General features: G+C 60.6%; 52 protein-coding genes and 2 tRNA genes (2 of these 54 running past the window's edge). 26 read left to right on the top strand and 28 right to left on the bottom strand.

What is annotated here, in order from left to right; genetic code table 11:
• The 5 genes from CFBP4996_RS02465 to CFBP4996_RS02445 form a co-directional block, all read left to right on the top strand.
• A protein-coding gene (locus CFBP4996_RS02465) for an HdeD family acid-resistance protein (protein WP_080853227.1) crosses the window boundary here: on the top strand, positions 1 to 247 show its 3' end. Its footprint begins 302 nt before the window's first position; only the last 247 of its 549 coding nucleotides appear in the window; the start codon falls outside the window, past its left edge; the stop codon is at positions 245 to 247.
• A 242-nt stretch (positions 248 to 489) separates the two neighbouring features.
• Positions 490 to 726: a ribbon-helix-helix domain-containing protein gene (locus CFBP4996_RS02460; protein ID WP_080852536.1), complete on the top strand. Its 237-nt coding sequence runs from the start codon at positions 490 to 492 to the stop codon at positions 724 to 726.
• A 182-nt stretch (positions 727 to 908) separates the two neighbouring features.
• Positions 909 to 2,711, top strand: a complete 1,803-nt coding sequence (locus CFBP4996_RS02455) for a GGDEF domain-containing protein (RefSeq protein WP_020812512.1) — start codon at positions 909 to 911, stop codon at positions 2,709 to 2,711.
• 88 nt (positions 2,712 to 2,799) lie between these two features.
• Positions 2,800 to 3,813, top strand: coding sequence for an NAD(P)H-quinone oxidoreductase (locus CFBP4996_RS02450; protein ID WP_162935917.1), 1,014 nt, complete (start codon positions 2,800 to 2,802; stop codon positions 3,811 to 3,813).
• A 48-nt stretch (positions 3,814 to 3,861) separates the two neighbouring features.
• Positions 3,862 to 4,227, top strand: coding sequence for an HVO_A0114 family putative DNA-binding protein (locus CFBP4996_RS02445; RefSeq protein WP_080852537.1), 366 nt, complete (start codon positions 3,862 to 3,864; stop codon positions 4,225 to 4,227).
• Positions 4,228 to 4,762: 535 nt separating this feature from the next.
• Here CFBP4996_RS02445 and CFBP4996_RS02440 read toward each other — a convergent pair.
• The 5 genes from CFBP4996_RS02440 to CFBP4996_RS02420 form a co-directional block, all read right to left on the bottom strand.
• Entirely contained in the window at positions 4,763 to 5,803 is a 1,041-nt protein-coding gene (locus CFBP4996_RS02440) for a sulfate/molybdate ABC transporter ATP-binding protein (protein ID WP_035218478.1), read from the bottom strand.
• A gap of 11 nt (positions 5,804 to 5,814) precedes the next feature.
• On the bottom strand, positions 5,815 to 6,687 hold the full coding sequence (gene cysW, locus CFBP4996_RS02435) for a sulfate ABC transporter permease subunit CysW (RefSeq protein WP_080852538.1): 873 nt from the start codon (positions 6,685 to 6,687) through the stop codon (positions 5,815 to 5,817).
• Complete coding sequence (gene cysT, locus CFBP4996_RS02430; RefSeq protein ID WP_003494311.1) at positions 6,680 to 7,537, bottom strand: sulfate ABC transporter permease subunit CysT; 858 nt, start codon at positions 7,535 to 7,537, stop codon at positions 6,680 to 6,682. The genes cysW and cysT overlap by 8 nt, the downstream gene beginning before the upstream one ends.
• A gap of 198 nt (positions 7,538 to 7,735) precedes the next feature.
• Entirely contained in the window at positions 7,736 to 8,761 is a 1,026-nt protein-coding gene (locus tag CFBP4996_RS02425; RefSeq protein WP_035262358.1) for a sulfate ABC transporter substrate-binding protein, read from the bottom strand.
• Between the two features lie 245 nt (positions 8,762 to 9,006).
• Positions 9,007 to 9,447 carry an RrF2 family transcriptional regulator gene (locus tag CFBP4996_RS02420; RefSeq protein ID WP_003520468.1) on the bottom strand — a complete coding sequence of 147 codons (441 nt, stop codon included), beginning with the start codon at positions 9,445 to 9,447 and terminating at the stop codon, positions 9,007 to 9,009.
• A 204-nt stretch (positions 9,448 to 9,651) separates the two neighbouring features.
• Between CFBP4996_RS02420 and CFBP4996_RS02415 the strand changes: the two genes are divergently transcribed.
• From CFBP4996_RS02415 to cysN, 3 genes are read left to right on the top strand one after another with little or no spacing between them, the layout of a single operon-like run.
• On the top strand, positions 9,652 to 10,434 hold the full coding sequence (locus tag CFBP4996_RS02415) for a phosphoadenylyl-sulfate reductase (RefSeq protein WP_162935918.1): 783 nt from the start codon (positions 9,652 to 9,654) through the stop codon (positions 10,432 to 10,434).
• A gap of 27 nt (positions 10,435 to 10,461) precedes the next feature.
• Entirely contained in the window at positions 10,462 to 11,415 is a 954-nt protein-coding gene (cysD, locus tag CFBP4996_RS02410) for a sulfate adenylyltransferase subunit CysD (RefSeq protein ID WP_003520470.1), read from the top strand.
• Positions 11,415 to 12,896, top strand: a complete 1,482-nt coding sequence (gene cysN / locus CFBP4996_RS02405) for a sulfate adenylyltransferase subunit CysN (RefSeq protein ID WP_080852539.1) — start codon at positions 11,415 to 11,417, stop codon at positions 12,894 to 12,896. Before cysD ends, cysN begins: the two co-directional genes overlap by 1 nt.
• Positions 12,897 to 13,745: 849 nt before the next feature.
• Here cysN and CFBP4996_RS02400 read toward each other — a convergent pair.
• A tRNA-Pro gene (locus CFBP4996_RS02400) sits at positions 13,746 to 13,822 on the bottom strand.
• Between the two features lie 264 nt (positions 13,823 to 14,086).
• Here CFBP4996_RS02400 and CFBP4996_RS02395 point away from each other — a divergent pair.
• Entirely contained in the window at positions 14,087 to 14,509 is a 423-nt protein-coding gene (locus CFBP4996_RS02395) for a hypothetical protein (RefSeq protein ID WP_080852540.1), read from the top strand.
• Between the two features lie 388 nt (positions 14,510 to 14,897).
• Positions 14,898 to 16,631: a malate dehydrogenase (quinone) gene (gene mqo / locus CFBP4996_RS02390; protein ID WP_162935919.1), complete on the top strand. Its 1,734-nt coding sequence runs from the start codon at positions 14,898 to 14,900 to the stop codon at positions 16,629 to 16,631.
• Positions 16,632 to 16,978: 347 nt separating this feature from the next.
• On the opposite strand, the gene CFBP4996_RS02385 is transcribed toward mqo, so the two are convergent.
• Together CFBP4996_RS02385 and CFBP4996_RS02380 are read right to left on the bottom strand one after the other, a co-directional pair.
• Positions 16,979 to 17,356, bottom strand: a complete 378-nt coding sequence (locus CFBP4996_RS02385; RefSeq protein ID WP_080852541.1) for a hypothetical protein — start codon at positions 17,354 to 17,356, stop codon at positions 16,979 to 16,981.
• A gap of 343 nt (positions 17,357 to 17,699) precedes the next feature.
• A tRNA-Gln gene (locus tag CFBP4996_RS02380) sits at positions 17,700 to 17,774 on the bottom strand.
• Between the two features lie 202 nt (positions 17,775 to 17,976).
• On the opposite strand from CFBP4996_RS02380, the gene CFBP4996_RS02375 reads away from it, so the two are divergent.
• The gene (locus tag CFBP4996_RS02375; protein WP_080852542.1) at positions 17,977 to 18,885 is read left to right on the top strand and encodes an MBL fold metallo-hydrolase; all 909 of its coding nucleotides are present in this window, start codon (positions 17,977 to 17,979) and stop codon (positions 18,883 to 18,885) included.
• A gap of 265 nt (positions 18,886 to 19,150) precedes the next feature.
• Here CFBP4996_RS02375 and CFBP4996_RS02370 read toward each other — a convergent pair whose 3' ends face one another.
• Positions 19,151 to 20,071, bottom strand: coding sequence for a DUF1499 domain-containing protein (locus CFBP4996_RS02370; protein WP_080852543.1), 921 nt, complete (start codon positions 20,069 to 20,071; stop codon positions 19,151 to 19,153).
• A gap of 518 nt (positions 20,072 to 20,589) precedes the next feature.
• Between CFBP4996_RS02370 and CFBP4996_RS02365 the strand changes: the two genes are divergently transcribed.
• From CFBP4996_RS02365 to CFBP4996_RS02350, 4 genes are all read left to right on the top strand, one after another.
• The gene (locus CFBP4996_RS02365) at positions 20,590 to 21,954 is read left to right on the top strand and encodes a dicarboxylate/amino acid:cation symporter (protein ID WP_080852544.1); all 1,365 of its coding nucleotides are present in this window, start codon (positions 20,590 to 20,592) and stop codon (positions 21,952 to 21,954) included.
• A gap of 150 nt (positions 21,955 to 22,104) precedes the next feature.
• Positions 22,105 to 22,503 (top strand): hypothetical protein, encoded by a 399-nt coding sequence (locus CFBP4996_RS02360; protein WP_080852545.1) that lies wholly within the window; start codon positions 22,105 to 22,107, stop codon positions 22,501 to 22,503.
• A 193-nt stretch (positions 22,504 to 22,696) separates the two neighbouring features.
• A complete protein-coding gene (locus CFBP4996_RS02355) occupies positions 22,697 to 23,293 on the top strand; it encodes a demethoxyubiquinone hydroxylase family protein (protein WP_080852546.1) in 597 nt (198 codons plus the stop codon).
• A 170-nt stretch (positions 23,294 to 23,463) separates the two neighbouring features.
• On the top strand, positions 23,464 to 23,736 hold the full coding sequence (locus CFBP4996_RS02350; protein ID WP_035260597.1) for a hypothetical protein: 273 nt from the start codon (positions 23,464 to 23,466) through the stop codon (positions 23,734 to 23,736).
• Here CFBP4996_RS02350 and ppdK read toward each other — a convergent pair.
• Entirely contained in the window at positions 23,714 to 26,440 is a 2,727-nt protein-coding gene (ppdK, locus tag CFBP4996_RS02345; RefSeq protein ID WP_059754071.1) for a pyruvate, phosphate dikinase, read from the bottom strand. The two genes, CFBP4996_RS02350 and ppdK, sit on opposite strands and share 23 nt — an antisense overlap.
• Before the next feature lie 228 nt (positions 26,441 to 26,668).
• Here ppdK and CFBP4996_RS02340 point away from each other — a divergent pair, with 228 nt between their 5' ends.
• The gene (locus CFBP4996_RS02340) at positions 26,669 to 27,646 is read left to right on the top strand and encodes a VOC family protein (RefSeq protein ID WP_080852547.1); all 978 of its coding nucleotides are present in this window, start codon (positions 26,669 to 26,671) and stop codon (positions 27,644 to 27,646) included.
• 456 nt (positions 27,647 to 28,102) lie between these two features.
• On the opposite strand, the gene CFBP4996_RS02335 is transcribed toward CFBP4996_RS02340, so the two are convergent.
• The 4 genes from CFBP4996_RS02335 to CFBP4996_RS02320 all read right to left on the bottom strand — a co-directional run bounded on the left by CFBP4996_RS02335 (position 28,103) and on the right by CFBP4996_RS02320 (position 33,478).
• Positions 28,103 to 31,570, bottom strand: a complete 3,468-nt coding sequence (locus tag CFBP4996_RS02335) for a chromosome segregation SMC family protein (RefSeq protein WP_080853231.1) — start codon at positions 31,568 to 31,570, stop codon at positions 28,103 to 28,105.
• Between the two features lie 84 nt (positions 31,571 to 31,654).
• Positions 31,655 to 32,335, bottom strand: a complete 681-nt coding sequence (locus CFBP4996_RS02330; RefSeq protein WP_072494057.1) for a DsbA family protein — start codon at positions 32,333 to 32,335, stop codon at positions 31,655 to 31,657.
• 129 nt (positions 32,336 to 32,464) lie between these two features.
• Positions 32,465 to 32,986 (bottom strand): DUF721 domain-containing protein, encoded by a 522-nt coding sequence (locus tag CFBP4996_RS02325; protein ID WP_065116149.1) that lies wholly within the window; start codon positions 32,984 to 32,986, stop codon positions 32,465 to 32,467.
• Between the two features lie 27 nt (positions 32,987 to 33,013).
• Positions 33,014 to 33,478 (bottom strand): hypothetical protein, encoded by a 465-nt coding sequence (locus CFBP4996_RS02320; RefSeq protein WP_035263001.1) that lies wholly within the window; start codon positions 33,476 to 33,478, stop codon positions 33,014 to 33,016.
• Positions 33,479 to 33,604: 126 nt separating this feature from the next.
• Here CFBP4996_RS02320 and mutY point away from each other — a divergent pair, with 126 nt between their 5' ends.
• A complete protein-coding gene (mutY, locus tag CFBP4996_RS02315; protein WP_080852548.1) occupies positions 33,605 to 34,714 on the top strand; it encodes an A/G-specific adenine glycosylase in 1,110 nt (369 codons plus the stop codon).
• 82 nt (positions 34,715 to 34,796) lie between these two features.
• A complete protein-coding gene (locus CFBP4996_RS02310) occupies positions 34,797 to 35,408 on the top strand; it encodes an HAD family hydrolase (protein ID WP_080852549.1) in 612 nt (203 codons plus the stop codon).
• Between the two features lie 37 nt (positions 35,409 to 35,445).
• On the opposite strand, the gene CFBP4996_RS02305 is transcribed toward CFBP4996_RS02310, so the two are convergent.
• The 3 genes from CFBP4996_RS02305 to CFBP4996_RS02295 form a co-directional block, all read right to left on the bottom strand.
• Positions 35,446 to 35,736, bottom strand: a complete 291-nt coding sequence (locus CFBP4996_RS02305; protein ID WP_162935992.1) for a type II toxin-antitoxin system RelE/ParE family toxin — start codon at positions 35,734 to 35,736, stop codon at positions 35,446 to 35,448.
• 2 nt (positions 35,737 to 35,738) lie between these two features.
• On the bottom strand, positions 35,739 to 35,990 hold the full coding sequence (locus CFBP4996_RS02300) for a type II toxin-antitoxin system ParD family antitoxin (protein WP_080852551.1): 252 nt from the start codon (positions 35,988 to 35,990) through the stop codon (positions 35,739 to 35,741).
• A gap of 375 nt (positions 35,991 to 36,365) precedes the next feature.
• Positions 36,366 to 37,511, bottom strand: a complete 1,146-nt coding sequence (locus CFBP4996_RS02295) for a site-specific DNA-methyltransferase (RefSeq protein WP_003520492.1) — start codon at positions 37,509 to 37,511, stop codon at positions 36,366 to 36,368.
• A gap of 238 nt (positions 37,512 to 37,749) precedes the next feature.
• On the opposite strand from CFBP4996_RS02295, the gene CFBP4996_RS02290 reads away from it, so the two are divergent.
• Positions 37,750 to 38,850, top strand: a complete 1,101-nt coding sequence (locus CFBP4996_RS02290) for a hypothetical protein (protein WP_080852552.1) — start codon at positions 37,750 to 37,752, stop codon at positions 38,848 to 38,850.
• Here the strand turns inward: CFBP4996_RS02290 and CFBP4996_RS02285 are convergent.
• Together CFBP4996_RS02285 and CFBP4996_RS02280 are read right to left on the bottom strand one after the other, a co-directional pair.
• Complete coding sequence (locus tag CFBP4996_RS02285) at positions 38,810 to 39,271, bottom strand: DUF1284 domain-containing protein (protein WP_080853232.1); 462 nt, start codon at positions 39,269 to 39,271, stop codon at positions 38,810 to 38,812. The genes CFBP4996_RS02290 and CFBP4996_RS02285 overlap by 41 nt on opposite strands.
• A 46-nt stretch (positions 39,272 to 39,317) precedes the next feature.
• Positions 39,318 to 39,998, bottom strand: a complete 681-nt coding sequence (locus tag CFBP4996_RS02280; protein ID WP_059754101.1) for a GntR family transcriptional regulator — start codon at positions 39,996 to 39,998, stop codon at positions 39,318 to 39,320.
• A gap of 222 nt (positions 39,999 to 40,220) precedes the next feature.
• On the opposite strand from CFBP4996_RS02280, the gene CFBP4996_RS02275 reads away from it, so the two are divergent.
• On the top strand, positions 40,221 to 40,910 hold the full coding sequence (locus tag CFBP4996_RS02275) for an HAD family hydrolase (RefSeq protein ID WP_003520496.1): 690 nt from the start codon (positions 40,221 to 40,223) through the stop codon (positions 40,908 to 40,910).
• Positions 40,911 to 41,106: 196 nt separating this feature from the next.
• On the opposite strand, the gene CFBP4996_RS02270 is transcribed toward CFBP4996_RS02275, so the two are convergent.
• Positions 41,107 to 41,646, bottom strand: coding sequence for a hypothetical protein (locus tag CFBP4996_RS02270; protein WP_035236805.1), 540 nt, complete (start codon positions 41,644 to 41,646; stop codon positions 41,107 to 41,109).
• Positions 41,647 to 41,910: 264 nt separating this feature from the next.
• On the opposite strand from CFBP4996_RS02270, the gene thrC reads away from it, so the two are divergent.
• The 4 genes from thrC to CFBP4996_RS02250 all read left to right on the top strand — a co-directional run bounded on the left by thrC (position 41,911) and on the right by CFBP4996_RS02250 (position 48,233).
• Positions 41,911 to 43,308, top strand: a complete 1,398-nt coding sequence (gene thrC / locus CFBP4996_RS02265; RefSeq protein WP_003520498.1) for a threonine synthase — start codon at positions 41,911 to 41,913, stop codon at positions 43,306 to 43,308.
• Between the two features lie 21 nt (positions 43,309 to 43,329).
• The gene (locus tag CFBP4996_RS02260) at positions 43,330 to 44,628 is read left to right on the top strand and encodes a M16 family metallopeptidase (RefSeq protein WP_003520499.1); all 1,299 of its coding nucleotides are present in this window, start codon (positions 43,330 to 43,332) and stop codon (positions 44,626 to 44,628) included.
• A gap of 93 nt (positions 44,629 to 44,721) precedes the next feature.
• The gene (locus CFBP4996_RS02255) at positions 44,722 to 45,321 is read left to right on the top strand and encodes a GNAT family N-acetyltransferase (RefSeq protein WP_003509108.1); all 600 of its coding nucleotides are present in this window, start codon (positions 44,722 to 44,724) and stop codon (positions 45,319 to 45,321) included.
• Complete coding sequence (locus CFBP4996_RS02250; protein WP_035262976.1) at positions 45,318 to 48,233, top strand: EAL domain-containing protein; 2,916 nt, start codon at positions 45,318 to 45,320, stop codon at positions 48,231 to 48,233. Before CFBP4996_RS02255 ends, CFBP4996_RS02250 begins: the two co-directional genes overlap by 4 nt.
• Positions 48,234 to 48,428: 195 nt before the next feature.
• On the opposite strand, the gene CFBP4996_RS02245 is transcribed toward CFBP4996_RS02250, so the two are convergent.
• The 3 genes from CFBP4996_RS02245 to CFBP4996_RS02235 form a co-directional block, all read right to left on the bottom strand.
• The gene (locus tag CFBP4996_RS02245) at positions 48,429 to 49,532 is read right to left on the bottom strand and encodes a zinc-binding metallopeptidase family protein (protein ID WP_080852553.1); all 1,104 of its coding nucleotides are present in this window, start codon (positions 49,530 to 49,532) and stop codon (positions 48,429 to 48,431) included.
• Positions 49,533 to 49,966: 434 nt separating this feature from the next.
• On the bottom strand, positions 49,967 to 50,158 hold the full coding sequence (locus CFBP4996_RS02240) for a CsbD family protein (RefSeq protein ID WP_003521119.1): 192 nt from the start codon (positions 50,156 to 50,158) through the stop codon (positions 49,967 to 49,969).
• A gap of 105 nt (positions 50,159 to 50,263) precedes the next feature.
• The gene (locus tag CFBP4996_RS02235; RefSeq protein ID WP_003521117.1) at positions 50,264 to 50,869 is read right to left on the bottom strand and encodes a YqgE/AlgH family protein; all 606 of its coding nucleotides are present in this window, start codon (positions 50,867 to 50,869) and stop codon (positions 50,264 to 50,266) included.
• A gap of 160 nt (positions 50,870 to 51,029) precedes the next feature.
• Between CFBP4996_RS02235 and CFBP4996_RS02230 the strand changes: the two genes are divergently transcribed.
• Together CFBP4996_RS02230 and CFBP4996_RS02225 are read left to right on the top strand one after the other, a co-directional pair.
• Positions 51,030 to 51,878 (top strand): protein-disulfide reductase DsbD domain-containing protein, encoded by an 849-nt coding sequence (locus CFBP4996_RS02230; RefSeq protein WP_020809072.1) that lies wholly within the window; start codon positions 51,030 to 51,032, stop codon positions 51,876 to 51,878.
• A gap of 122 nt (positions 51,879 to 52,000) precedes the next feature.
• A complete protein-coding gene (locus tag CFBP4996_RS02225) occupies positions 52,001 to 52,486 on the top strand; it encodes a peroxiredoxin (protein ID WP_003521115.1) in 486 nt (161 codons plus the stop codon).
• Between the two features lie 147 nt (positions 52,487 to 52,633).
• Here the strand turns inward: CFBP4996_RS02225 and CFBP4996_RS02220 are convergent, their stop codons facing one another.
• From CFBP4996_RS02220 to CFBP4996_RS02200, 5 genes are all read right to left on the bottom strand, one after another.
• Positions 52,634 to 52,942, bottom strand: a complete 309-nt coding sequence (locus tag CFBP4996_RS02220) for a Dabb family protein (RefSeq protein ID WP_080852554.1) — start codon at positions 52,940 to 52,942, stop codon at positions 52,634 to 52,636.
• Between the two features lie 135 nt (positions 52,943 to 53,077).
• Positions 53,078 to 53,518 (bottom strand): ribonuclease HI, encoded by a 441-nt coding sequence (gene rnhA / locus CFBP4996_RS02215; RefSeq protein WP_065115053.1) that lies wholly within the window; start codon positions 53,516 to 53,518, stop codon positions 53,078 to 53,080.
• Positions 53,515 to 54,483 carry a homoserine kinase gene (locus tag CFBP4996_RS02210; RefSeq protein ID WP_080853233.1) on the bottom strand — a complete coding sequence of 323 codons (969 nt, stop codon included), beginning with the start codon at positions 54,481 to 54,483 and terminating at the stop codon, positions 53,515 to 53,517. The genes rnhA and CFBP4996_RS02210 overlap by 4 nt, the downstream gene beginning before the upstream one ends.
• Before the next feature lie 92 nt (positions 54,484 to 54,575).
• On the bottom strand, positions 54,576 to 55,622 hold the full coding sequence (gene ispH, locus CFBP4996_RS02205; protein WP_003521111.1) for a 4-hydroxy-3-methylbut-2-enyl diphosphate reductase: 1,047 nt from the start codon (positions 55,620 to 55,622) through the stop codon (positions 54,576 to 54,578).
• Between the two features lie 77 nt (positions 55,623 to 55,699).
• Positions 55,700 to 55,954, bottom strand: partial view of an SURF1 family protein gene (locus CFBP4996_RS02200; protein WP_031233477.1) — the 3' portion only. The gene runs 480 nt beyond the window's last position; 255 of the gene's 735 nt are visible here — the last part of the coding sequence; its start codon lies beyond the right edge, outside the window; it ends in the stop codon at positions 55,700 to 55,702.

The following is a 55,954-nucleotide window of genomic DNA, read 5'->3' as shown; positions in this document are numbered from 1 at the left end:
GACCTTGCTAATGGCGATTTCGCTCATTGTCGCCGGCATTTTCCGCCTCGTCGTCGGCTTCCGGCTGAAACCGGCGACGGGCTGGGGCTGGGTTGCCACGGCGGGCGCGGTGACGGCGCTGGCGGGTCTGGTGATTGCCGCCGGCTGGCCGGTCAACAGCCTCTGGGTGCTGGGCCTGTTTCTGGCGATAGACCTTATCATGCAGGGTTTTGCAACGATCGCTCTGGCCATGGCCATGCGATCATGAGGGTAGTATACGGCCCGTATCGGATCCATGCCGATCAGGGAAAAACTAAACCCCAATATACTGCAAATTGGGTATGGAACGCGTTTCGTGGTAAGATAAGCGATGATACCAATTTCGCTGGATGCGGCGCCCAGACGAAAGCTCTTAAAAACGACCGCCCATAAAAGACCGCCCCCGCCCCGTCCGTGAAACGGGCATTTATCGGGTTCGCGTGGCGGCCATGGAAAGAAGGGAGTGATATCATGCCAATGGTGACAGTATCGATTTCCCCGGAACAGGCAGCAAGAATGCGCGAGGCCGTGAATTGCGGCGCTTACGCATCCGGCAGCGAGGTCGTCAGGGCAGCGCTGAGACTATGGGCGGCCTCCGCCGAACATGGCGTGGGCGCAAAGTCCACAGAGCCTGTCGAAGCGGACCGGGAACGCATGAACGTTGCGGAACTCTATGCCGCACACAGCGGGCATATCCGCCGGGCATAAGGCCCGGCGTAACAACCCTCCACATTGAAAGGGTTGTAACAAAACGTTCATGAAAGCTTCACAGTCGTGAAAGCTTTTGTTGACCTGTAATCTGCGATTGTTCGCCGCAAAAGAGACGGGTTCCCGATGGCGCATTCCACACGGCGCGCCACCAAAGGGACCGGCAATAGCGGAGAATAGAAATGCAGGCCGTCACGCTGGAGAACGATGTCATAAGGCGTTTTGCCTCCGGGCACATGTTTCCCATGGCGAAACTGGTGCTCGAAACGGCATTTCAGCCGATTGTCGAGGCAACGACAGGCACGATTTTCGGTTATGAATCGCTGATGCGCGGCCATGACCGGCTCGGTTTTTCCAATCCGCTGGCGCTTCTCGATCAGGCTGCCGCGGATGGCGAGCTGAAGGCCTTCGAGCAGATGCTGGCGAGCCGGGCGCTGGCGAAATTCTCCACCCTGCCCGATTTTTCTTCCGCCACCCTGTTCCTCAATCTGGATGTGCGGCTGATCCCGCATGGCGACGCCATTCTGGACAAGCTCGTCGGCCATCTGGCACGGGCGGGCATTCCCGCCTCCTCCATCTGCTTCGAGCTTTCCGAACGTTTCGACAATACCAGCGTGCCGGAATTCACGGCGCTGATCGCCCGCATGCGCAAGGAAGGCTTCAAGCTGGCCATCGACGATTTCGGCGCCGGCCATGGCGAGATGAAGCTGCTCTGCGATTTTCCGCTGGATTACCTGAAGATCGACCGGCATTTCATCACCGGCGTCGACCAATTGCCGCGCAAGCAGCACCTTGTGCGCAACATCGTCAACATCGCCCATGTTCTTGGCGTCAGGGTCATTGCGGAAGGCATCGAAACCGAAGCGGAATTTCTGACCTGCCGCGAATTCGGCGTCGATCTGGTGCAGGGCTGGCTGATCGCGAGGCCCACGGTCTTCACCAGCGAGCTGCCGGAGAGCTTTCCCCATATCAACCGTATCGGCGTGGCGCGGCGCAGCAGCCAGACGCTGGATGAGATTCTCATCCGCCGTGAAATCGAGCGTCTTCCGACCGTCTTCGAGCATGACAGCGTCGACAGCGTCTTCGAACTGTTCCGCAGAAATCCGCAGCAGGCATTTTTCCCGGTTCTCAACGCCAATGGCGAACCGCGCGGCGTCATCAACGAATATCACCTCAAGGAATATATCTACCGGCCCTTCGGCCGCGACCTGCTCAAGAACAAGATCTACGAGCGCACCATTTCCCACTTCGTCGATCCCGCGCCGATTGTCGGCCTCGATGCCGATGCCGACCAATTGATGAACATGTTCGCCAGCATGGGCGGCAGCGCCTGCATCATCCTCACCGAAAACATGCGTTACGCCGGCATTGTTTCCGCCGCTTCGCTCATCAAGGTCATCAACGAAAAACAGCTGAAGATGGCGCAGGACCAGAACCCGCTGACGGCGCTGCCCGGCAACCGCGCGATTGGCGGCTTCATTGCCGACCGCTGCAGCGATGGCGACGAGGCGCGCTTCTTCTGCTATTGCGACTTCGATAATTTCAAACCCTTCAACGACAAATACGGCTTCAACGCCGGCGACCACGCCATCACCCTGTTTTCGGCGCTGATGCGCCGCTATTTCTTCGCCGGCGACTGCTTTCTCGGACATATCGGCGGCGACGATTTCTTCATCGGCGTGCGCGACTGGACGGTGGAGGAGCTGACGGAAATCCTCGAGCGGCTGCTCAGCGATTTTCACGACGACGTCGCCGAACTCTATTCGGACGAGGACCGCGCCGCCGGCTGCATGAAGGGCCAGGACCGCCACGGCAATGAGCGGGACTTCGCGCTGCTGCGCTGCTCCATTGGCGTGCTGACTTTGCCAAAGGGGTTGATCATCGCCAATCCCGAGCGGATCGGCAGCGAGATTGCGGGTGTGAAGGCGGCTGCGAAGGAAAACGAAGGCGGTCTCGTCGTCCGGGTCTTCGGCGAGACAAATTGACACTCGTGACAAACGGCCTCCTTCCCTAAGCGGTGCATCTGACCTACATCTTCAGGCGACGCCGACACGTGAGGAGTTGCCCCTGGCCATGCCCGACACCAAGACCCTGCCCGAAACAATGCGCTTCATCGACCTTCCCTCCCATGGCGGCCCGGAGGTGATGCGGCTTTCGCAAGCGCCTTTGCCGAAGCCCGCAAAAGGCGAGGTTCTGGTGAAGGTCGAGGCGGCGGGCGTCAACCGTCCGGATGTCGCGCAGCGGCAGGGCATCTATCCGCCGCCGAAGGATGCAAGCCCGATCCTCGGCCTCGAAATCGCCGGCGAAGTGGCTGCGCTGGGTGAAGGCGTTACCGAATTCAAGCTGGGCGACAAGGTCTGCGCGCTCGCCAATGGCGGCGGTTATGCGCAATATTGCACCGTGCCGGCCGGGCAGGCCCTTCCCTTCCCCAAGGGTTACGACGCCGTCAAAGCGGCGGCTTTGCCGGAAACCTTCTTCACCGTCTGGGCCAATCTCTTCCAGATGGCGGGCCTCACCGAAGGAGAAAGCGTCCTCATCCACGGCGGCACCAGCGGCATCGGCACGACGGCGATCCAGCTTGCCAAAGCCTTTGGCGCGGAAGTCTATGCTACGGCGGGCTCGGCGGAAAAATGCGAAGCCTGCGTGAAGCTCGGCGCCAGACGGGCGGTCAACTATCGTGAGGAAGATTTCGCCGCCGTCATCAAGGCTGAAACCGACGGCAAGGGCGTCGATGTCGTTCTCGACATGATCGGTGCGGCCTATTTCGAAAAGAACCTTTCGGCACTCGCCAAGGACGGCTGCCTATCCATCATCGCTTTTCTGGGCGGCGCCGTGGTCGAGAAGGTCAACCTCACCCCCATCATGGTCAAACGCCTCACCGTCACCGGCTCCACCATGCGCCCCCGCACGGCCGACGAAAAACGCGCCATCCGCGACGACCTCGTCGCAGAGGTCTGGCCGCTCATCGAAAGCGGTCAGCTGGCACCTGTCATCAACCGGGTCTTCATGCTGGATGACGTTGTGGAAGCGCACCGGCTGATGGAAAGCAGCAATCATATCGGCAAGATCGTGATGCGGGTGTCGTGACACTCTGAGCGGGATCGTTGTTCAGGCGGATATGGAAAGGATTTTGTCATGACCGCACTCACCATCCGTCTCAGCACGATCAAGGATATCAAGAGCCGCTTTGTTGCCGCCGGTAATCTGGCCTTGTCCGGAAAGCCGGTGGAGGCGAAACCATCCGTCGAATTTTCCAGCTATGAGGACCTGCACCGCATTCTCGCGCCGCTTCGCCTTGCCATCGTCAAGGCTCTGGCCGGACAGGGGCCGCTTTCTATCCGGGAGGTTGCCCGTCGGGTCGGGCGGGACGTACAGGCCGTTCATCGCGACGTGACGTCGCTCCTCCATGCGGGCGTTATCGACCGGAACGAGGCTGGCATCGAGTTTCCCTATGACAGCATCCACTTCGAATTCGACGTAAAGGCCGCAGATGCGGCATAGGTGCCGGGCGTCCCCTGGAAGTAATCCCTCTTGCATTACTGACGAATCGTACTACCTTCTAGTTATGTTCAACGTATCGGAAGGAGGTGATCCAATGTCTAGTGAGATTTCGGTCTCTGGTGCAGGCAATGGAAAGGGTGTGTTTTCAACGGGGCAGCCCTCGTTGTAAACTTCCTGCCTTCGGAACGTTGAGAAACAGTCCCGGGTCTGTAAACAGGACCAAACTCATGGAAGGGTCGCTTAGGCGGCCCTTTTCCGTTTTTGCTTATTGCTTCGACTATTGAGGAAATCTGTGCCTCGAGTGCCGGTGCGGCAAGCTCGATGCTCGAGGTACTCGTGACACGCCTCTTCCGTCATGCCGGTCCCCGGAACAAGCCCGAGGATGACCCGGCATCCAGCCGGCGCGCGTCTGCGCGACGAGAGGACTCTTTTCAGCCCAAAGACTTGGGCTGACTGGATACCGGCTCGAGGCCGGTATGACGGAGAACTGGGGAGAACGCCGGATCATCGACCGTCAACTGCGGTCACCTCTTCCTTATTTCTTCCCGAAAACCTTCCACCGTGTCGGCCGGAAGCGCAGCTCCGCGCCCACGGCCACGGCGGCGTTGAGCGGCACCTCGATTTCGAGGTGATAGGGCTCATGGCCGTTATTGGCGATGTCGATTTCGGCGATGCGGGTGCCGGCGAGGCGGCGACAGGTGGTGACCTTGCCGTAAAGCGCGTCCTTCTCCCCAGTCAGCACCACATCTTCCGGGCGGAAGAAAAGCTCGCCCTCGCCAGAGCCGCTCTCGTCGATGCCGATGCTTTCGCCCTGGAACAGCACGTGGCCGTCGCGGATGGTTACCGGCAGGCTGGAGGATTCGCCGATGAAGGAGAAGACGAAGGGGGAGTTGGGCGTGTCGTAGACATCGTCAGCCGTGCCGACCTGTTCGATCTTGCCCTGGCTCATAACGACGACGCGGTCGGCCAGTTCCAGCGCCTCTTCCTGATCGTGGGTAACGAAGACGGTGGTGTGGCCGGTGCGGTCGTGGAATTCGCGCAGCCAGCGGCGCAGCTCCTTGCGCACCTTGGCGTCGAGCGCGCCGAAGGGTTCGTCGAGGAGCAGCACCTTCGGCTCGATGGCGACGGCGCGCGCGAGCGCCACGCGCTGGCGCTGGCCGCCGGAAAGCTGTGAAGGGTAACGCTTTTCGAGGCCGGAGAGATGCACCATGTCGAGCAACTCGGAGACCCGCCTGCGGATTTCCGCCTTTGGCGGGCGCTTTCCGGAAGGGCGCACCTTGAGGCCGAAGGCGATATTGTCGGCCACCGTCATATGGCGGAACAGGGCGTAATGCTGGAACACGAAACCGACATTGCGCTCCTGCACCGTGCGGTGCGAGGCATCCTCGTTACCGAAGAAAATCTGGCCGGTCGTCGGCTGCTCGAGACCGGCGATGAGACGCAGCAGCGTCGTCTTGCCGGAACCGGAAGGACCGAGCAGCGCGATCAGCTCGCCGGAACGAATGTCGAGCGACACATCGTTCAGCGCCGGAAAGCGGTCGAACTGCTTGGTGATGCCGGAAACTTTCACTTCCATGAAGATGCCTTTCAATGCTTGCCGGCTGCGTTGCCCGCGCCAAAGCGTATTTCGAGAATGGTTTTGAGAATGAGCGTCACGAGCGCCAGACCGGCGAGTAGCGTCGCCACCGCAAAGGCCGCGCCCATATTGTACTCATTATAGAGTATCTCGACATGCAGCGGCATGGTGTTGGTCTCGCCGCGAATATGGCCCGAGACCACCGAGACGGCGCCGAACTCGCCCATGGCGCGGGCGTTGCAGAGCAGCACCCCGTAAAGCAGGCCCCATTTGATATTCGGCAACGTGACATACCAGAAGGTCTGCCAGCCGGAAGCACCGAGCGAAATCGCCGCCTCCTCGTCGCCATTGCCCTGATCCTGCATCAGCGGGATCAGTTCGCGCGCGACGAAGGGAAAGGTGACGAAGATGGTGGCGAGCACGATGCCCGGCACGGCGAAGAGGATTTCGATGCCGTAACTCTTCAGCCATGGCCCCAGAACGCTGTGGGATGAGAACAGGATGACATAGACCAGACCCGATATGACCGGCGAGATCGAGAACGGCAGGTCGATCAGCGTGATCAGGAATGCCTTGCCCTTGAACTCGAATTTCGCAATTGCCCAGGCGGCCATCACCCCGAAGATGAGGTTGAGCGGCACCGAAATGGCGGCGACAAGCAGCGTCAGGCGAATGGCCGAGAGTGCGTCGGGTTCGACAATCGCCTCCCAGAAGCTTTCCGTGCCCTTGCGGAAGGCTTCGAAAAAGACCGATATCAGCGGCAGAACCAGAAAGGCGGCGAGGAAGACGAAGGCAATCGCGATCAACGCCAGCCGGGCGGGAAAGCTCTCGCTGGCGGGGTCACGAAACGGCCGGGGGGACGTGCGGGAAGCGGTCTCAGACATAACCGTACCTCTTGCGGCTCCAGGCCTGAATAAGATTGATGAGGAACAGCATGGCGAACGAGATGATCAGCATGATGGTGGCGATGCCGGTCGCGGCCGCATAATTGAACTCCTCCAGCCGGATGACGATGAGGAGCGGTGCGATTTCCGAGACGTAGGGAATATTGCCGGCGATGAAGATGACCGAACCATATTCCCCGACGCCGCGTGCGAAGGCGAGCGCGAAACCCGTGAGGATGGCGGGTGTCAGGCTCGGCAACAGGACGCGGGTGATGGTCTGGAAACGGTTGGCGCCAAGCGTGGCGGCCACCTCCTCCACCTGCCGGTCGATTTCTTCCATGACCGGCTGCACGGTGCGCACCACGAACGGCAGGCCGATGAAGATCAGCGCGATGACGATGCCGGTCGGCGTAAAGGCGATCTTGATGCCGAAGGGTTCGAACAGTGAACCGACCCAGCCGCGATTGGCGTAAAGCGTGGTCAGCGCGATACCGGCGACCGCCGTCGGCAGGGCAAAAGGCAGATCGACGATGGCATCGACGAAGCGGCGACCGGGAAAACGGTAACGCGTCAGCACCCAGGCGACGATGACGCCGAAGACCGCGTTGACCAGCGCGGCAAGAAATGCCGTTCCGAAACTGACACGCAGCGCATTCAGCGTGCGGCTATCCGTGGCAATCGCAATGAAATCTGAAAAACCCAGTTTCGCCGTGGACCAGACAAGGCCGCCCAGCGGAATAAGAATGATGAGAAACAGATAGGTCACTGTGTAACCAAGCGTCAGGCCGAAGCCCGGTATGACGCTCGACTGCCGCCATTTCCACCTGTTTCCGGAAGTATTATTGCTCATCAAGGCTCCGGATAATCTTTAGTTTTGCGCATTTCCGGACAGGAAACCGGGGTCCGCTTTTCCTGGAAATGCTCTCTGGGAGCCGGTGTTCCCCGGCGTTTATTATAAAGTATCGACCGGCACGGTGTCCGGTCGATCAGGTTTTGTTTTCTGTTGTCCGTGCGGACGCGGGCGATCTCTTTTCAGCCCATCATCCGCTTACTTTGCGGGCTTGTAAATCTGGTCGAAGATGCCGCCATCACCAAAATGTTCAGGCTGCGCCTTTGCCCAACCGCCAAACTGCGGGTCGTCAATGGTGACGAGCTTGATGTCCGGCAGCTGCTTGAGCAGATCCTTGGAGACCACGGCGGGGTTCGACGGACGGTAGAAGTGCTTTGCCGCAATATTCTGGCCCTCGTCGGAGTAGAGATATTGCAGATAGGCTTCCGCCGCCTTGCGGGTGCCCTTGGCGTCGACATTGGCGTCAACCACGGCGACCGGCGGTTCGGCAAGGATCGAGATCGGCGGCACGACGATATCGAAGGCGTCAGCGCCGAATTCCTGACCGGCGAGATAGGCCTCGTTTTCCCAGGCGAGCAGCACGTCGCCGATCTGGCGCTGGGCGAAGGTCACCGTGGAGCCGCGCGCGCCGGTGTCGAGAACCGGGGCGCGCTTGTAGAGCTCGCCGACATAGGCCTTGATCTTGTCCTGATCGCCCTTGAACTCTTCATTCGCCCAGGCCCAGGCCGCCAGATAATTCCAGCGCGCGCCGCCGGACGTCTTCGGGTTCGGCGTCACGATCTGCACGTCGCCCTTCACCAGATCGCCCCAGTTATGGATGCCCTTCGGGTTGCCCTTGCGGACCAGGAAGACGATTGTCGAGGTGTAAGGCGAGGAATTATGCGGCAGGCGGGTGCGCCAGTCCTTGTTGATCTTGCCGGAGTTCTGGACGATGGCGTCGATATCGCTCTGCAGCGCCAGCGTCACGACGTCCGCTTCCAGACCGTCGATGACCGAACGCGCCTGCTTGCCGGAGCCGCCATGCGACTGCTGGATCGTGACGTCCTCGCCGGTATCGGCCTTCCACTTCTTGGCGAAGGCTTCGTTGAAGTCCTTGTAGAGTTCACGGGTCGGATCGTAGGACACGTTGAGCAGCTTGGTCTGCGCGGCGGCCGAGCCAGCGCCGCCAAGTGCCAGTGAAAGGCTAAGCGCAACAACGCTCAAACCGGACAGAAGCTTGGACATCGGTATTCCCTCCTGATTGCGATGGCTTAACTCTACCGGTTGAGTAGAGTTGGTCAATGAGGCCGAATACGATCGAAAAAGTGTTTCCCGAGAGCGTTTTCCCGGGCAACAAATACAGCGCAGCATAAGCGAAAGGCGCAACAAGCGTCGTGTAAAACTTTGCTGAATGCAAAACCGTTTCACATTTTTGACGATTTTTTGCGCTGGCGGCGAAAAATATTATGGGGTTTTAGACGATTTTTTCGTCAGGCTGTCAAAAGCTCGGGCACTTCGACACCGGCCACGGCATCGGCAATGGTGGTGTTGAAAAGGATGTTGCGGGTGGCATCGGCCACGCGGGCAAAGACGTGGCGGATCTCGCACTGCTTCTCGCCGTCGCAATCCTCACAGCGGCGATAGGCCGTCTGCGACAGGCAGGGCAAGGGGGCAAGCGGCCCGTCGATGAGGCGCAACACCTCGCCGAAGGTGATATCCGCGGCCGGGCGCGCCAAGAGATAACCGCCCTGCTTGCCGCGCCGGCTTTCGACAAGGCGTTCCTTCTTCATTTCGAGAAGGATCTGCTCCAGAAACTTTTTCGGAATAGCCTGTTCGCGGGCGATGTCGGAAATCTGCACAGGACAGGCCCCGTCGGCCTTGGCCAGCGAAAGGAGCGCCCTCAGCGCATATTTTGCCTTCTGCGAAATCATCGTAAAACCAGTAGACCACAAGCCCGGAAACCCGGCAATTCCGGCTTAGCGCAGAAGTTGTCACAATTCAAATCCAAGCTGCGAAGAAGGTGAACGGGTATCTTTTGCTCATACCCTGCGCGCGTGAGGCATTTTTGCTCTCAAGTGCAGCGCACAAAGACTGTCATTTCTGTTCGCGGATAAGGATTTCAACAATAATCGGCCATGGAAATCCCGGACGTGACAATGACGATCAATTCAGCAAATGCCTCTGCCGATACCGCTTCCCTCGACGCCACGCTTGCCGGGCTCGATCTGGCGGGTCGGCTTTCGTTTATCGCCGGCCTCGGCGGGCGGGCGGTCTTCACCACCAGCCTCGGCATCGAGGATCAGGTCATTACGGCCGCCATCGGCACGCATCGCCTGCCGATCGACGTCGTGACGCTCGAAACCGGCCGGCTGTTCAAGGAAACCGTCGATCTCATCGATGAAACCGAAGAGCGTTTCGGTATCGAAATCCGCCGCTTCCGCCCGGAGCAGGACGATATCGACGCCTATGCCGAAAAATACGGTCTCAATGGCTTTTACGAGAGTGTCGAAGCCCGTCACGCCTGCTGTCATGTCAGAAAGCTGATCCCGCTCGGCAAGGCGCTGGAAGGCGCCGCCTTCTGGATCACCGGCCTTCGCCGCGGCCAGTCCGGCAATCGCGCCACGACGCCTTTCGCCGAATTCGATGCGGAGCGCAATCTCATCAAGATCAATCCCCTAGCTGACTGGGATATCGACCTCATCCGGGCGCATGTCGCCCAGGAGAACATTCCCGTCAATCCGTTGCACCAGCGCGGTTACCCCTCCATCGGCTGCGAGCCGTGTACGCGCGCCATCAAGCCCGGCGAGCCTGAGCGCGCCGGACGATGGTGGTGGGAAAACGACGAGAAGCGCGAATGCGGTCTTCACGTCGCCGGTGCGGAGCAGACATCCGCCGTTTCCGCCATCCCGCAACGATAATCATTCAGTACATTCCCGGAGTTCACAATGTCCAACGCAGTCCACGAGACGGACAGCAAGAATACTGTCGCATCCAAGCCGCCGCTCGACCCCCATCTGAAGGCGCTTGAAAACGAAGCCATTCACATCTTCCGCGAAGTCGCCGCCGAATTCGACAAGCCCGTGATGCTCTATTCCATCGGCAAGGATTCGTCCGTGCTGCTGCATCTCGCGCGCAAGGCGTTTTTCCCCGGCCGCATTCCCTTCCCGCTGCTGCACGTCAATACCGGCTGGAAGTTCAAGGAAATGATCGAATTCCGCGACAATATCGTCAAGGAATACGATCTCGACCTGATTTCCTACACCAATCCGCGCGGTGCGAGCGAAAACGTAACGCCCTTCACCCACGGTTCGGCGCTTTACACCGACATCATGAAGACCGAAGCGCTGCGCCAGGCGCTCGATGCCGGCCAGTTCGATGCGGCCTTCGGCGGCGCGCGCCGCGATGAGGAGGCGAGCCGCGCCAAGGAACGCATCTATTCCTTCCGCACGCCCGACCATAAATGGGACCCGCGCAACCAGCGCCCGGAACTGTGGAACATCTATAACGGCATGGTCCGCAAGGGCGAAAGCGTGCGCGCCTTCCCGCTCTCCAACTGGACCGAAGTGGATATCTGGCGTTACATCGAGGCGGAAAACATTCCGCTGGTGCCGCTCTATTACGCCGCCGAGCGCCCCTATGTCGAACGCGACGGCATGATGATCCTTGCCGAAGACGAGCGGCTGGAGCTGTTGCCCGGCGAAGAGATCAAGCATGGCTCGATCCGCTTCCGCACGCTCGGCTGCTTCCCGCTGACGGGCGCGATCCGGTCCGAGGCGGCGACGCTTCAGGAGGTCATCGCGGAACTCGAAATCGCCACCGTTTCCGAACGGCAGGGCCGCGCGATTGACCGCGACCAGTCCGGCTCGATGGAGAAGAAGAAGCGCGAGGGGTATTTCTGATGAGCACTGCCGCCGCCAACACCCCCTCTTCCGCAACCATTCTGCCCTTTGCCGAGCATTCGAAGGCGGCGCGCGATACGCGCCCGCTGCGTCTCATCACCTGCGGCAGCGTGGATGACGGCAAGTCGACCCTGATCGGCCGTCTTCTCTGGGACACCAAGGCCGTCAAGGAAGACCAGGCCGCCACCCTGCACCGCGACAGCGGCAAGCAGAACGATCTCGGCCTGCCCGATTTCGCGCTGCTGCTCGACGGTCTTCAGGCGGAGCGCGAACAGGGCATCACCATCGATGTCGCCTATCGTTATTTCGCCACCGACCGGCGCGCCTTCATCGTGGCCGACACGCCCGGCCATGAGCAATATACCCGCAACATGGCGACAGGCGCTTCCACCGCCGATCTCGCCGTGCTGCTCGTCGATGCGCGCACCGGCATTCTGGAACAGACACGCCGCCACGCCACCATTGCGGCGCTGATGGGCATCCGGCAATTCGTGCTGGCCGTCAACAAGATCGACCTGACGCATTACGACAAGGCCGGCTTCGAGCTGATCGCCCACGAGTTCCGCGATTTCGCATCCAATCTCGGCATCAAGCAGATCACCGCCATTCCGATGTCGGCGCTGAAGGGCGAAAACGTCGTTCTCTCCGGCAAGGCCTCCATGCCCTGGTATGAAGGCCCGACGCTGGTGGAGACGCTGGAGCTTGCCACAGTGCGCTCCGCGCAGTCCGGCGGCTTCCGCCTGCCGGTGCAGCGCGTCTCGCGTCCGGGTGAAAGCTTCCGTGGCTATCAGGGCACGGTTGCCGGCGGTTCGGTAAAGCCGGGCGACAGCGTCGTCGTCCTGCCTTCCGGCATGGTCGCGAATGTCAAGCAGATCGTCACCTTCGATCTGGTGCGCAACGCCGCCGTCGCGGGCGATGCGGTCACGCTCGTCCTCGACCGTCAGGTTGATGTGTCGCGCGGCGATATGATCGTCTCCATCGAGGCGCAGCCGCAGACCGGCCTTGCCTTCGACGCCCAGATCGTGGCGCTGCAGCCGGGCGGCATCGAGGCAGACAAGCGCTACTGGCTGAAAAGCGGCAGCCGCCGCCAGCGCGTCAGCGTGCAGCCTGTCAGCCAGCTGAACCTGAAGGAAGGCGAATGGCAGGCGCATGAAACCTCGCTGCCGATGAACGCCATCGGCAAGGTGCGGCTTTCCTTCGATGAGACGGCGATCTTCGATCCCTATGAACAGAACCGCTCGACCGGTTCCTTCATCCTGATCGATCCCGACACCAACAATACGGTTGCGGGCGGCATGATCGCCGGCAAGCGCAGCGTCGGTGCGACGGAAGAAAAGGGCGACCGGGTCATTCTCTCGCTGCCCGCCGATCTTGCGGAAAAACTGCTGGCCAGCGAGCTCCTCGCCAAGCACCGCGACGAGATCGACATCCGCCGCACGGACGGCGCAACGGCCGCGCGGCTGATCGGCGATCTGGGCTGACACGCACCCCTCGAACAAACAAAAGGCGACCGTCAAAGCGGTCGCCTTTTTCGTTTCAGAGCCTTTTCCGTGTCAGAGACTGCGGATGGCCTAAAACACGAACATATAAAGCAGAATGATCACGAAGATCGGAACGCCCATAGCCCACAATGCGATACCCTTCAGCATGCTATCCTCCATTGTTGTATGGTTAGATAACGGCTGAGGCGGCTTTCCGATCCATGCCGCTCTCCTGATTTTTACGGGTTGTTTCTCGGCGGCATAAAAAGCTGTTTGTTCATTCGACGTTCATGCACGAAAGGCGAATTTGCATGCGGTCGCTCCGCCAAGCGGCCCAACAGAGGCTCGTTGTTTGAAAAAGCAGCGGGCCTCTTTTTTGATCGCGATAAGTTGATCGCGACGATGCCCCTGAAATTCAGGGCCCATGACGGTGATGGATAACTTCTTGGATTGTGAAGAAGAATTGAGGCTTTTAAGACGATTCCTGTCGCGCGTCCCCTGAAACAGGCCGCGACATTGAGGCCTGGCGCTTGGCGGAGCGACGGGCCTCTTTTGCTGGGACGCCGGGTGGCGACAACAAAAGCCCGCCGAAGCGATCCATCCCCTGTTTGACGGCGACGATTCGCATCCATGAGCGGATGCGGAAAGAAACACTCCCTCCCAAAGCGCATACCGGTTGAAGAACGGCAATTTGAACGCAGTTATTCGCACCTGCGCCCTGATTTCAGACGCGATCGGGGAATGCAGTCCAGCCGGAACAGGTTTTCACAAGGTCCGGTTTCGGTGCGAGATTTCGATTGAGAATTTTCGGGATGAGTTGCAAGCCGCTGTAACTATTGGGCTTCAAGCTGGTCGGAGTGAGAGGATTCGAACCTCCGACCCCCACGTCCCGAACGTGGTGCGCTACCAGACTGCGCTACACTCCGTGACCAGCGGCGCTTCTATAGACCAGCCTCCGGCATTCGACAAGCGGCTTATTGCATTTTTTGTGACAAGTTTTTTCCATCTGTTGAAACAACCCTGCCAGGAGCCTGTGGCACCGGCTGGAAGGCCTCAAAACGTTACAAAAAAGCAATTGTGGCAGGAAATTTTCATCGAGCCGCACACCTCCCCTGCCCGCCGTCTCCAAATCTGCTAGGGGAACGGAATGACCGGCGGGAAGCCGGACACGGCACAAAGGACATTTCACCATGCTATCTCGCAGCGTAACGCTCGCAGCGTTTGCCATTGCGCTCTCGGCCTGCACCACTTCCACGGGCGGCTCCACTCCCTCTTTTACCCAGAAGAGCCCCGTTGAGACCCGCTGGGTCGGACAGTCCGCAGGCATTTTCTTCGCAAAATTCGGCCCGCCGCTGAGCGATACGGAAACCGGCAGCTCCACCGTCTATAACTGGCGCGGCGGCTACAGAAAGGCCACCATTCCGGCCAGGTTCGAAGAAGGCAAGGATGGCAAGAAGGGTCGCCAGGTCTCGCCCGCCCGCACCGCCTCGCTCTCCTGCACGGTGCAGCTCGTCGTTTCCAGCGATTACAAGATTACCGCCGTGCGCACGGTTTCCGACCGCCCCGGCATCAACGGCCCGAGCTATTGCGCGGAATTCCTCGCCGCAGACTGATCTTCGGCCACAGGCCAAACGCAGCAAGGCCCGCCCGAACCGGCGGGCCTTTTCACTTTTTTGGGATTATTGTCATTTTTCTGAAAAAATTTTTGCCTATAGCCGCACCCTGCGACCCGTAACGCGCCGGAAACAGCGTCATATCCGCCTTTCCGAGATATCCCGCTCACAGAACCCTTTCAACCGTTTGAAAGCGTCGTCTAATCTTCGCCGTCATAAAAATGACGATCGGCAAAACCGCAAAAATGGCCGTTGCGACCATATGTCCCTGCAAAATCCCTGCAAAACTGCTTGAACTGGAGTGAAAGAGTCCGGGTTGTGCCGGTTTGCGCTTTGCTGTAACGGGGCGAACGGGAGGAATGTTTTTAACACAAAACAAGAATCAGGTATGGCCGTGACTCCTATCGATCAAGACAAATCCCAGCTCACTGATCTTTCCCAGGAAACCTCCCTTTCCAACGCATTTCCCATGAACCGTCGACAGGTTCTGGGCGGCGCGCTTGCCGGCATTGCCGCAGCGGCGCTGCCCTCTTCCCCGCTTCTCGCCAATACGGCCGCCAAGAAGGTCGACGTGCTTTTGATCGGCGGCGGCATCATGAGCGCGACGCTCGGTGTGTGGCTGCGCGAACTCGAGCCCACCTGGTCGATGCAGATGCTGGAGCGGCTGGATGGCGTGGCGCTTGAAAGCTCGAACGGCTGGAACAATGCCGGCACCGGCCACTCGGCGCTCGCCGAACTCAACTACACGCCGGAAGACGACAACGGCAACATCAAGATCACCCAGGCCGTCAACATCAACGAATCCTTCCAGATTTCCCGGCAGTTCTGGGCATGGCAGGTGCGCAACGGCGTTTTGAAGAACCCGCGCTCCTTCATCAACCACACGCCGCATATGAGCTTCGTCTGGGGTGACGAGAACGTCGCCTATCTGGAAAAGCGCTATCAGGCGCTCAAAGCAAGCCCGCTTTTCGCCGGCATGGAATATTCCACCGATCCCGAGCAGATCAAGAAATGGGTGCCGCTGATGATGGAAGGCCGCGATCCTTCCCAGAAGATCGGCGCGACATGGTCGCCGCTCGGCACCGACATGGAATTCGGCGAAATCACCCGGCAGTTCGTATCGCATCTGCAGGGCGACCAGAATTTCGACCTGCAGGTCAATAGCGAGGTTTCCGACATCCAGCGCAATGCCGATGGCAGCTGGCGCGTGACCTATACCAACACCAAGACCGATGCCGAACAGGTGGTGGATGCGAAATTCGTGTTCATCGGCGCCGGCGGCGGCGCGCTGCACCTGTTGCAGATGTCCGGCATTCCGGACGCGGACGATTATGCCGGTTTCCCGGTGGGCGGCTCGTTCCTCATCAACGAAAATCCTGACGTGACGATGCAGCATCTGGCCAAGGCCTATGGCAAGGCCTCGGTCGGCTCGCCGCCCATGTCGGTTCCCCATCTCGATACCCGCGTGCTCGGCGGCAAGCGTGTCATCCTGTTCGGACCTTTCGCCACCTTCTCCACCAAGTTCCTGAAGGAAGGCTCCTATTTCGATCTCGTCTCCTCCGTGACGACCAGCAACGCCTGGCCGATGGTGCGGGTGGGCATCGATGAATATCCGCTGGTGGAATATCTCGCCGGCCAGCTGATGATGTCGGATGACGACCGTTTTGCCGCGCTGAAGGAATATTTCCCGAATGCCAAGCAGGGCGAATGGCGTCTGTGGCAGGCCGGCCAGCGCGTGCAGATCATCAAGCGCGACGAAGAAAAGGGCGGCGTTCTGCGGCTCGGCACCGAAGTCGTCGCCGCCAAGGACGGCAGCATCGCCGGCCTGCTCGGCGCTTCGCCGGGCGCTTCCACGGCCGCGCCGATCATGCTCAGCGTTCTGGAAAAGGTCTTCAAGGACAAGGTGGCGACGCCTGAATGGCAGGCCAAGATCCGCCAGATCGTGCCGAGCTACGGCACCAAGCTCAATGACGACCCGGAAAAGGTACAGCAGGAATGGGCTTACACCGCCGAACACCTGCAGCTGCCGACCCCGCCGCAGATCGACCTTGAGGCGCTGAAGGGCGCCGGTGCGGCGCCTGCGGGGGCGCCGGTGAAGAAGGTGCCGGATATCGCGCTTTAAGGCATTTCGCGATTTTTAGGTTTGACGCCGCGTGTCTCTGGATGCGCGGCGTTTTTGTTGATGCGCTCCTTCCTCCGCACTCATCCCTGGGCTTGACCCGAGAATGACGGAGGACAGGTTTTCGCGCTTAACGGTATCCTGGGTTATAGCGTGGCGTGGTAAGCCGACCATCATCGGATGACGTCAGGTCACCTTCAGATACCGTTGGAGCGTTACGAGGGACGCCTGTGGCTTCTGCTATCTTTCGCTGAGCCTCCGAACTTCTCCTGAAGTTTCCTTACATGGTCTCCAGCACGGGAGTGAAGATGGGCGGCGCGGAAGACGAGCTTAGCGCCGCGCAATCGCAATCAGGATTTCATGTTCAGCAACTCAGGAAAATTATAGTAACGCAATCGCTTGTCACGGCAGCGGTAGTCATTCTTTGAGGCGTCCACGCTCACATTCTGGTACAAGGCTATGCCAATATACGACCAATTGGGATTGGAACGTTCTGCTGTCCGCGTGCAAAAAGCGTAAATCTGCTTTGCGGGATCGAGCAACACTACGCTCGAAATCTCGGCTTTCGTGAAATCCCCGGGTTTAATGGTTCCGCGCAGGACATCCACATAGTCCCGTTTAATCGATCTGGTAGGAGGACGTTGCGAATCCAAAACAGATTGTGGTGCCGGAGTCTGGCAGCCAGCCAATGCAATCGCTGCTGCACAGAGAAGTAAAGTCGTCTTCATTCAATTAAATCCCCAAAAGGCAAGGCACAAGACGCACACTATATCCTACGAATATTGCGATAATATTCGCAACGCACAGGTATCCACAGCCAATAGTATCAAGGTCACTCTTCGATAGTCCGGGCAATAACCATTTATCAATGAGGTTGCGGCGCGCTCTTCCAGCTTCCTCACTTCCGATGATGACGCCGCTAACTGCTTGGCAGAAAGTGGGCGACTATCACTCACGCAACATAGGTGGTCGAAAGAGTTCAAATCTTGCGGCAAACGGGGTACATAGTGAGGTACTCACTGAGGTACGCATCTACGTCTAAGTCTTTTATTTAACTGCGGTAAGAAAATTTGGCTGGGGCGCCAGGATTCGAACCTGGGAATGCCGGTACCAAAAACCGGTGCCTTACCGCTTGGCGACGCCCCAACAGGGCAGCGAAGGCGAAACGCCGCTGCCTGAACCGGGCCTGATTAGCAAAGCCTGCCCGGCCCGGCAATGACCCGGCGACTTATTTTTTCACAAAATTCAAGCTTTTTGGGTGCCGTGGCGAAGTTCGCATGTTAGGGCTTGGCGATGGCGCGGTTGAGGCTGCGGCTCAAGCTGGCATGGCATTTTTCAGGAGGTCTCGATGGCGGACCCGGCATTCGATCTCGATTTTAAGCCGGCCTATGGCGAGGCGGTTCCCGTCGCCCCGCTGATCCAGCGCATCACCGTCAACAATCCTTCCGCCTTCACCTTCCATGGCACCAACTCCTATATTGTCGGCGACCGTTCCGTCGCCGTCATCGATCCCGGCCCGGAGGATGAGGCGCATTTTCAGGCGCTGATGGCGGCGCTGAAGGGCCGCGAGGTCACCCATATCTTCGTCAGCCATACGCACCGCGATCACTCGCCGCTTGCCCGCCGGCTGAAGGAGGCGACAGGGGCGATAACGGTGGCCGAGGGTCCACACCGTGCCGCGCGCCCGCTGCACGCGGGCGAGACAAACCCCTTTGCCGAAAGTTCCGATACGGCTTTTGTGCCCGATATCGCGCTTGGCGACGGCCAAAGCCTTTCCGGCGACGGGTGGCGGCTTACCGCGCTGCATACGCCGGGACACACCGCCAACCACGCCGCCTTCGCGCTTGATGGCAGCGGTATCGTCTTTTCCGCCGATCACGTCATGGCCTGGGCCACCACCATCGTCGCGCCGCCGGATGGGGCGATGATCGACTACATGGCCTCGCTGGAACGGCTGCTCACCCGCGACGACCGGCTGTTCCTGCCCGGCCATGGCGGCCCGGTCACCGATCCAGCCGCCTTCATGCGGGGCTTGCGCGCCCACCGCCGCATGCGGGAAAAGGCGGTTCTGAAGCGTATCCGCGAAGGCGACCGGCTGATCGCCGATATGGTGAAGGTGATCTACGCCAGCACCGACAAGCGCCTGCATGGCGCAGCCGCACTTTCCGTGCTGGCACATATCGAAGACCTGATCGAAAAGGGCGAGGTGCAGACGGATGGTGCGCCTTCGCTGCTGGGTGAGTATTTTCCGGCATAGCGGATATTTTGGGCACGCGAGATTTCAGGACGCGTTGCGACCTCACCTCTCACTCCAAGCCTCGATTGGATCGAGCGGATGCCACTTGTTTCTTCTCCCCGAGGGGGAGAAGTCCGCGGCAGCGGGATGAGGGGGTGAGGGTAGAGATGTACGGAGAGCCTGCCCCCTCATCAGACCCTTCGGGCCACCTTCTCCCCCTCGGGGAGAAGAAGCAGGCGGCACACTCTCGTTTCTCATCAAGACGACGCGTAGCGTCAGCTACACATCAATTGTCGTTCAGCCCCTGCATCTCCGCATCCAGCGCATCGAGATAGGCCTCCGCAATCGCAGCACCCATGCCGAGATCGTGCGGGCCGTAGCGGGAGGCGACGCGGACATCGACGATGGTGGTTTCAGCCTCTTCCTTGAGGCGGATGAGAATATCGAAACGCAGGCCCCAGATGCGCGTGCGCGTTTCGCCCTGCATCAGCACCACGCCGCTACCGTTAAAGAAGGTAGGCAACGGCGCGTCCGTCGGGCGGGCCATGGGCACCGGCACGATGGAGGGCAGATCCTCGACCGGCCCTTCTTCCGCAGGCTGCGTCCTGTCCTGCTCCGGAACGCCGACGGAGGGCGCATCTTCCGCCCCGATCACGCCCTTCGTGTGAGCGATGCGGATATTCTGTGTGGCGGCCATTTTTTTGGCGGCGGCATAGATGCGGTCGATTGCGCCTTCATAACGGCGACCGGCGAGGCTGGCATAGGCTTCGGCCTGCGCGTCGCGGTCGGCCTTGGCAATGGTCGCGGGCCGCACCAGCCATTGCTGGTTGGCGGCGGGCGTCACCAGCCATTCCGGCACGTCGGTCAGATCGGTGGAGATGTCGTAAATCTTCGGCTGCTGCCAATAAAGAAAAGCGCCGTAACCGACCACGCCGAGCGGCAGGGCCGAGAGAAGCAGCGCCGCCAGTGCCGAAAGGCCGCCACGCGCGCCCTTTGTCCACAGCCGCTGAAGTCCGATCAACGCCAGAAGCACGGCCGCGAGAGCGATGCCGGCGGCGATGATGATGAGACCGACGAGATCGGGCGTCGTCAGCGGCCCGAAACGATGAATGCCGGCGGCGATGAGAAACAGCACAAGCGCCGCAAGACCCAGATAGCGGGAAAGATAGGCTGCAACCGAAAAAGGCCGGACGAAACGCACAGTCATGAAAGCGGATATCCGTTAGATCGCATTGGCTAAAAAGCGTCGCACCCAAATTCTGGCAGGGAATCACCTGCATATGATGTCATAGACCGGATTTGCGGCGAGGAAAACAAAGGAGGAGGCGATCCCTACGCTAAAGCGCGCGAACGTCTCCGTCATGCCGGTCCCCGGAACAAGCCCGAGGATGATCCGGCATCCAGCCATGCTGCGCCGTGAGGATGAGTCTTTTGCGATCAAGGACTTGATCGCGCTGGACCCCGGATCAGGTCCGGGGTGACGGAATATCAGGCAATGACACTGCCAAACTATAGGTTTTAGGACTCTGACGTCGAAGGCAACAAGACGCTGGAATATTTTTCCTCATTGCCTCCCCTAAAGAGAATTATTCCCCGACAACGCAACAAATACGCACGTTCATCCCTTAATTGCTGAGGAAATCGGCGTATTCTCGGCGACCTCCCTCGAGAATGCGTGTAAAAAGTGCAACATTCTCGTTTTCTTGCACAATAAAGAGACATGTCATGTCACAGGCAACGACGTCCGCCGGCCCCTCCCGGCCTAAACCCTTTTATCGCAATTTCGGCTTTCAGGTTCTGATCGCCATGGTCATCGGCCTGTTGCTCGGCCTCGTTGCGCGCAACATCGGTCCCGATGCCGCCGGCAGCCCCAACTGGCTTTCGGTGACACTGCAAACCATCGGCAGCATTTTCGTGCAGCTTTTGCGCGCGCTGGTTCCGCCGCTGATCTTCACGGCCATCGTCGCCTCCATCGCCAATCTCAAGAATCTCTCCAATGCGGCGAAGCTTGTGTGGCAGACACTCCTCTGGTTCGCCATCACCGCACTGATCGCCGTCGTCATCGGCATCGTGCTCGGCCTCGTCATTCAGCCCGGCGTCAACACGGCGATTGCCAATACGGCAGCGGCAGCGCCTTCTTCCACCGGTTCCTGGCTGGATTTCCTGAAGGGGCTGATCCCGGCCAACGTCTTCGGCCTCGAAGCGTCTACCAAGCTCAATAATGGCGCGGCCAGCACCTCGTTGAACTTCAACGTGCTGCAGCTGCTCGTGGTGTCGATTGCCTTCGGCGTCGCGGCGCTGAAAGCGGGCAAGGCGGCGGAGCCGTTCCTCGCCTTCAACCAGTCGCTGCTCGCCATCGTGCGGAAAATCCTGTGGTGGGTCATTCGCCTCACCCCCATCGGTACCATCGGCCTGCTCGGCCGCGCGGTCGATCAATATGGCTGGACGACGCTGTCGCAGCTCGGCTGGTATGCGGCGGCCGTTTATATCGGTCTCGCACTGGTGCTTTTCGTGGTCTATCCGGCGCTGCTTCTCGCCCATGGCCTGAAGCCGTCGCGCTTCTTTGCGGGCGCATGGCCGGCCATCCAGCTCGCCTTCGTGTCGCGTTCCTCCATCGGCACGCTGCCCGTCACCGAAACCGTGACGGAAAAGAGCCTCGGCGTGCCGCGCGAATATGCCGCCTTCTCCGTGCCGCTCGGCGCCACCACCAAGATGGACGGCTGCGCCGCCATCTATCCGGCGATTTCGGCGATCTTCATCGCGCAGTTCTTCCAGGTGCCGCTCGGCATCCAGGAATATGTGCTGATCGTCTTCGTCTCCGTGCTCGGCTCCGCCGCAACCGCCGGCCTCACGGGCGCGGTGGTAATGCTGACGCTGACGCTTTCCACGCTCGGCCTGCCGCTTGAAGGTGTGGGCCTGCTGCTCGCCATCGACCCGATCCTCGACATGGGCCGCACGGCGGTCAACGTCGCCGGCCAGGCGCTGGTGCCCACCATCGTCGCCAAGCGCGAGGGCATTCTCGATGAGGCCGTCTATAACAACGCCAAGGATATCGACGCGCTCGACGACCGGGAAGCAGCGCCAGCCTGACAGCGACAATCATGGGGCGTTTCCGGTGAAAAAGGAAACGCCCCATGCGGACCATTCCCGTTGCTCCCTGATAGTTTGGGGTTGACGGCGATAATTTCATCGATAGCGATAACGGCACGGCAATAGCGCAATTTAGAGCGGAAACTGTGCATGGCGAAACGGAACTGGATCTATGTCGGCCTGCTCGCTTTCATCTCCCTCGGGCTTCTGATCGATGCGGCCGTCTGGCCTGCCGGGCCTCCAGCATCCTTTACCGCAAACGATCTGGTGCAGATGATCGGCATCATCACGCTATTTGCCTGGTGGCAGATAGAGGATGCCGAAAAGCGGGACCTCCGGCGCAGCTCCGCCGCCAAAATCACCACCGTTCTGCTCGCACCCGTCGGGCTTGCGATTTATCTCTATCAAACCCGCCGGTGGACCCGCGCCACGCTCGGCCTCTTCGCATTTATCGGCGGCATCGTCCTCATCGCCGTCCTCACGGTTCTGCTCGGCGACTGGCTCATTCAACAGGGTTTGTTCCCGCCGTCTTTTCTTCGTGATTCCTGAGCGAAATCAGGATGTTTGGTTTCGGAACCAACGGAGACTGCGAAATTTGCATCTCCGCTCTGGCGAATACGACTTTCCGCGCCCAATGGGGTTCTCCCGGCATCGAAACAGGCTTATCAATCGTGGTCACAGCCGCCTCTCATAGTGCCGGTAACATCTGCTGCATTTAGCTGGAATGGAACGCGCCTTGGTAATGTTTCGAACGTCCGGCAGTCCCGGCAAATACGACCCGGCGCTTACCGTTCGGCGTATTCTCAAAGTCAATCACGCCGGTGAGTTCGGCGCTATTCGTATCTACGGCGCGCAGATATGGATGGCTCGCCGGCTGTTTCCGGACATCGTACCCGCTCTTCAGGAAATGCGGGAAGACGAGATCGATCATTGCCGCCGGTTTCGGGACGCCATGCCATCCAGAAACGCAAGGCCTTGTCGTGTAATGGCGTTTTGGAGCCTTGGAGGTCTCCTGCTCGGTTTTCTGACCGCGCTCGGCGGACGCAACATGGTCTGGATTTGCACCGAAGCCGTTGAAAGCACCGTTCACCGCCATCTGGAAGATCAATTGGCCTTCCTGCAAACGAGAGATCCCGAGCTTCATAGGCTTATCGCTTCAATTCAGGAACAGGAATTGGCTCATCTGCACGAGGCCGAGAAAAACCAGACGACGCGCGGTTTGGGCCATATGCTTCTGCTGCCGATTATCGGCTTTCTCACCGATCTGATGATCTGGCTCTCGACATGGGGAGACTCAAGCTGGATGCGCGCTGAAATGGCGCGTTCCAGACAGTCCTGATGCCGAGGCTCAGGCAAGTGGATGCCGGTTCAAGGCCCGCATGACGGCGAAGAGGTTCGCCTGCCAAACGCAACTTTCCGCCCCTACGCGGCTTTTCCCCGTATCAAAACAGGCGTATCAATCGCGGCAATAAAAGTGCCGTACGGCTGTCATGTTAAGGGAGAAACAAAATGCGTGTTTCCATCGTCTTCGGTGCGCTTGCCGCCATGCTGGCGCTCACCGCCTGCCAGACGTTGACGCCGGAAGAGCGCCGGGCGCGGGATGAGGCGACTTGCCGGGGTTATGGTTTCCGCCCCGGCACGGACCCGATGGCCGGTTGCCTTCTCGATCTGGAAATGGACCGCCGCGCCGACAACCGCGCCTGGCAGGCGCAGATGAACCGTGACATGTTCTACCGCCCCGTGGTGGTGGAGCGGCGCATCATCGTCCAACAGAACCCCTGACGGGAATAAAGGCGACATTGCTCGCCACCCTGCCCTCATCCCTCTTCGCCGCCAGCGTTGCCTGCGCCGCGGCCAGGCGGGCAATGGGCACGCGGAAGGGCGAGCAGGACACGTAGTCGAGATCGGCGTCCTCGCAGAAATGGATCGAGGCCGGGTCGCCGCCATGTTCGCCGCAGATGCCGAGCTTCAGCTCCGGCCGCGTCTGGCGGCCGCGTTCGGCGGCGATGCGGATCAACTCGCCCACGCCATCGAAATCGAGCGAGATGAACGGGTCGCGCTCGATGATGCCCTTGCGCTGATAGGTATTGATGAAACGCGCCGCATCGTCGCGGGAAATACCGAAGGTGGTCTGCGTCAGGTCGTTGGTGCCAAAGGAGAAAAATTCCGCCGCTTCCGCAATCACATGAGCGCGCAGGGCCGCACGCGGCAGCTCGATCATCGTGCCGGTGAGATATTCGATCTCCATGCCGGTTTCCTGCGCCACCGCAGCGGCGACGCCGTCTATGACTTCGGTGACGTAATCCAGTTCCGCGCGCAGACCGACAAGCGGCACCATGATCTCGGGCACGACCGGCGCGCCGGTGATGCGCGCCGCCGCAACGGCCGCTTCGAAAATGGCGCGTGCCTGCATTTCGGCGATTTCCGGATAGGAAATGGCGAGACGGCAGCCACGATGGCCGAGCATGGGGTTGAATTCGTGCAGCGCATCCAGCCGCTGGCGGAACACCGTCTGCGGCATGCCCATGGCGGCCGCCACCTCGACGATTTCGCCATCGGTCTTCGGCAGGAATTCGTGCAGTGGCGGGTCGAGCAGGCGGATCGTCACCGGCAGGCCGTGCATGATCTGGAAAAGCTCGGTGAAATCCGAGCGCTGCATCGGCAGAAGCTCATCGAGCGCCGCCCGCCTGCCCTTTTCGCTTTCGGCGAGAATCATCTCACGCATGACGTGGATGCGGTCGCCCTCGAAGAACATATGCTCGGTACGGCAGAGGCCAATGCCTTCCGCGCCAAAGGCGCGGGCGGCGCGGGCGTCGGCGGGTGTGTCGGCATTGGTGCGCACCGTCATGCGGCGCAGGCTGTCTGCCCACTCCATCAGCTTGCCGAAATCGCCAGAGAGTTCCGGCTGCGTCATCGGCACCTCGCCCTTCAGCACCCGGCCGGAAGAACCGTCGATGGTGATGACATCGCCGCGTTTCAGCATACAGCCGACGCCGATCAGCACCTTGTTGCGCATGTCGACGCGCATGGAGCCGGCGCCGGTGACGCAGGGAATGCCCATGCCGCGCGCCACCACGGCGGCGTGACTGGTCATGCCGCCGCGCGTGGTCAGAATGCCTTCGGCGGCGTGCATGCCATGAATATCTTCCGGGCTGGTTTCGATGCGCACCAGAATGACGCGGCGACCTTCGGCTTCCGCCGCAACCGCCTCTTCGGCGGTAAAGACGATTTCGCCCGTCGCCGCCCCCGGAGAGGCCGGCAGGCCGGAGCCGATGATGGGGCGCGATGTGCCGGGATCGATGGTGGGGTGAAGCAGCTGGTCGAGCGACGAGGGCTCGATGCGGCAGACGGCTTCTTCCTGCGAGATCAGCCCCTCTTCCACCATATCGACGGCGATCTTCATGGCCGCTCGGGTGGTGCGCTTGCCGGAACGGGTCTGCAACATCCAGAGCTTGCCGCGCTCGATGGTGAATTCCAGATCCTGCATGTCGCGATAATGGTTTTCCAGCCGCTTGCAGATCGCCAGAAATTCACTGAACGCCTCCGGCATCAGCTTTTCCATCGAGGGCTTGTCGGAGCCGGAGGCAAGACGCGCCGCCTCGGTGATGGATTGCGGCGTGCGGATGCCCGCCACCACATCTTCGCCTTGGGCGTTGACGAGAAATTCGCCGTAAAGCTCCGCCTCGCCCGTCGAAGGATTGCGGGTGAAGGCGACACCGGTTGCCGAGGACGAGCCGAGATTTCCGAACACCATGGCCTGCACGTTGACGGCCGTGCCCCAGTCCCCCGGAATATTGTGCAAATGGCGGTAGGTCACGGCGCGGTGGTTGGTCCAGCTGGCGAAGACTGCGCCGATGGCGCCCCAGAGCTGGACATGACAGTCCTGCGGGAAGGCTTCGTCCAGCTCATCCTCGATCAGCTTTTTATAAAGCGAAACGACATGCTGCCATTCGACCGCCGACATGTCGGTATCGTATTCATGGCCGAGGCGGCCTTTCTCGTCCTCGAGAATTTCCTCGAACAATTCGTGGTCGAGGCCCATGACCACATCGGCATACATCTGGATGAAGCGGCGGTAGCTGTCCCAGGCAAAACGCGCGTCGCCCGCATCGTGGCCCAGCGCCTCGACGGTGCGGTCGTTGAGACCCAAGTTCAGCACGGTATCCATCATGCCGGGCATGGAGGCGCGCGCGCCGGAACGGACGGAGATGAGCAGCGGCGAGTGGCTGCCGCCGAAGGTCTTGCCGGTCACGGTTTCCATGCCGTGCAGGCCAGCCATGACCTGCAGCTTCAGCTCTTCGGGGAGATCGCGGCCGTTCTTGTGATAAAGCGCGCAGGCATCGGTTATGATGGTTAGGCCGGGGGGAACGGGAAGGCCGAGACTTGCCATTTCGGCAAGGTTCGCGCCCTTGCCGCCCAATATCGCAACGTCACCTGCCCTGCCTTCGGCAGCACCGTTGCCGAAGGTATAAACCCACTTTTTCATTCCACGCTCTCCACCCAGAAGCGTTGTCATTTTTCTATCATCTACAGCATTGGCGGCACGTTGGAAACGCCGCAACGTGCAGTTTACATCGCAGTGCAGCATAATTGCGGCAAATTGCGCGCAAGAATTGCCGCAAAGGCCGAATAACGGCATGATTGACGCATTCGTGTAATGCGCTGAACTGGAGTGTTGCCTAAGCCATTCAAATCGCCGACAAAGAGATTATTCATGCAATTTACCCGCCGCCATACGCTTAAATTTGCCGGAATTTCCTGTGCCGCCAGCGCGCTTGCCGGGGCGCTCAAAGCCGAAGGCGCAGTGTCCGTCGCAGGCCCCGCCTCCGCCCTTCCCTTCGCGCTGACGACGCCGATGCATATCGGTCAGGCCGCGCTGCGCGTGCGCGATCTCGACCAGATGATCGAGTATTACCGTTCAGTGCTGGGCATGAACGAGGTGGAGCGCACGGCAAGAGGCGTGACGCTCGGCGTCGGCACCGTGCCGCTGCTCGATCTGGTGCACAAGCCGGCGGCGGATTTCGAAAGCCCCACCTCCGCCGGCCTGTTCCACATCGCCTATCTGATGCCCTCGCGCAAGGATCTGGCGCGCTGGTTGGTACATGCGGCGCTGAAGCAGGTACCGCTTACCGGTTTTGCCGATCACAATGTCAGCGAGGCGATCTATCTCAACGATCCCGAGGGCAACGGCATCGAGGTTTACAGCGACCGGCCGAAGGATACATGGGTCTGGAGCGGCCGCGTGGTGAAAATGGGCACCGAACCGCTCGATGTCGACGATCTGGTGAAGCTGACCGATACCAAAAGAAGCGACTACGAGGCTGCCCCGCCGGGAATGCGCATCGGGCATGTTCACCTGCGGGTCGGCGAAATCGCCGCCGCCCGCGCCTTTTACGAAACGGCCGTCGGCCTGCAACCGACGCAGGACGCGCGCTCCGATGCCTCGTTTCTCTCTTCCGGCGGGTATCATCATCATCTGGCGGTGAATACATGGAACAGCCGTGGCGCGAAGGAACGCAACGCCATGGAAACTGGCCTCGACTGGTTTTCCCTCACCGTTCGCAACCCCGATGATCTGGAGGCGCAGAAGACGCGGCTGCGGGCCGCCGGTTATGTGCTGGTGGAGATGGAGAATAACGTCGTGGAAGCGATAGACCCCTGGGGCACGCGGCTGCGGCTGGTGCCGGCGTGAGCAGGCGGTAGCGATCCGCACTGCACGATTGACACTTATGGCAAGCTCGGCGTTTACCAGGATTCGTAGTGTCCTCTCCTTGCGTCATTCCGGCCTTGAGCCGGAATCCAGTCGACGCGGCTCTCGCGCGACGGGAAGAGTCCTTTCAGCCCAAGGACTTGGGCTGGCTGGATACCGGCTCAAGGCCGGTATGACGGAAAGAGGTTTACTCCCCTGACACAATTGCCAATGCAAACCGCCGCGCAACCCTATGAACCCGGAAAAAGAAAGCCTTGCGAGGCCACGGCAGCGGCCTCGCAAGGCATTCCATCCGGTACAGGAAACCGGATGGTGGGGTCTGTGATGAGCCCTTTGGCCCTTGCGGAAAACATAGCAAAACACCGCGCATTGTCGCTCACCCGAATGGGTGATACGGCCAGATAAATTCGCGATGGTGGGCGAAGGGGAAAAGAAGCCTCAGACGGCTTCGCGCAATTGTTCGGCTGTCTGCAAATCCACGGAGACGAGTTGCGAGACGCCCTGTTCGGCCATGGTGACGCCGAAGAGGCGGTTCATGCGCGCCATGGTGATGGGATTGTGGGTGATGATGACGAAGCGGGTTTCGGTGGAGGCCACCATCTCGTCCATCAGGTTGCAGTAACGCTCGACATTGTGGTCATCCAGCGGTGCATCCACCTCGTCCAGCACGCAGATGGGCGCGGGATTGGTGAGGAAGACCGCGAAGATCAGCGCCATGGCCGTCAGCGCCTGTTCGCCGCCGGAAAGCAGCGTCATGGTCTGCGGTTTCTTGCCCGGCGGGCGGGCGAGGATTTCCAGGCCCGCTTCCAGCGGATCGTCGGATTCGATCAGCTGCAATTCCGCCGTGCCGCCGCCGAAGAGATGAGTGAACAGCCGCTGGAACTGCGAATTGACCACATCGAAAGCGGCGATCAGCCGTTCGCGGCCCTCGCGGTTGAGGTTCTGGATGCCGGCGCGCAGCTTGCGCACGGCGTCGATGATGTCGTCGCGTTCCTTGATCAGCGCTTCGAGCTTGGCGGAAAGCTCGGCCTGCTCTTCCTCGGCGCGCAGATTGACGGCGCCCAGCCGCTCGCGTTCAATCTTCAGCCGATCGAGATCGCGCTCGACATCGCGAATGTCCGGCTTCGGCTGGTCGGGGCCAAGGCCGGTCAGGCGGAAGGCCATATGCGGCTCGGTATTCAGCGTTTCGCGGATGCGATGTTCGGTTTCCTGCCGCTTTTCGCGGGCGGAGACCAGCCGCTCTTCGGCGCGGCCACGCTTTTCGCGGGCTTCGGCCAGTTCCGAAAGCGCCGTTGCCGCCACCCGGTCGGCGGCGCGCTGCAGGTTTTCCGCCTCGGCCAGCCGGTCGGCGGCCTCGCGGCGGGCGTCTTCGGTCTTCTGCAATTCGTTGAGGAGGTTGCGGCGTTTCTCGTCGAACTCCTCCGGCGCTATGTCCAGCTCGGCGATTTCCTCGCGTGCCTCTTCCTCGCGTTCGCGCAGCGTGGCGATGTGATCGGCCGCACTTGCCGCACGCGATTGCCAGGTGGAGCGCTCCTGCCCGATTGCCTGAATTCTGCGCTGGCGGCTTTCCGCCTCGCGGCTCACACCCTCATGGCGGGCGCGGGCCTCCGCCAGAAGGCCACGGTCGGTCGCGACTTCAAGCTGGCTTTCGCGCAGCCGCAGATCCAGCACGGAAAGATCGGGCGCGTCTTCCATTTCGATGCGGGCGTTTTCCTCCTGAACAGCGATCTCATCGATCTGCGCACCGATCTGGTTCAGTGCTTCAGACACGATATCGCGGCGGCGCAGCAGATCGCCCGAGGCCCTTTCGGCGGCGGTGAGCGCCTCGCGCGCCTCGGCAAGATGGCGGGTCGCAAGACGGCTTCTGTCGCGCACTTCCGAGAGCCGCAATTCGCTGCTGCGGATATCTTCGGTTTTCGCGGCAAGCTGGTCTTCGGCCTCGTCCAGAATGGAGCGGGCCTCATCCAGTTCTGTCTCGATTTCAGCGAGGCGGTTCTTCTGCGACAGGCGAAGCGCTGCGGCACCCGGCGCATCGGCGCTGGCTATGTGACCGTCCCAACGAAACAGCGCGCCTTCGCGCGTCACCAGCCGCTGTCCGGCCTTCAAATGCGGCAGCAGGCGCCGGGCTTCCGCAGTGTTTGCGACGACACCGATCTGCGCCAAAGCGCGGCGCAGGGCTTCCGGCGCCTGCGCATAATCCAGAAGCGGTTTAGCACCCTGCGGCAAGGCGGGATCATCAGCGCCATCGCCATTTCCGGCCCAATAGGCGGGCGCGGCGGGATCGAGCGGGCTTTCGAGATCGTCGCCGAGGGCGGCACCCAATGCCGCCTCGAAACCGCGCTCCACCGTCATTTCTTCGGCCACCGGCGTAAAGCTGCCATTGGCGGCGGCGCTGGAGGCAAGGATTTTGGTGATGGTGCGCGCTTCCGTGTCCAGCGCGTTCAGCCGGTTCCGCGCCGTTTCCAGCGGCGCGCGCGCCAGCGCTTCGGCGGAACGGGCCTCGGCGACGGCAGCTTCGGCTTCCTCCACCACGATCAGGGCATCCTCGACCGCGATCTCCGCCGCCTCGACCGCTTCGCGCCGTTCGGAAGGATCGGGAAGGCCGGAGAGTTTTTCGTCGATGGCATCGATCTCGGCGGATGCCTCCTGCGATTGCCGTTCCAGCCTCAGCTTACGGTCGGAAAGATCGCGGATCGCCCGCTCCAGTTGCTGACGGGCGGCGGCGGCCTCGGCCCGTTCGGCAGTGATCGCGGTGAAGATGGCTTCGCTTTCCGCCAGCTTGATAGCGGCCGCTTCGAAGGCTTCGCGCATTTCGTCGGCATGGCGGCCGGAATCGGACAGGATTTCGAGGAGTTCGGCCTCTTCCTCATCGAGCCGCGCGAGTATCTGGGCATTATCGGAGACCAACCGTTCCTCGCGGATAATATCCTCGCCAAGCTGCGACAGGCGGCGGGCCAGCTCATCACGGCGGCGCAGCAGGCGGTTGGCCTCGTCATCCAGCTGGGTGCGGGCGATTTGCAGGCGTTGCAGGGCGGCGGCGACTTTCGCCTCGTCCTCGCGCAGCTCCGGCAGTTTCAGGCTGGCGATTCCCTGCTGCTTGGCCGCTTCCATCTGCGCCTGCGCTTTTTCGGCGACGATGTTGGTGGCCTGATTGAGCGCGCTTTCCGCCTCCCCCTCGGCTTCCTTCGCCTCGACCCAGCGGATGTGCAACAGGGTCGCCTCGCGGGCGCGGATATCGGCTGACAGCATCTTGAAACGGTTGGCCTGCCGCGCCTGGCGTTTCAGGCTTTCGATCTGGCTTTCCAGCTGGGCGGTGACGTCTTCCAGCCGCTCCAGATTGGTCTCGGCGGCGCGAAGGCGAAGCTCGGCTTCGTGGCGACGCGAATGCAGGCCGGAAATGCCGGCCGCCTCTTCCAGCAGCTGGCGGCGGGCCTGCGGCTTGGCATTGATGAGCTCGCCGATACGCCCCTGCCCGACCATGGAAGGCGAGCGCGCGCCGGTGGAGGCGTCGGCAAACAGAAGCTGCACATCCTTGGCGCGCGCCTCCTTGCCGTTGATGCGGTAGACGGAGCCGTTTTCGCGCTCGATGCGGCGCGTCACCTGAATTTCATCGGCATCGTTGAAGGCGGCGGGCGCGGTGCGGTCAGAATTGTCGAGATAAAGGCCGACTTCGGCGGTGTTGCGGGCCGGGCGATTGCCGGAGCCGGAGAAGATGACGTCATCCATGCCGGATGCGCGCATGTTCTTGTAGGAATTCTCGCCCATCACCCAGCGCAGCGCTTCGACCAGATTGGACTTGCCGCAGCCGTTCGGCCCGACGACACCGGTCAACCCCGGCTCGATGATGAATTCGGAAGGTTCGACGAAGGATTTGAAACCGACGAGGCGGAGCTTGTTGAACTTCATGCCGTCACGCCCCAGCAAGAAGACGGGCAATAAAAAACGGGCGTGCGGCAATATCCGCCGCCCGTTCCTTTAAAGGTCCGGCGATCAGAGCAGCTTGTCGATGACAGCCGACATGGTTTCAACCGACATGTCTCCTGCGTATTTCTTGCCGTTGATGATGAAAGTCGGCGTGGAGTTGACGCCGAATTCCGTCGCACCGCGTTGCATCGTTGCGTTCACATCATCCAGAAGTTTCTGGTTCGTCAAGCAGGCCTCGAAAGACTCCTGTGAGAAACCGGCCATTTTCGACATTTGCAGCAGGGCGGCGCGCGCATCCTGTGCAACGGCCCAGCTCTGCTGCTGCTTGAACAGCATGGAAACGAAGGGGAAATACTGACCTTCCGGTGCGCAGCGCGCCAGCATGAAGGCGGCAGCGGCGCGCGGATCGAACGGGAATTCGCGCAGCACGAAATAGACCTTGCCGGTATCAATGTATTTCTTCTTGATCTCTTCGAAGGTCTTGTTGTGGAAGTTGGCGCAGTGCGGGCAGGTCATCGACATGTATTCGACGATCTTGACGGGTGCGTTGGCATCGCCGAGCGCGGCTTCCGGCAGCGGGCCGGGCTTCATCACCGCAGCCATATCCACATCGCCGGTGGATTCAGGCAATTCCTGCGCCTCGGCGATACCGGGCGTGAAGGCAAACGGCAGGGCCGTGGCAACGGCGGCAAGAGCAACGCCGCCGAGGAGGCTGCGACGGGAAATGGTCAGTTCGGGAAAATGCATGAAAGCACCTGTTGGTAATAGACTCTATTGTCCGTTGATTCCGATATAGCGACGGCCTGTTCATCACAAGCGGGGTTTTGAACTCTTCTTGTCAAAGAATTGTGACCAGTCAAGGACAGCCTGTGCACATCAAATCGTCCTGCCGCGCGGCTTTTTCTGCAATACCGCCGTGCCCAGCCTCTCCACCGCCTTGCGCAAAGCCTCGCTCTCGATGCCGTCCATCATGTCATCGAGACGTTTTGCCGCATCGCCGCGCAGGGGTTGCGGTTTGCGCCGGCGGTTGACGGTTTGGGACACCGGTTTCTGCACGATCCTGATCTGGCGCACCGCCGGAAAGCCGAAAAAGCCGTTGATGCGGGCAATCAGTTCGCCCTGCGCATGGGTGAGAAACAGGGCGCGCGCGCCTTCGCAGGCAATCGTCAGCACGCCCGGCTGATAACCGCCACGATCCGGCCCCTCGTCGCGGCGCGGCCAGGTGATCTTTTCCGGTCGGGTGCAATCGGCGAAGTCGTCGCCAGCGATCTCGTCCCAGGAGCCGAGCAGCGCCGTGTTGATGCCCGCCCGTTTGGACAGCACGGGGTCCATGATGCCATTGGCGACTTCGGCGATCTGCACGACGCCTTTGCGGAATGAATCTGCGGGTTTCTTCATGCTCTCCTCGACAGAGGCCAAGCGGCCTCAAGCGGTCGCGCCATCGTCATCTTCTTCGCCGCGCAACAATGCGCGAAATCGTCGCCAGTCCCGGCAGGCGCCCAAGCGTATCATTCCCGCCACCAAACATCCAAAGAGGAAATAGGCCCCAGCCAAAAACTTCAGATGCGATATTCCCGGCTTATCCGACATAACGGCAATCACCAACATGCATGTCAGGACGATGGAGAGGTATATCCACAGGCCATGGCAGAAAATCGCCCAGAAACCGGATTCGATAATTCGAAAGCGGCGCGAGGGCTTGCCTCTCATCTTCTCCAGTTCACGGACTTCGCCGATCAGGCGGGAAACCACAAAGGCCACGCTGTTCTGACGCCCGAAACACAGCCGGCCAATATGGTTCAACAGGCTCCCAATCAGGCAAAGGGCCAACAAAACCCCGATAACATAAAGCAGCGGTTGGGGTATATTATCCAGCAGCGCATTCAGCATGGGGCTCTTCCTCCAAAATCGGATCATGGGTTTCGATGTCGGGCGTTCGTCACCGGATGCGGTTTTCCACGCCGCCGCCGCAGGCTGCTGTTGCAGATTGCCGTGCCGTGTCTATGTTCAGCGGCGATGAACACACATACGCGGCAACACATATCACATCCGACGGCGGAACAACTTCTCGCATGGTACGACCGGCACCATCGCGAACTGCCATGGCGCACGTCTCCCGCCATGGCGGCACGGGGAAAACGCGCCGATCCCTATCACGTCTGGCTGTCGGAGGTCATGTTGCAGCAGACAACGGTGCAGGCGGTTAAACCCTATTTCCTGAAGTTTCTCGCGGCATGGCCAAGCGTCAGCGATCTGGCCGCGGCTCCGGTCGAGGATGTCATGGCGGCCTGGGCGGGGCTCGGTTATTATGCCCGCGCCCGCAACCTTAAAAAATGCGCCGAAGCCGTGGCGCGCGACCATGGCGGCACCTTTCCGGACAGCGAAGAGGGTCTGAAGCAACTGCCCGGCATCGGCGATTATACCGCCGCCGCCGTGGCGGCCATCGCGTTCAACCGGCAGGCGGCGGTGATGGACGGCAATGTGGAGCGTGTCATCTCCCGCCTCTTTTCCATAGACGCTCCCCTGCCCGGCTCAAAGCCCGCCATGAAAGCGAAGGTGGCCGCACTTACCCCTTCTGACCGGCCCGGCGATTTTGCCCAGGCGATGATGGATCTCGGCGCGACGATCTGCACGCCGAAACGGCCGACCTGCGCGCTCTGTCCGTTCAACGGCCACTGTCTTGCGCTTGCCTATGACGAGCCGGAGCGTTTTCCGGTCAAGGCGGCGAAGAAGGCAAAGCCGGTGCGGCTGGGGGCCGCCTTCGTGGCGGTGAATGCGAGCGGTGAAATCCTGCTCCGTCGGCGCATCGAAAGCGGGCTTCTCGGTGGCATGACCGAGGTGCCAACAACGACATGGACCGCCCGCATGGACGGCGGCACGGAGGCGAGCCATGCGCCCTTTGCCGCCGGCTGGCAGGCGGCGGGCGTCATCGTGCATGTCTTCACCCATTTCGAACTGCGGCTCACCGTCTATCGCGCGCAGGTGTCGGACGACCTTAAAACCGGCCCGGATGACGGATGGTGGGAGCCGGTTACAAATCTTGACGCACAGGCGCTGCCAACGGTGATGAAAAAAGTCATCGCCCAAGCTATTCCATCCGCGTATCGGCCCGAAAATCGAAATTGATTTTCGATAGGAACGATACGCAACTCAAAGATTTAGAGCGTCTGAAAGACGCGCTAATGTTCGATGAAAGCAGGAAATTTCGATGACCAAGATTGAGCATATCGTATTCGACATCGGCAAGGTGCTGATCCATTACGATCCGCATATTCCCTATAGCCGCCTCATTCCCGATGCCGACGAGTGCAAATGGTTCTTCGAAAACGTCTGCACCCATGACTGGAACCTCGAACAGGATCGTGGACGCCGCTGGGAAGATGCCGAAGCGCTGCTGGTGGAGCAGTTTCCGGAGCGGGAAGAGCATATCCGCGCCTTCCGCAAGTTCTGGCACGAGATGGTCTCGCATTCCTATGATGACAGCGTCGCCATCATGGTTGCCCTGATCGACAGCGGCCATGACGTGACGATGCTGACCAACTTCGCCTCCGACACGTTTCGCGAGGCGCAGAAAATGTTCCCCTTCCTCACTTTGCCGCGCGGCGTCACCGTTTCCGGCGATGTGAAGCTGTTGAAGCCCGATGTGGCGATCTACGATCTGCACGCCAGGGAATTCGGCCTCAATCCGGCCGCCAGCCTCTTCATCGACGATACGCTCGTGAATGTCGAAGGCGCGAAGAAAGCAGGCTGGCAGGCCGTGCACTTCACCGGCGCGGAAAAGCTGCGGCAGGATTTGCGGGCTTATGGGGTGGAAGCGTAAGCTGGCTGCCGGGCAAAACGGTGACGTGGACGCCCGGCTACAACTCGTTGGCCCAGTCTTCATGTGCGTGGCGGACGCGGACGATCAGGACGTCATCGTCCGTTCCCACGGCATAAACAACCAGATGTGCCCTGAACCGATGGATACGCAGCGGCGGTAACAACTCATGCCGCTCTCGTGCCATTCGTGGGTTGCGAGATATCAGCTCAAATATCTCATAGAGTTCCCGGTGATATTTTTGCGCCTGCGCCAGCCCGAATAAGACGATGCCTTCTTCGACTATGCGAATGACGTCCTCTTCCGCGAGCAGAGACAGGCGAAAGCCCATGATCAACCGATTTTGCGTTTCATCGAGCGGGCTTCAGCCTCGGCGAACAGGGCCTCCTGCGAGCGATACCCGACGCCACTCTGCAGTCCCTCATCCACAAAACGCTGCATCGCCGCGATTTTTTCGCCTCGTTCCTGATCCTTGCGGATCAGGTCTCGCACGTAGTCACTCGCATTGGAGTAACGACCTGTCCTGGATTGGGCCTCGACCCATTCTTTCATGGGGGCAGGCAGCGATATGTTCATGGTCGCCATATTCATCTCCTTTGATGGAAGAGTGCAGAATTTGGCAAAGTTTGTCAAAACAGATCGGGAAAAGAAATTGGCGCAGGCGGAAATGGCGGTCTCCGGCCTGCGCCAGTCCTGCCGCAAGCGGCATCGGACGCAATGTTTTTGTGATTTTTCCGAACCGGATTTTCACAACCACTGCTCTGATTTGAGACAGTATTGCCGATCTCTTGCGCGAAACTTGTCTTGCTAAAATAGGATACTCGAAAATACCAACGCCCGACACCGAAGTGCCGGGCGTTGGTCGTTCTCCATCCGGGACTGAAGGTACTAAACCGGACGGAGACATAGGCTGACAAGGGCGGGCGGTGGATCGTTGCGTCTAAGCCTTTTGGGCTTTGACTATTCGGCCTTTGCCAGTTCACTGCGGATGATCGCTCTCAGATCGTCGATCGGCTTCAGCGTGTCGCCGTCTTCGAAATGCCAGAACGTCCATCCGTTGCATGCGTCGAGACCCTGCACCTTCGCGCCGAGGCGGTGAATGGAGCCGGCGGTCCCGCCGGATGCAATCGTACCATCGGCACGAATAATGGCGCTATAACGGCGTCGTGCATCCGTCAGCACCTGACCAGGACGGACGAGGCCGCTTTCCACCAGCGTGTTGAAGGCGACGCGCGGTTCGGCCTTCTTGCCGGTCATCACGGTCAGTTCCGCCTTGCCGAGCGGCTCGACGGCGGCGATGCGGGCGGATGCCGCGTCGATATAATCCTGTTCGCGCTCGATGCCGACGAAGTGGCGGCCGAGACGTTTTGCAACGGCGCCCGTGGTGCCGGAGCCGAAGAATGGGTCGAGCACGATATCGCCCGGCTTGGTGGAGGCCATGATGATGCGCGCCAGCAGCGCTTCCGGCTTCTGGGTCGGATGCACCTTCTTGCCGTCGTCACCCTTCAGCCGCTCGTTGCCGCTGCAGATCGGGAACAGCCAGTCGGAGCGCATCTGCACATCGTCATTGGAGGCCTTCAGCGCATCGTAGTTGAAGGTGTAGTTCTTGGCTTTCGGATCGCGGCTGGCCCAGATCATCGTCTCATGCGCGTTCTGGAACCGGCGGCCCTTGAAGTTCGGCATGGGGTTGGTCTTGCGCCAGACGATGTCGTTCAGGATCCAGAAATCGAGGTTCTGGAGCATGGAGCCGACGCGGAAGATATTGTGGTAGGAGCCGATGACCCAGATGGTGCCGTTCGGCTTCAGGACGCGGCGGCAGGCGAGCAGCCAGGCACGGGTGAAGGCGTCATAGGCCTCGAAGGAGGCGAACTGGTCCCACTCGTCATCGACGGCATCGACCAGCGACTGATCGGGACGGTGCAGCGTGCCGCCGAGCTGGAGATTATAGGGTGGATCGGCGAAAATCGCATCGACCGACTGGCTCGGGAGGGCATCCAAGGCAGCGACACAATCACCTTTGATGATGCTGTCTTTCCAGGCGTCGCTCTCGCCCGCACGATCAAAACCGGCACGCCGAAAATCGGCCAGCGGAAAAACTGCTGCCATTGGTACTCGCTCCATACGCTTACTCTCTACTGATGCTTATGGTTACCGAAGATGGTTATCAAAGCCTGAACAAGTCACGGAAAATGCGAAATAAATGGCTGTCGCGGCCCGCAGGCGCGATTTGCGGCGGCCGGCGGGGGGAACCCGAAGTCGGGCAAAAACGTTGTGCACAACGGGTTCTCCTGTCCCCGCATATCGGCGCGGCAGGAAGAGCCATGATGGCAGGGGGTAATCCGCAATGGGGTCCGTGATGAAAATGGCTTCTTTTTCCATGAATGTCGTCTGCGCCGCACTTTTCGCAACGGCGCTGCCGGCGCCGTCGCAGGCGCAGCAACCGGCCCCGCAATATAACGTCGTCACCGATGCGGTCCTGTTCGATGGCGGCCCCTCGCTCGGCAACAGCGACAAGGTGCGGTGGGATTTCTACAAGGCAGACCGTTCCGGCGGGCGTACCGACGACAATGCCGGCGGCTCCTATGACGCCACCTTCGAGGCGAAACTGCCGGCGGGCAAATATGTCGGGGTGGCGGCGCTGAGCAATGTGACCCGCGAAGTGTCGTTCGAGGTGAAGGACGGAAGCGTCGCGAGGCCGAAGGTGAATTTTGATGCTGCGGAATTGACCGTCGTGCCGAAACGCAGCGCCGGCGGCGATGTGGAAACGCAGGCCAAGACGGAAATCACCAAGGGCGATTTCAAGGACAGCGTCTATGGCCAGAACACCGTCTTCGTGCCGGCGGGAGACGTCGTCCTCACCGGCAGCATCGGCCCGGCGCGGGCTGAGGAGACGCTTGCCATCAAGGCGGGCGAGAAGATCAGCCACGAGCTTGTCATTCCAAGCGGCGTGGTGATCGCCAAGGCCGTTTATGCGGAAGGCGGCAGGGCGGTGGAAACGGACGATATCCGCTTCGAAGCGATGTCGGCCAAGGAAACGCTGGATGGCACGCGTGAGACCATCAACGGCATTTACGGCACCGGCAAGATCATGGAAATGCCCGCCGGCGACTTCGTCATGCGCGCGCGCCTGGGCAAGGTGACGGTGGAACAACCATTCACCGTGACTGCCGGAAAACGAACCGAAATCACCCTCGATCTCGATGCGGGCGTTCTCGCCATCAAGGCGCCCGGTGCGGAACGGATCGATATCGTTGAAACCACCAGGGATCTTCAGGGCACGCAGAAGGAGATTTCCGGCCGTTACGGCACGCAGCATCAGGAAACCCTGCATCCCGGCGAGTATTCGGTGAAGGTGAGCTACGACAAGAAATCCGGCCGCGAGCCGAAGGAGATCAAGGCGACGGTCAAGGCCGCCGAGAGAACCGAGACGGATGTGCCGGAGTAGGCCTCGGCCGCCGCCCGGCCGGAGGCTCTGGCCGTTCGCCGATTTTCACACCTGCGAAGCCTGACGCCGCGATACGGTCGCACAGTCTTATCCACTGACAGCCTCGACAGGCCGGCCTGATCTCGCCTGCGGCGAAAGCCAGACGCATCTTCGCGAGAAAGTCGGGCGTCGCCTGCAACCTCTTGCCGGCGATTAATGTCTCGCCCAAAAGCGCAGCCACCGAAAGGCGGGCCGTCTCGTCCCGCTGCACCACGCCTTCGTTAAAACAGTGGGCATGGCTTTCACACAACAGGCCCTCGCAAATATCGTCCGGCCCATCCACCAGCTCGATGTCCTCCTCACCGGCATTCAGGCGGGCGGCGACACGGTCGTAATTTTCGACGAAACCGGACGTATATCCCTTGCCCACATAGGTGAGCATACAGAGAAGATGGTGGGGCCGGAGGCGGACGGTCACGGGGCCCGCCCTATCCGACGATGGCGAAGGCGTCGCGCACCGAGCCGGACGAGGTGCGGATCGCCTTGCGGCCGATCCATTGCACATGTCCGTCGAGGATACGCACCGCCTCTTCGGCGCGACCGCCACGCAGCGCGTCGATGATCGCGCGGTGATCGGTATCGGTGCGGCGCTCCCAGCCGGCGCGCCAGGCGGAAAACAGGAAGCGGGCGCTCGCCGCATGCAACCCGTCGATCGCCTCCATCAAGCGCGGCATGTTGCAGGGCGCGGTGATGAGGCGGTGGAAGCGGCGGTTGGCCTCCTCCCAATGCTGCACATCGACGGCGCTGTCGCCTTCGAGCGTTGCCGCCTCCGCCTGGTCGAGAATGGCGGGCGTCATGTTGGGAATGGCGTGGCGGAGCGCCAGAACCTCAAGGGCGGCGCGCATTTCCGCCACCTCGCGCACATCGTCAAGGCCGAAATCCGCCACCCGGACACCCCGTCGCGGAATGCTGGCGGCAAGCCCCTGCGCTTCCAGCCGGCGGAATGCCTCGCGCACCGGCACATGCGACGCGCCGAATTCGGCGGCGATGTGATCCTGCCGCAACCTTTCGCCCGGCGACAGCTCGCCGCGAACGATGCGGTCGGCAAGCGTGCGGCTGATGCGCGCGGCAATGGTGTCTTCGGGCGTGTTCTTCACTGGCTTGGGCATAACATCCCATAACGCATATGGCGCGGCCGTGTGTAGCGGTTTTTGCGCGAAAGAGTAACGCCAAACCAAATATTCGAGGCGGCACAGTCGCTTACACAGGCCGACCGAGCTATGAGCCTGATGGGACCGACCTTTGCGGGTGCGCCGGTTGAGCTTGGCGCGGACATGGTCTAAAAGCCCGGCATCGTTTTCTTCCAGCCAAATCCGATACAGGGAGCGCCCATGAGCGGCTTCGACCTCATTATTTTCGACTGTGACGGCGTTCTGGTCGATTCCGAAATCATCGCGGCGCAGGTGGAATCCCGCCTCTTGACCGAAGCCGGATATCCGATCTCCGTCGAGGAAATGGGCGAACGTTTCGCCGGCATGACCTGGAAGAACATTCTTCTGCAGGTGGAAAGCGAAGCCAGCATTCCGCTCTCCGCCTCGCTGCTCGACAAATCGGAAAAGCTGCTCGACATGCGGCTGGAACGCGACGTGAAAATCATCGAGGGCGTAAAATTCGCGCTGTCGCGCCTGACCACGCCGCGTTGCATCTGCTCGAACTCATCGAGCCACCGCCTCGACATGATGCTGACAAAGGTGGGCCTGAAGCCCTATTTCGCGCCGCATATCTATTCCGCCAAGGATCTCGGCGCCGACCGCGTGAAGCCGAAGCCCGATATCTTCCTGCATGGCGCGGCGCAATTCGGCGTTTCCCCCGACCGCGTGGTCGTGGTCGAGGATTCCGTGCACGGCATCCATGGCGCAAGAGCCGCCGGCATGCGCGTCATCGGCTTCACCGGCGCATCCCACACCTATCCGAGCCACGCCGACCGGCTGACGGATGCGGGCGCGGAAACCGTGATCTCGCGCATGCAGGATCTGCCGGCCGTGATTGCGGCAATGGCGGAGTGGGAAGGCGCTTTTTAATCTGTGGCTTTGTCACAAACGCCGCTTCGTCATGCTCGGGCCTGTCCCGAGCATCTGCAACGTTTTGATTTTACGATACGTGTTTGGATCCTCGGGGCAAGCCCGAGGATGACGTCGCGTGTGAGGAATGTTTTGTCCGCGACCTGACCGGAGCCCGCAAAAGCAGCCTCCGGTTTTTTACATTTCACCCGTCAAATCACCGGCGCTTGGTCTTTGCCTTTGCGCCCTGCTCGGCGAAGCCGATGAAGACGCTGACAGACTTCGGTGCGCCGCCCGGTCCGTTGGGGATGGCGACGTGGTCGTTGTTGAAGATGAACTGCGTGCCGGCCCCGCCTGCCGGAACATCGACGGCGAAGGCGGTGGTTTCGCCGTAGATCTCGCCGTCGCCGTCCTTCACCGTCACGCGGATCGGCACGGTCACGCGGCCGGGCTTGGCCATCGGGCCGGGAACGAGGCGGCCCTGGGCCAGCACGTTCACGGTGAGCGTCGATTCATTGGCGGTACATGAACGCGTCGTATCGGACAGCGAGACCTGATAGGCGAGTTTCTGCGGATCGTCCTTGGCGCCGCCGGCATAGACGCGATGAACGGCGTTGGCATCGAGAACCGTCACGGCCGGGCAATTGGCCTGAACCACGGCAGCCGTCGGTGCGGCCTGCGCCGCCGGCGGGTTGACGGCAAGCGAGTCCGACGGGTTGGAGGAATTGCATCCTGCAACAACGACGAGAAGCGACATCGCGGCGGACAAACGCAAGAAATTCCCTGACACTCTTCTAAATCCTCTCCCTTGTCCCGGAACAGAACCGGAGACGCTGTTTATTGACCTTTCACCCAGGTTGGCGATGGTCTATAGCAGCGACGCCGGAAAAAATCGATTGGCATGTTCGGTTTTGCTTGAATTTTCAGAAAAGCCCTTCATTACCTCGCCAATCGCCTCATTCCGGTGAGACGCTGCGGACAAAGACGCCGATCGCATCGGTAACGGATAAGGGACTATCTCGTGGAATATGTATCGACCAGGGGTGCGGCCCCTTCGCTTGGTTTTTGCGACGCGCTTCTGGCGGGCCTTGGCCGTGACGGCGGGCTTTATGTTCCGCGCAAATGGCCTTCCATGTCGAAGAAGGAAATCCGCAACCTGCGCGGCAAGTCCTATCAGGACGTCGCCTTCGAGGTTCTCTACCGTTTCACCGGCGGCGAGATTCCGGCAGACAAGTTCAAGGCGATGATCGACGACGCCTATGCGACCTTCCGGCATCCTGCCGTCGTGCCGCTGACGCAGACCGGCCCGAACACTTTCGTGCTGGAACTTTTCCACGGCACCACGCTCGCCTTCAAGGACGTGGCGATGCAGCTTCTCGCCCGCCTGATGGACTACACGCTCTCCGAGCGCGGCGAGCGCGCCACCATTGTCGGCGCCACCTCGGGCGATACGGGCGGCGCGGCCATCGACGCCTTTGCCGGGCGCGAGCGCACCGACATCTTCATCCTTTTCCCGAACGGCAAGGTCTCTCCGGTGCAGCAGCGCCAGATGACGACGTCGACCGCTTCCAACGTGCATGCGCTGGCGATCAACGGCAATTTCGACGATTGCCAGACGCTGGTGAAGGAGATGTTCAACGACGTGAAGTTCCGCGACGGCGTGAAGCTTTCCGGCGTCAACTCCATCAACTGGGCGCGCATCATGGCGCAGGTGGTCTATTATTTCACCGCCTCGCTTTCGCTCGGCGGCCCCGACCGGAAGATTTCCTTCACCGTTCCGACCGGCAATTTCGGCGATATCTTCGCCGGTTACGTCGCCAAGAAGATGGGTCTGCCGATCGACAAGCTCGTCATCGCCACCAATGACAACGACATTCTGGCGCGCACGCTGAAGACCGGCCGTTACGAGATGCGCGGCGTCAAGCCGACCACCTCGCCCTCCATGGACATCCAGATCTCGTCCAACTTCGAACGCCTGTTGTTTGAAGCCTATGGCCGTGATTCCGCTGCGGTAAAGGCATCGATGGACGGCCTCAAGCAATCCGGATCCTTTGAAATTCCGCCGCATGCGCTGAAATTCATCAAGAAGGATTTCCGCGCCGGCCGCGCTACCGAAAAGCAGGTGGCGGCAACGATCCGCGACACGCTTGAGAAAACCGGCTACCTGATCGACCCGCATACGGCGACCGGCGTTTTCGTGGCGGAAAAGCACGAAAAGGCGTCAAGCCCGATGGTCGTTCTGTCGACCGCTCACCCGGCTAAATTCCCGGCCGCTGTAAAATCCGCTTGCGCAATCGAGCCTGCGCTTCCAGTATGGTTAGCTGACATTATGAACCGGGAGGAGCGTTTCGACATTCTGGATGCGGAGCTCAAAGCCGTGGAAACCTTCATCGGCAAACACGCACGCGCCGGCAAATAGAGACGCGGAAAGACGTTGAGTATGAGAGTAAATGTGACCCGGCTTTCGTCCGGGTTGACCGTTGTGACGGAAAAAATGCCGCATCTCGAAAGCGTCGCTCTTGGGGTGTGGATCAAATCCGGTTCACGCAACGAGACGACTGCCGAACACGGCATCGCCCATCTTCTCGAACATATGGCTTTCAAGGGCACGGCGCGCCGCACCGCCCGGCAGATCGCCGAAGAAATCGAAAATGTCGGCGGCGAAGTCAACGCCGCGACATCGACGGAAACGACCTCCTACTACGCCCGCGTCCTGAAAGACCACGTCCCCCTCGCCGTCGATATCCTTGCCGACATCCTGACGGAATCGCTGTTCGACGAAGACGAGCTGGAGCGGGAGAAAAACGTCATCCTGCAGGAAATCGGCGCGGCGACCGATACGCCCGACGACGTGATCTTCGACAATTTCTCCGGTGTCGCCTATCGCGACCAGACTATCGGCCGCCCGATCCTCGGCACGCCGGACACCGTTCAATCCTTCACCACCGGCCAGATCAGGCATTATCTCGCCCGCAACTACACGACGGACCGCATTTTCGTCGTGGCGGCAGGCGCTGTCGATCACGAGAGCTTCGTGAAGCAGGTGGAAGAACGTTTCGCCTCGCTGCCGCAGCTGCCCATCGCCACACCGGTGCTCGAAAAGGCTATCTATACCGGTGGGGAAATCCGCGAGACCCGCGACCTGATGGATGCGCAGGTGCTCCTCGGCTTCGAGGGCAAGGCCTATCACGCCCGCGATTTCTATTGTTCGCAGATTCTCGCCAATATCCTGGGCGGCGGCATGTCTTCCCGCCTGTTCCAGGAAGTGCGCGAATATCGTGGCCTGTGCTATTCGGTCTATGCATTCCACTGGGGCTTTTCCGATACCGGCATCTTCGGCGTGCATGCGGCCACCGGCGGCAACGACCTGCCGGAACTGGTGCCCGTCATTCTGGAGGAACTTCGCAAGTCCTCGCAGACCATCCATCAGGAAGAAATCGACCGCGCCCGGGCGCAAATCCGCGCGCAATTGCTGATGGGCCAGGAAAGCCCGGCCGCCCGCGCCGGCCAGATGGCCCGGCAGATGATGCTTTACGGCCGGCCCATCCCCAATGAGGAGATGATGGAGCGGCTTGGCGACATCACCCGCGCGCGCCTGACCGATCTTGCGGGACGGCTGTTTTTCGATACAGTTCCGACATTGTCCGCAATTGGCCCGCTCGAACATCTGCCGCCTCTTTCCGACATCACTGCCGCGCTTTCCGCGCAGCAGCCCGCAAGGATAAAGGCGAACGGATAAACCGATATGAGAGCGGGATTTAAAGGCAAAGACCGCTCATCTTTTTCGCCATCCCGCTCGCGGATGGCGATGTCTGCCGCACAGGGATCGTGAATGCTGCGTTTTCTTTCCCGACATAGCGACACGCCAGAACTGCGCAGCGCCAATCACCTTCTCAGACTGCCGCGCTACGGCGATTTCAAGCAATGGCATGTGCTGCGCTCCGAAAGCCGGCAGTTTCTTCAGCCCTGGGAGCCGACCTGGCGGCCGGACGAGCTGACGGAAGGCGCCTTCCGCATGCGCGTGGTGCGCAACGGCCAGGAATTTTCCTCCGGCACCGCCGTTTCCTTCCTGCTATTCGAGAAAGAGACGCTGCTGGTCGGCGGCATCACCATCGGTTACATCCGTCGGGGTGCGGCGCAAAGCTGTATGATCGGATACTGGATCGGCGAGCGGCACGCCGCCCAAGGCCATATGTCTGCCGCATTAAAATTGGTAATACCATACATCTTTAACGGACTTCAGTTGCACCGTATCGAGGCAGCCTGTATTCCGGAAAACTTCAAAAGCATCCGGCTTCTCGAAAATGCCGGGTTCCAGCGGGAAGGCCTCCTGCGGGAATATCTGAAAATCAATGGCCAATGGCGGGATCATATGATGTTTTCCCTTCTTGCCGACAAGCAAAGCTCCGGCGGAACGAAGTACGATACATGACCTACAATCACACTGCGCCTTGCCTTGCGAAACGTCTGGCGGCAATCGCGCTGGCTGCGCCGTTTTTCCTGCTTTTCCTGCTTTTCTCTTCCTATTCCTACGCCTTCGAGCCGGTGAAGATTTCCCGTGACGACACGGCGCTCGACCTGACGGCCACCACCGATATCTATGCCAACCAGGGCGAAGCCTTTCAGGTCTCGACCGCGCCCGGCCCCGACGGCATTCGCCGCCGTATCGAGGTGCGCGCCAGCTCCACCGACCATCAGGGCGACTGGGCGGTTTTCGCACTCGCTAACGTTTCGGAAGAGCAGCTGGAGCGCGTGATCGTCGCGCCGCATTTCCGCCTCGTCAATTCCAAGCTGTTCTGGCCCGATCTCGGCTCGCAGCGCATCATGGCAATTACGCCGAGTGAAGGCTTTGCGCTTGACCGGCAGCCGAGCCCGGATGCCGACGTGTTCCGCATCACCCTCAATCCCGGCTCCGTCATCACCTTCGTCGCCGAGCTTTCCACGCCGCAGCTGCCGCAGCTTTATCTGTGGGAGCCGGAGGCCTACAAGGACACGATCAACGCGTTTACGCTCTATCGCGGCATCGTGCTCGGCATTGCCGGCCTGCTCGCCGTACTTTTGACCATCCTGTTCGTGGTCAAGGGTACTTCCGTCCTGCCGGCCTCGGCCGCGCTCGCATGGGCGGTGCTCGCCTATATATGCGTCGATTTCGGCTTCCTCGAAAAGCTCATCACCGTCACCTCAAGCGATCAGCGAATATGGAGGGCGGGCGCGGAAGTGGCGCTCGCCTCCAGCTTCGTGGTCTTCCTGTTCACCTATCTCAATCTCAACCGATGGCATGCGCATCTGGGTTATGCGACCTTTGCCTGGGTGGTGGGTCTGGCGCTGCTGTTCGGCGTGGCGATCTACGATCCCTCGGTCGCCTCCGGCATTGCGCGCGTGTCCTTCGCGCTCACCGCAACAGCCGGCATCGCGCTCATCGTCTATCTCGGTTTCAACCGTTACGACCGGGCGATTTTGCTCGTGCCTTCCTGGGCGCTTATCCTCGTCTGGCTGTTCGGCAGCTGGCTGACAGTGACCGGGCAATTGGACAATGACATCGTGCAGCCCGCACTCGGCGGCGGGCTGGTACTGATCGTGCTGCTGATCGGCTTTACCGTCATTCAGCACGCCTTTGCCGGCAGCGCCTACCAGCAGGGTCTCTTCTCCGATCTCGAGCGGCAATCGCTGGCGCTGACGGGCAGCGGCGATACGGTCTGGGACTGGGATGTAACGCGCGACCGCATCGTCACCACGCCCGATATTTCCAACCGGCTGGGGCTGGAACCCGGCGCCATGCATGGCGCTGCGCGCAACTGGCTGCCGCGCCTGCACCCTGACGATCGCGACCGGTTCAAGGCGACGCTCGACGTACTGCTCGACCATCGCAAGGGCCGCCTCAACCACGAATTCCGCATTCGCGCGGAAGACGGTCATTTCCACTGGCTGCAAATCCGCGCCCGTCCGGTTCTCGGCTCCAACGGCGAAATCATCCGCTGCGTCGGCACCATCACCGATATTACCGAGCAGAAGAACTCCGTCGAGCGGTTGCTTCAGGATGCGATGAACGACAATCTGACCGGGCTTCCGAACCGGCAGGTGTTCCTCGACCGCCTGCAATCGATCCTCAACCTGTCTTCCGACAGCGACGGCGTGCGCCCGACCGTGATGGCCATCGATATTGACCGCTACAAGCTGGTCAACGATACGCTCGGCATTGCTGCCGGTGACAATATCCTCATTGCGCTGACCCGCCGTCTGCGCCGTCTTTTGAAACCGCAGGATACGCTGGCGCGTCTTGGCGGCGATGAGTTCGGCCTGATCCTGACCTCGGAGCGCGATCCGCAGCGTGTGGCCGATTTCGCCGATGCAGTGAACAAGGCGATCATGGTGCCGATCAATTTCGCCAATCGCGAAATCATCCTCACCGCTTCCATCGGCCTCGTTTCGTGGATCGACCAGCAGGAAAGTGCAGCCGGACTCTTGAGCGATGCGGAACTCGCCATGTATCGCGCCAAGCGCGCCGGCGGCAATCGCGTCGAGCCCTTCCGCCCCGCCTTCCGCACGTCGGGCACCGACCGCCTGCAGATGGAAAGCGACCTTCGCCGCGCCATCGAGCGCAAGGAGCTGTCGCTGGCCTATCAGCCAATCGTCAAGCTCGACGATGGCGAGTTGGCCGGTTTCGAAGCGCTGATGCGGTGGGAGCACCCCAAGCGCGGCAATATTCCGCCGAGCGAGTTCATTCCGATTGCGGAGGCCTCCGGCCTGATCGAGCCGCTCGGCATGTTCGCGCTGGAACGGGCGGCGACCGATCTGATGGACTGGCAGCACGCCATAGAGAAGATGCCGATCTTCATTTCCGTCAATATTTCCAGTGCGCAGCTGCTGAACAATGAATTGTACAATGATGTGCGCGGCATGCTGACCCGCACCCGTTGCAATCCCCAGCAGCTGAAGCTGGAACTGACGGAATCCGTCGTCATGGAGAACCCGGAGCAGGCGCGGCTGGTGCTTTCCAAGCTCAAGGAAACGGGCTTGAGCCTCGCCATGGACGATTTCGGCACCGGCTATTCGTCGCTCGCCTATCTCACCCGCTTCCCCTTCGACACGATCAAGCTCGACAAGGCGCTGGTGGCCAATACCAGCGACAAGCGCAACGTGCTCCTGCGCTCCGTCATCGCCATGGCGCGGGCGCTCGACATGCAGGTCGTGGCGGAAGGCATCGAAACGCCCGAGGATGCGGCCGAACTGGCGCGCATGAATTGCCATTTCGGCCAGAGCTTCCTGTTCGGCACCCCGGTTTCGGGCGATGCGGCGCTGAAGCTTTTGCGGGAACGGTTCCAGCCGACGAAGCGGGCTTCGTAAGCGGAGTATTGGAACGCAAGGTAGCTACCTCCGTCATTCCGGCCTTGAGCCGGAATCCAGCCGCCGCGCGTCGGCGCGGCGATAAAAGCCCTTTCAGCCCAAGGACTTGGGCTGGCTGGATGCCGGATCAAGTCCGGCATGACGGGAGGAGGAAACGGCGCGTTTGCCGACTGTTACTCCTCGTTTGTCGAACATTCACTGAACCAGGGCAGCCTGCACCTGTGTTGACGCATCCGCCGCCACCCTCCCATGCAGGAGGTCGTGAATGAATTCCATCTTCACCACCACCGGCGGTGTCAGCACGAAGGGATAGAGGTCTGCCTCCCCCATGCTGCGCTGGATAGAATTGATCGCGACGCTGAGCGGAATCCAGGCCTTGACCAGTTGTTCGGCGCTGCGGGCATTGTAGGGATCGAAAGTCACCTCCGCCGCCATTTCTTCATGCCCATCGGGATCGATGGCCACGCCGAAGGCCCGCGCCGTCTCCAGCGTATCGACGATATGCAGATAATGGGCGAAACATTCGGCGAAATCCTCCCAGGGGTGGACGGACGCATAGGAACTGATGAAGCTTTCCTGCCAGTCGGGACGCGGCCCATCTTCGTAATTGCGTTGCAGAGCGGCGCCATAATCCTCACTGTCATCGCCGAAGACGGCGCGGCAGGCCTCCAGGCGGTTCTCATCCCGCACCAGCTTATTCCAGATGAAGTGCCCCACCTCGTGGCGGAAATGGCCGAGCATGGTGCGGTACGGCTCGTTCATATTGGCGCGGACCTGCTCGCGGGTGACATCGTCGGCCTCCGCGGCGCGGATGGCGATCAGGCCCTCATCGTGACCGGTCATGGCGGGAATGACGGAACCATCGGGCGCCACCTCGTCCACCAGAAAATCGAAGACCAGCCCACCGGCAGGATCGGCATCGCGATTGGGATGCGGCAGGCCGAGCCGCAGGATCGAATAAAACAGATGCCGCTGCGCCTGGCTGATGCGACGCCATTGTGCAATGCCCTCATCCGTCGCGATATCCGGCACCAGACGGCTGTGGCTGCAGGCCGGGCAGAAGGCGCTGTCGCTTTGCGCCGGCACTGACCAGTTGCAGATATCGTTCACTTCATTGGCGCAGAACCGCACCTGTTTTTGCGGGTCCGCGACGATCTGCCAGTTCGGCTCACCCGCGGGCGAAAGCGCCTCCATGGATAGCCGTTCCGGCACGAAGGCCAGACGATGACCGCAGGAAACGCAGAAACGATTGTCGAAATGGACCGGCTGGCCGCAGGATGCGCAGGAAAAAAGCTTCATCGATGAAACCCTTGCGATGGATCGGGTGGGTGGAGGTAAAATACGATGCCAACATGCACCGTAGACGACAGCTGAAAATCATTGACGCTCCTGCGCTCCGGGCTTACCCCCCTCTGTCCTGCCGGACATCTCCCCCTCAAGGGGGGAGATCGGCAAGACGCTCTTCCACCACTCCATTCTCAAGCATTGAGATGGGCGAGACCTCGCCTCAGGTCGATCTCCCCCCTTGAGGGGGAGATGTCCGGCAGGACAGAGGGGGGTAAGCCCGGAGCGCAGGAGCATCAATGATTGGCAACGGTCGCCTACGGTGGCCACTATGAAGGGCGTAACAGGCGGCCGCCTTCGGAACATCCCAGACGACAGGAGCGCATGTGCGGTCAACACATGCGCTCCGAAGCGCCTCATCGAAAGAGGCGCGAGACCGTCGGGCGAAATTACATGCGGTCGACGGCGCCCTTGACGGCGTCTTTCGCCTTGCCAACGCTGGTCTGTACCTTGCCCTTGGCTTCCTGGGCGGCACCCTTGGCGCGCAATTCATTATTGCCCGTCGCTTCGCCGACGTTCTTCTTCACCTTGCCAGCAACTTCATTGGCTTTACCGGCGATCTTGTCAGATGTGCTACCCATAATACTACTCCCTCGTTGAGCCGTACTGTCTGTCCGGCTTTCCGGGTGAGTAACGTCAGGGGTCGGGATTTGGTTCCAGCCAAAACGGGCGGAACATGCAGGGGCTCAGGCGTGACCGGCATCCGTGGAAAGCATGCGCGCATCGACGCCCATGAGCGCCAGCGCCCGCTCGTATTTATTGTCCAGCCCGCGGTCGAAGATCAGTTCCTCCGCAGCCGGGCAATTCAGCCAGCCATTATTGGCGATCTCGTTTTCCAGCTGGCCCGGACCCCAGCCTGCATAACCGAGCATCATGGTGGCCCTTTGCGGACCGCGGCCGTTAGAGATGGCGCGGACGATATCGAGCGTTGCCGTCAGCGAAATGTCATCGCTGACTGGAATGCTGGATTCGCTTAAATAATCATCCGAATGCAGCACGAAACCCCGGCCGGATTCCACCGGGCCGCCGCACTGGATCGGAAATTCGCGGGTGCGATTGGGCAGCATGATGGCGTCGTTGCTGTCCACCAGTTTCAGGTGCAGCAGAATATCCGTAAAGGTGATCTGCTGCGGCCGGTTGATGATGAAGCCCATGGCGCCTGCATCCGAATGGGCGCAGATATAGATCACCGAACGGGCAAAATTGCCGTCGTCCAGCCCCGGCATCGCGATGAGGAACTGACCATCGAGAAAGCCACGTTCGCGTTTGTCCATCAGGGTTGAAAAGCTCACCGGCGCCTCCAGCAGACCGCATTCCGTCATTTAACGAAAACGGCGTTCGCACTTCGACAAAGGACAGGATGCGGCATCGCGCCCGATCAATCAACCGAAAATGATGAACCGCACGAATTCGTAACTGGTCCACCGAGCGATGTTGGGTTAGACGGAAAGCATGAGCGCCAGAATATTCTTTCGATTTTCACATTTCCGTTTTGCAGCGGCATTTGCTGCCCTACTTGGCGGTGCTGAAGCCGCCCAGGCCGAAATTACCGACTGGGCGAGAAGCGAAGGCGGCCAGATGCGCGTGGCGAGCCTTGCCATGGATGCCGACGGCGTGGTGCGCGGCGTGCTGCAGATCGAGCCGAAGGACGGCTGGATCACCTATTGGCGCGAACCGGGCGAAGCGGGCATACCGCCGCAGATCACGCCCGATCCTGCAAGCGGCGCGGCGCTCACCACCATGGCCTATCCGGTCCCGAAGCTGATCGAAAACGGCGACATCACCGATATCGGCTACGACCACGCCGTCAGCCTTCCGTTTCAGCTGAAAGCCGCCGACCCGGCGGCAGGCGGAAAGATCGATCTCACCGCCTTCATCGGCGTGTGCCAGAATATCTGCATTCCCTTCGAGGCGAAGTTTTCAATCGAGCGCGGCAATGCCGGCGATGACGACCGCGAGGAACGGCGATTGCTGGAGGAGGCGCGCGAAACGCTGCCCGAGGCGGCATCCGACGATTTCAAGGTGATCGATTTTCACATCACGCCCGACAAGACCATGCTCGGCGTGCAATTGCAGCTTCCGGAAAACGCGCCGAAGGAGACCGAAATCTTTATCGCCGGTCCCTCGGGCTTTGCCTATTACGAGCCGCAGAACCTGGTGCGCGACAAGCGCAAGCTCTCCTTCTACATGAACATCAAGGGCCTGCCGAAAACCTATCAGGTGCAGGGCAATAGCTGGCCTATCCTGGTCAAATCCGGCGACCGGGCCATGGAAACGATGCTCCATTTTCCAAAGCCCTGATCGGTTCGGCGGTCACGTTTGAGCGGCCGCGTCTGCAATGGAATTTCCTGCGAAAACCGCATGACACGTTTCATTTGGTTGCTCTATAGTCGCGCGAACCGAACGGCTACAGGAGCACGGACATGACCATCAAGATCGGCGAAAAACTGCCTTCCGCAACTTTCAAGGAAAAGACGGCCGACGGCCCGGTGGAAACCACCACGGACGCGCTTTTCGGCGGCAAGAAGGTGGTTCTCTTCGCTGTTCCCGGCGCTTTCACCCCCACCTGCTCACTGAACCACCTGCCGGGCTATCTCGAAAACCGCGACACCATTCTTTCCAAGGGCGTTGACGATATCGCCGTCGTCGCCGTCAACGACTGGCACGTGATGGGCGCATGGGCGCAATCCTCCGGCGGTCAGGGCAAAATCCACTTCCTCGCCGACTGGGACGCCGCTTTCACCAAGGCGCTCGGCCTCGACGCCGATCTTTCCGCCGGCGGCCTCGGCGTGCGCTCCAAGCGTTATTCGATGCTGGTGGAAGACGGTGTGGTGAAGTCGCTCAACGTGGAAGAAAACCCCGGCCAGGCGACGGTCTCTGCCGCTGCGGCGATGATCGAGCAGCTTTGACGTTAAGAAGAAGGCCTCTTGGCCCTAGATAAGACGTCATCCTCGGCCCTGTGCCGAGGATCTAATCACGTTCAATTCAATCGAGACGTTGCAGATGCTCGGGACAAGCCCGAGCATGACGGAAGAGAGCGACCAGAAGCCGCTCTCTCAAACATTCATATCGAACACCAGAAGCCCGGCGAGACCGCCATCGGTGAGCGACACGAGACGTTCCCCCACTTCCATGTGCTTGGGATGGGCGAGATAGTCGTCGCGGGCCTCGGGGCTTTCCAGCGTCACGATAAAACCGTCGACAAAACCGCCATTCAGCCCCTCGGGTGAAACATTCTGGCCGTATTTCACATCGATGATGCCGGGTATCGCATCCTTCAGGGCGGCAATCGCCTCGAATATTGCGTGTTTTTCAGAAGAGGCCGTTGCAGCCTTGAAGCGTAGAAATACACAATGCAGGATCATCCGGATTTCTCTCCTCCGTTGGGCGCTACCGGAGCGCCCCTTGACGACAAGATAGGTCGGGTTTCGGTTTTCACAACCCCCGATAACGGGGCCGCCGGCGCGGATTTGCCCGACCCGAAATAGAGCAGGCTTCCATTACCGCCGTTTGAAGGGCTCCATGCCCTTTCGCGCCAACTCGTCGGCGCGCTCGTTTTCCGGGTGGCCGGCATGGCCCTTGACCCAGTGCAGGGTGACCTTATGGCGTTGCTGCGCCGCTTCCAGCGCCTGCCATAGTTCAACATTCTTGACCGGCTTGTTATCGGCGGTTTTCCAGCCCTTCTTTTTCCAGCCGAAAATCCACTTGGTGATGCCGTCCTTCACATAGGCGCTGTCGGTATAAAGATCGACCTCGCAGGGGCTTTTCAGCGCATTGAGCGCCGAAATCGCCGCCAGCAGTTCCATGCGGTTATTGGTGGTCTCGGCTTCGCCGCCGGAGAGTTCCTTCTCCACTTCGCCGTAACGCAGCACGGCACCCCAGCCGCCGGGACCGGGATTGCCGGAGCAGGCGCCATCGGTGAAAATATCGACATGTTTCATTCGCCCGCCAGCCCATATTCGGCGACAGTGGCGATGGAACGGTGGAACCGCAGCTTGCGCAGATATTCCAGCGGGTCCTTCTTGACCACCAGCGCACCTTCCGGCGTCGTCAGCCAGTCATAAAGGCGGGTGAGGAAAAAACGCAGCGCCGAACCGCGCGCCAGAAGCGGCAGCGCCTCCAGCTCCGCTGCGCTCAGCGGGCGCACCGACTGGTAACCCTCCAGCAGCGCCTTGCCCTTGGTGACGTTGTAAGCGCCATCCTTTTCGAAGCACCAGGCATTGAGGCAGATCGACACGTCATAAGCGAGCAGGTCGTTGCAGGCAAAATAAAAGTCGATCAGGCCGGACAGTTCATCGCCGAGGAAGAACACATTGTCCTGGAACAGATCCGCATGGATGACGCCGGCCGGCAGATCTTTCGGCCAATGGGCGGCGAGATAATCGATCTCGGGGCGAATCTCGTCTTTCAGGCCCTTCTCCACCTCGTCGGCGCGCGCTTCGGACTTGTCCCAAAGCACCTTCCAGCCTTCGACGGAGAGCGCGTTCGGCCGCTTGATCTCGAACCCCTCGCCGGCCAGATGCATGGCGGCCAGCGCCTTGCCGACTTCGCGGCAATGTTTCGCTTCCGGCTTTCTCAGCCACATGCCCTCGAGAAAGGAAATGAGCGCCGCCGGCCGGCCCGACAGCTCTCCCAGCAACTCGCCATCCTTGCGCGGCAGCGGCAGGGGGCAGGACAGGCCCTTGGCGGCCAGATGCTGCATGAGGCCGAGGAAGAAGGGCAGATCGTTTTTTTCCACGCGCTTTTCATAAAGCGTCAGGATCAGCGGGTCCTTGGTGGTATGCAGCAGGAAATTGGAGTTTTCGACGCCTTCGGCAATGCCCTTATAGGAGGTGAGGCTGCCGACGTCATATTGCGTGAGGAAATTCCTCAGATCATCTTCGGTGATGTCCGTATAAACTGCCAATTTCAAATCTCTTGATGAAGGATGGAGTGGAAATCTCGGGTGGAGATGACGCATGTGGGACGGAAACCGCCCGCATTCAGCGCCATCCCGCTTCAGATACCGGCGGCGGTTTTCGGCGGCAGCGCATCATTGGCATTGCCGTTCACGAAAGCCATGTCGTCCGTCGTCAGCTCGATGCTGCGCAGCTCGCGATTGACGAGGAAATGTTCCGTTTCCTCGACCGTCACGGCGAGATCGAGCGTCGTATCGAAACGCGCCTTGAAGGCCTCGATGATCTCATCGACGATGACCTCCGGTGCGGATGCGCCGGCCGAAAGGCCGACGGTGCGGATATCGCCGATTTCATTCCAGTCGATTTCCGAGGCCCGCTGCACCAGCACGGAACGCTGTGCACCGGCCCGCAGGGCCACTTCCACAAGCCGCTTGGAATTGGAGGAATTGGGTGCGCCGACGACGATGAAGAGGTCGCAGCCGGGGGCCGCCTGCTTCACCGCATCCTGACGGTTGGTGGTTGCGTAACAGATGCTGTCGGCGGCGGGCGCCTGAATGGCCGGGAAACGTTCCTGCAGCCTGGCGATGACGCCGGCCGTGTCATCGACCGAAAGTGTCGTCTGGGTGACGAAGCCGAGATTTTCGCGGTCCGCCGGTTCATAACGGCCGGCATCTTCCACAGTTTCGATGAGCGAGACCGTTCCTTCCGGAAGCTGGCCCATGGTGCCGATGACCTCGGGGTGGCCGGCATGGCCGATCAGCACCACATGGCGACCGAGGCGCTGGTGGCGCATGGCCTGCTTGTGGACCTTGGAGACCAGCGGGCAAGTGGCATCGAGATAGAACAGATTACGCGCCTGCGCATCCTCCGGCACGGATTTCGGCACGCCGTGGGCCGAGAAAACCACCGGCTGCTCGCGGTGCTCGGCCGGAATTTCATGCAGTTCCTCGACGAAAACCGCGCCCTTGGCTTCCAGCCCTTCCACCACATAACGATTATGCACGATTTCGTGACGGACATAGACGGGTGCGCCATAGGCCTTCAGCGCCAGCACGACGATCTGGATCGCCCGGTCCACGCCCGCGCAAAAGCCGCGCGGTCCGCACAGCCTTATCGTCAAAGGGGGTTTGGAAACGGCGATGTTCATTCCAGCTCCTTGGCCTGCTCCTTGGGCCGTGCTTCATGGCCTTGCCCGACAAGCTGCCTTACCGGACGGGCTGCGCTTTATTCACCCTGCGCCTTACCGTTCCGGAAATAGGCAAAACCGGCGACGATGACAAGGGCCGCCGCCAACCCATACCACGTTATCGCATATTGCAGGTGATTGTTGGGCAAATCTATCAGCGTCACGCCACCCTGCGGCCAGCCGCCCGGATTAGGCGCGTTGTCAGCATCCACGAAGAGGTGGACCAGCCGGTCGGGCGGGATATCGGCGCTGGAGGCCATGGCCGCCAGATCCTTCCAGTAGAAGATGTTCTT

It is taken from the genome of Agrobacterium leguminum (genome assembly GCF_005144435.2).
Lineage (GTDB): Bacteria > Pseudomonadota > Alphaproteobacteria > Rhizobiales > Rhizobiaceae > Agrobacterium > Agrobacterium leguminum.
This window is presented reverse-complemented; position numbering and strand designations above follow the sequence as displayed.

What these genes read in the sequence shown, in the direction of transcription:
- CFBP4996_RS02460 (WP_080852536.1), top strand. Translation starts at nt 490, where the DNA reads ATGCCAATGGTGACAGTATCGATTTCCCCGGAACAGGCAGCAAGAATG.
- CFBP4996_RS02455 (WP_020812512.1), top strand. Translation starts at nt 909, where the DNA reads ATGCAGGCCGTCACGCTGGAGAACGATGTCATAAGGCGTTTTGCCTCC.
- CFBP4996_RS02450 (WP_162935917.1), top strand. Translation starts at nt 2,800, where the DNA reads ATGCCCGACACCAAGACCCTGCCCGAAACAATGCGCTTCATCGACCTT.
- CFBP4996_RS02445 (WP_080852537.1), top strand. Translation starts at nt 3,862, where the DNA reads ATGACCGCACTCACCATCCGTCTCAGCACGATCAAGGATATCAAGAGC.
- CFBP4996_RS02440 (WP_035218478.1), bottom strand. Translation starts at nt 5,803, where the DNA reads ATGGAAGTGAAAGTTTCCGGCATCACCAAGCAGTTCGACCGCTTTCCG.
- cysW (WP_080852538.1), bottom strand. Translation starts at nt 6,687, where the DNA reads ATGTCTGAGACCGCTTCCCGCACGTCCCCCCGGCCGTTTCGTGACCCC.
- cysT (WP_003494311.1), bottom strand. Translation starts at nt 7,537, where the DNA reads ATGAGCAATAATACTTCCGGAAACAGGTGGAAATGGCGGCAGTCGAGC.
- CFBP4996_RS02425 (WP_035262358.1), bottom strand. Translation starts at nt 8,761, where the DNA reads ATGTCCAAGCTTCTGTCCGGTTTGAGCGTTGTTGCGCTTAGCCTTTCA.
- CFBP4996_RS02420 (WP_003520468.1), bottom strand. Translation starts at nt 9,447, where the DNA reads ATGATTTCGCAGAAGGCAAAATATGCGCTGAGGGCGCTCCTTTCGCTG.
- CFBP4996_RS02415 (WP_162935918.1), top strand. Translation starts at nt 9,652, where the DNA reads ATGGAAATCCCGGACGTGACAATGACGATCAATTCAGCAAATGCCTCT.
- cysD (WP_003520470.1), top strand. Translation starts at nt 10,462, where the DNA reads ATGTCCAACGCAGTCCACGAGACGGACAGCAAGAATACTGTCGCATCC.
- cysN (WP_080852539.1), top strand. Translation starts at nt 11,415, where the DNA reads ATGAGCACTGCCGCCGCCAACACCCCCTCTTCCGCAACCATTCTGCCC.
- CFBP4996_RS02395 (WP_080852540.1), top strand. Translation starts at nt 14,087, where the DNA reads ATGCTATCTCGCAGCGTAACGCTCGCAGCGTTTGCCATTGCGCTCTCG.
- mqo (WP_162935919.1), top strand. Translation starts at nt 14,898, where the DNA reads ATGGCCGTGACTCCTATCGATCAAGACAAATCCCAGCTCACTGATCTT.
- CFBP4996_RS02385 (WP_080852541.1), bottom strand. Translation starts at nt 17,356, where the DNA reads ATGAAGACGACTTTACTTCTCTGTGCAGCAGCGATTGCATTGGCTGGC.
- CFBP4996_RS02375 (WP_080852542.1), top strand. Translation starts at nt 17,977, where the DNA reads ATGGCGGACCCGGCATTCGATCTCGATTTTAAGCCGGCCTATGGCGAG.
- CFBP4996_RS02370 (WP_080852543.1), bottom strand. Translation starts at nt 20,071, where the DNA reads ATGACTGTGCGTTTCGTCCGGCCTTTTTCGGTTGCAGCCTATCTTTCC.
- CFBP4996_RS02365 (WP_080852544.1), top strand. Translation starts at nt 20,590, where the DNA reads ATGTCACAGGCAACGACGTCCGCCGGCCCCTCCCGGCCTAAACCCTTT.
- CFBP4996_RS02360 (WP_080852545.1), top strand. Translation starts at nt 22,105, where the DNA reads ATGGCGAAACGGAACTGGATCTATGTCGGCCTGCTCGCTTTCATCTCC.
- CFBP4996_RS02355 (WP_080852546.1), top strand. Translation starts at nt 22,697, where the DNA reads ATGTTTCGAACGTCCGGCAGTCCCGGCAAATACGACCCGGCGCTTACC.
- CFBP4996_RS02350 (WP_035260597.1), top strand. Translation starts at nt 23,464, where the DNA reads ATGCGTGTTTCCATCGTCTTCGGTGCGCTTGCCGCCATGCTGGCGCTC.
- ppdK (WP_059754071.1), bottom strand. Translation starts at nt 26,440, where the DNA reads ATGAAAAAGTGGGTTTATACCTTCGGCAACGGTGCTGCCGAAGGCAGG.
- CFBP4996_RS02340 (WP_080852547.1), top strand. Translation starts at nt 26,669, where the DNA reads ATGCAATTTACCCGCCGCCATACGCTTAAATTTGCCGGAATTTCCTGT.
- CFBP4996_RS02335 (WP_080853231.1), bottom strand. Translation starts at nt 31,570, where the DNA reads ATGAAGTTCAACAAGCTCCGCCTCGTCGGTTTCAAATCCTTCGTCGAA.
- CFBP4996_RS02330 (WP_072494057.1), bottom strand. Translation starts at nt 32,335, where the DNA reads ATGCATTTTCCCGAACTGACCATTTCCCGTCGCAGCCTCCTCGGCGGC.
- CFBP4996_RS02325 (WP_065116149.1), bottom strand. Translation starts at nt 32,986, where the DNA reads ATGAAGAAACCCGCAGATTCATTCCGCAAAGGCGTCGTGCAGATCGCC.
- CFBP4996_RS02320 (WP_035263001.1), bottom strand. Translation starts at nt 33,478, where the DNA reads ATGCTGAATGCGCTGCTGGATAATATACCCCAACCGCTGCTTTATGTT.
- mutY (WP_080852548.1), top strand. Translation starts at nt 33,605, where the DNA reads ATGAACACACATACGCGGCAACACATATCACATCCGACGGCGGAACAA.
- CFBP4996_RS02310 (WP_080852549.1), top strand. Translation starts at nt 34,797, where the DNA reads ATGACCAAGATTGAGCATATCGTATTCGACATCGGCAAGGTGCTGATC.
- CFBP4996_RS02305 (WP_162935992.1), bottom strand. Translation starts at nt 35,736, where the DNA reads ATGGGCTTTCGCCTGTCTCTGCTCGCGGAAGAGGACGTCATTCGCATA.
- CFBP4996_RS02300 (WP_080852551.1), bottom strand. Translation starts at nt 35,990, where the DNA reads ATGGCGACCATGAACATATCGCTGCCTGCCCCCATGAAAGAATGGGTC.
- CFBP4996_RS02295 (WP_003520492.1), bottom strand. Translation starts at nt 37,511, where the DNA reads ATGGCAGCAGTTTTTCCGCTGGCCGATTTTCGGCGTGCCGGTTTTGAT.
- CFBP4996_RS02290 (WP_080852552.1), top strand. Translation starts at nt 37,750, where the DNA reads ATGGGGTCCGTGATGAAAATGGCTTCTTTTTCCATGAATGTCGTCTGC.
- CFBP4996_RS02285 (WP_080853232.1), bottom strand. Translation starts at nt 39,271, where the DNA reads ATGCTCACCTATGTGGGCAAGGGATATACGTCCGGTTTCGTCGAAAAT.
- CFBP4996_RS02280 (WP_059754101.1), bottom strand. Translation starts at nt 39,998, where the DNA reads ATGCCCAAGCCAGTGAAGAACACGCCCGAAGACACCATTGCCGCGCGC.
- CFBP4996_RS02275 (WP_003520496.1), top strand. Translation starts at nt 40,221, where the DNA reads ATGAGCGGCTTCGACCTCATTATTTTCGACTGTGACGGCGTTCTGGTC.
- CFBP4996_RS02270 (WP_035236805.1), bottom strand. Translation starts at nt 41,646, where the DNA reads ATGTCGCTTCTCGTCGTTGTTGCAGGATGCAATTCCTCCAACCCGTCG.
- CFBP4996_RS02260 (WP_003520499.1), top strand. Translation starts at nt 43,330, where the DNA reads ATGAGAGTAAATGTGACCCGGCTTTCGTCCGGGTTGACCGTTGTGACG.
- CFBP4996_RS02255 (WP_003509108.1), top strand. Translation starts at nt 44,722, where the DNA reads ATGCTGCGTTTTCTTTCCCGACATAGCGACACGCCAGAACTGCGCAGC.
- CFBP4996_RS02250 (WP_035262976.1), top strand. Translation starts at nt 45,318, where the DNA reads ATGACCTACAATCACACTGCGCCTTGCCTTGCGAAACGTCTGGCGGCA.
- CFBP4996_RS02245 (WP_080852553.1), bottom strand. Translation starts at nt 49,532, where the DNA reads ATGAAGCTTTTTTCCTGCGCATCCTGCGGCCAGCCGGTCCATTTCGAC.
- CFBP4996_RS02240 (WP_003521119.1), bottom strand. Translation starts at nt 50,158, where the DNA reads ATGGGTAGCACATCTGACAAGATCGCCGGTAAAGCCAATGAAGTTGCT.
- CFBP4996_RS02230 (WP_020809072.1), top strand. Translation starts at nt 51,030, where the DNA reads ATGAGCGCCAGAATATTCTTTCGATTTTCACATTTCCGTTTTGCAGCG.
- CFBP4996_RS02225 (WP_003521115.1), top strand. Translation starts at nt 52,001, where the DNA reads ATGACCATCAAGATCGGCGAAAAACTGCCTTCCGCAACTTTCAAGGAA.
- CFBP4996_RS02220 (WP_080852554.1), bottom strand. Translation starts at nt 52,942, where the DNA reads ATGATCCTGCATTGTGTATTTCTACGCTTCAAGGCTGCAACGGCCTCT.
- rnhA (WP_065115053.1), bottom strand. Translation starts at nt 53,518, where the DNA reads ATGAAACATGTCGATATTTTCACCGATGGCGCCTGCTCCGGCAATCCC.
- ispH (WP_003521111.1), bottom strand. Translation starts at nt 55,622, where the DNA reads ATGAACATCGCCGTTTCCAAACCCCCTTTGACGATAAGGCTGTGCGGA.